The 57,671-nt window shown below is 61.8% G+C and carries 45 protein-coding genes, 4 tRNA genes, 1 other RNA gene and 1 pseudogene (2 of these 51 cut by a window edge); 7 read left to right on the top strand and 44 right to left on the bottom strand.

Annotated features, from left to right (window positions below; genetic code table 11):
* The 9 genes from DXD77_RS00500 to DXD77_RS00460 form a co-directional block, all read right to left on the bottom strand.
* Window positions 1-1,005: the 5' portion of a glycosyltransferase family 1 protein gene (locus DXD77_RS00500; RefSeq protein ID WP_117564575.1), read on the bottom strand. It extends 99 nt beyond the left edge of the window; the window shows 1,005 of its 1,104 coding nt (coding positions 1-1,005); its start codon is at window positions 1,003-1,005; the stop codon falls past the left edge of the window.
* Entirely contained in the window at window positions 1,002-1,952 is a 951-nt protein-coding gene (locus DXD77_RS00495) for a D-glucuronyl C5-epimerase family protein (RefSeq protein ID WP_117646550.1), read from the bottom strand. The genes DXD77_RS00500 and DXD77_RS00495 overlap by 4 nt, the downstream gene beginning before the upstream one ends.
* Window positions 1,949-3,241, bottom strand: coding sequence for a glycosyltransferase (locus DXD77_RS00490; RefSeq protein ID WP_117647295.1), 1,293 nt, complete (start codon window positions 3,239-3,241; stop codon window positions 1,949-1,951). The genes DXD77_RS00495 and DXD77_RS00490 overlap by 4 nt, the downstream gene beginning before the upstream one ends.
* A gap of 5 nt (window positions 3,242-3,246) precedes the next feature.
* A complete protein-coding gene (locus tag DXD77_RS00485; RefSeq protein ID WP_117564610.1) occupies window positions 3,247-4,506 on the bottom strand; it encodes a nucleotide sugar dehydrogenase in 1,260 nt (419 codons plus the stop codon).
* A 55-nt stretch (window positions 4,507-4,561) separates the two neighbouring features.
* Window positions 4,562-5,479 (bottom strand): glycosyltransferase family 2 protein, encoded by a 918-nt coding sequence (locus DXD77_RS00480; protein WP_117564578.1) that lies wholly within the window; start codon window positions 5,477-5,479, stop codon window positions 4,562-4,564.
* Window positions 5,480-5,482: 3 nt separating this feature from the next.
* Window positions 5,483-6,283 (bottom strand): sugar transferase, encoded by an 801-nt coding sequence (locus DXD77_RS00475; RefSeq protein WP_199407920.1) that lies wholly within the window; start codon window positions 6,281-6,283, stop codon window positions 5,483-5,485.
* Window positions 6,284-6,367: 84 nt separating this feature from the next.
* Window positions 6,368-6,958, bottom strand: coding sequence for a hypothetical protein (locus DXD77_RS00470; RefSeq protein WP_117564579.1), 591 nt, complete (start codon window positions 6,956-6,958; stop codon window positions 6,368-6,370).
* Window positions 6,959-7,284: 326 nt separating this feature from the next.
* Window positions 7,285-9,048 carry a threonine--tRNA ligase gene (gene thrS / locus DXD77_RS00465; RefSeq protein ID WP_117564580.1) on the bottom strand — a complete coding sequence of 588 codons (1,764 nt, stop codon included), beginning with the start codon at window positions 9,046-9,048 and terminating at the stop codon, window positions 7,285-7,287.
* 239 nt (window positions 9,049-9,287) lie between these two features.
* Entirely contained in the window at window positions 9,288-9,719 is a 432-nt protein-coding gene (locus DXD77_RS00460) for a zinc ribbon domain-containing protein (protein ID WP_055251579.1), read from the bottom strand.
* Window positions 9,720-10,204: 485 nt separating this feature from the next.
* Here DXD77_RS00460 and DXD77_RS00455 point away from each other — a divergent pair, with 485 nt between their 5' ends.
* From DXD77_RS00455 to DXD77_RS00440, 4 genes are all read left to right on the top strand, one after another.
* A complete protein-coding gene (locus tag DXD77_RS00455) occupies window positions 10,205-11,659 on the top strand; it encodes an NAD(P)/FAD-dependent oxidoreductase (RefSeq protein ID WP_117564581.1) in 1,455 nt (484 codons plus the stop codon).
* A 1-nt stretch (window position 11,660) separates the two neighbouring features.
* Window positions 11,661-13,019 carry an NAD(P)/FAD-dependent oxidoreductase gene (locus tag DXD77_RS00450; RefSeq protein WP_117564582.1) on the top strand — a complete coding sequence of 453 codons (1,359 nt, stop codon included), beginning with the start codon at window positions 11,661-11,663 and terminating at the stop codon, window positions 13,017-13,019.
* A gap of 5 nt (window positions 13,020-13,024) precedes the next feature.
* Window positions 13,025-13,423 (top strand): DUF1667 domain-containing protein, encoded by a 399-nt coding sequence (locus DXD77_RS00445; RefSeq protein WP_117564583.1) that lies wholly within the window; start codon window positions 13,025-13,027, stop codon window positions 13,421-13,423.
* Window positions 13,424-13,552: 129 nt separating this feature from the next.
* Window positions 13,553-14,641 (top strand): Xaa-Pro peptidase family protein, encoded by a 1,089-nt coding sequence (locus tag DXD77_RS00440; RefSeq protein WP_199407921.1) that lies wholly within the window; start codon window positions 13,553-13,555, stop codon window positions 14,639-14,641.
* A 350-nt stretch (window positions 14,642-14,991) separates the two neighbouring features.
* On the opposite strand, the gene DXD77_RS00435 is transcribed toward DXD77_RS00440, so the two are convergent.
* The 28 genes and pseudogenes from DXD77_RS00435 to glp form a co-directional block, all read right to left on the bottom strand.
* Complete coding sequence (locus DXD77_RS00435; protein WP_117647293.1) at window positions 14,992-16,335, bottom strand: folylpolyglutamate synthase/dihydrofolate synthase family protein; 1,344 nt, start codon at window positions 16,333-16,335, stop codon at window positions 14,992-14,994.
* Between the two features lie 246 nt (window positions 16,336-16,581).
* Window positions 16,582-19,278 carry a valine--tRNA ligase gene (locus DXD77_RS00430; protein ID WP_117647292.1) on the bottom strand — a complete coding sequence of 899 codons (2,697 nt, stop codon included), beginning with the start codon at window positions 19,276-19,278 and terminating at the stop codon, window positions 16,582-16,584.
* 337 nt (window positions 19,279-19,615) lie between these two features.
* Window positions 19,616-21,028 carry an ATP-dependent Clp protease ATP-binding subunit ClpX gene (clpX, locus tag DXD77_RS00425; RefSeq protein WP_117564586.1) on the bottom strand — a complete coding sequence of 471 codons (1,413 nt, stop codon included), beginning with the start codon at window positions 21,026-21,028 and terminating at the stop codon, window positions 19,616-19,618.
* 1 nt (window position 21,029) lies between these two features.
* On the bottom strand, window positions 21,030-21,650 hold the full coding sequence (locus tag DXD77_RS00420; RefSeq protein ID WP_022095182.1) for an ATP-dependent Clp protease proteolytic subunit: 621 nt from the start codon (window positions 21,648-21,650) through the stop codon (window positions 21,030-21,032).
* Window positions 21,651-21,813: 163 nt separating this feature from the next.
* Window positions 21,814-23,115: a trigger factor gene (tig, locus tag DXD77_RS00415; protein WP_233506667.1), complete on the bottom strand. Its 1,302-nt coding sequence runs from the start codon at window positions 23,113-23,115 to the stop codon at window positions 21,814-21,816.
* Window positions 23,116-23,203: 88 nt separating this feature from the next.
* Window positions 23,204-23,287 (bottom strand) — tRNA-Leu (locus tag DXD77_RS00410).
* A 140-nt stretch (window positions 23,288-23,427) separates the two neighbouring features.
* Window positions 23,428-26,259, bottom strand: coding sequence for a molybdopterin cofactor-binding domain-containing protein (locus tag DXD77_RS00405; RefSeq protein WP_117647288.1), 2,832 nt, complete (start codon window positions 26,257-26,259; stop codon window positions 23,428-23,430).
* Window positions 26,259-27,161, bottom strand: a complete 903-nt coding sequence (locus tag DXD77_RS00400) for a xanthine dehydrogenase family protein subunit M (RefSeq protein WP_199408974.1) — start codon at window positions 27,159-27,161, stop codon at window positions 26,259-26,261. Before DXD77_RS00400 ends, DXD77_RS00405 begins: the two co-directional genes overlap by 1 nt.
* A gap of 242 nt (window positions 27,162-27,403) precedes the next feature.
* The gene (gdhA, locus tag DXD77_RS00395; RefSeq protein WP_117646557.1) at window positions 27,404-28,759 is read right to left on the bottom strand and encodes an NADP-specific glutamate dehydrogenase; all 1,356 of its coding nucleotides are present in this window, start codon (window positions 28,757-28,759) and stop codon (window positions 27,404-27,406) included.
* A gap of 262 nt (window positions 28,760-29,021) precedes the next feature.
* Window positions 29,022-29,118: transfer RNA gene (locus DXD77_RS10320), tRNA-Sec, on the bottom strand.
* Window positions 29,119-29,332: 214 nt separating this feature from the next.
* The gene (gene selB / locus DXD77_RS00390; protein WP_117647285.1) at window positions 29,333-31,303 is read right to left on the bottom strand and encodes a selenocysteine-specific translation elongation factor; all 1,971 of its coding nucleotides are present in this window, start codon (window positions 31,301-31,303) and stop codon (window positions 29,333-29,335) included.
* Complete coding sequence (gene selA / locus DXD77_RS00385) at window positions 31,300-32,757, bottom strand: L-seryl-tRNA(Sec) selenium transferase (RefSeq protein ID WP_158549052.1); 1,458 nt, start codon at window positions 32,755-32,757, stop codon at window positions 31,300-31,302. The genes selB and selA overlap by 4 nt, the downstream gene beginning before the upstream one ends.
* 186 nt (window positions 32,758-32,943) lie before the next feature.
* Window positions 32,944-33,780: a formate/nitrite transporter family protein gene (locus DXD77_RS00380; RefSeq protein WP_117647354.1), complete on the bottom strand. Its 837-nt coding sequence runs from the start codon at window positions 33,778-33,780 to the stop codon at window positions 32,944-32,946.
* A 307-nt stretch (window positions 33,781-34,087) separates the two neighbouring features.
* Window positions 34,088-34,161: transfer RNA gene (locus DXD77_RS00375), tRNA-Gly, on the bottom strand.
* A 6-nt stretch (window positions 34,162-34,167) separates the two neighbouring features.
* Window positions 34,168-34,244: transfer RNA gene (locus tag DXD77_RS00370), tRNA-Pro, on the bottom strand.
* A gap of 91 nt (window positions 34,245-34,335) precedes the next feature.
* Window positions 34,336-35,694, bottom strand: a pseudogene (gene brnQ, locus DXD77_RS00365) (branched-chain amino acid transport system II carrier protein).
* Between the two features lie 67 nt (window positions 35,695-35,761).
* Complete coding sequence (locus DXD77_RS00360; RefSeq protein WP_117647282.1) at window positions 35,762-36,901, bottom strand: aminotransferase class V-fold PLP-dependent enzyme; 1,140 nt, start codon at window positions 36,899-36,901, stop codon at window positions 35,762-35,764.
* Window positions 36,898-37,149: a DUF3343 domain-containing protein gene (locus tag DXD77_RS00355; RefSeq protein WP_117629429.1), complete on the bottom strand. Its 252-nt coding sequence runs from the start codon at window positions 37,147-37,149 to the stop codon at window positions 36,898-36,900. Before DXD77_RS00355 ends, DXD77_RS00360 begins: the two co-directional genes overlap by 4 nt.
* A gap of 18 nt (window positions 37,150-37,167) precedes the next feature.
* Window positions 37,168-37,794, bottom strand: coding sequence for a sulfurtransferase-like selenium metabolism protein YedF (gene yedF, locus DXD77_RS00350; RefSeq protein WP_117637560.1), 627 nt, complete (start codon window positions 37,792-37,794; stop codon window positions 37,168-37,170).
* A 59-nt stretch (window positions 37,795-37,853) separates the two neighbouring features.
* The gene (gene selD / locus DXD77_RS00345) at window positions 37,854-38,903 is read right to left on the bottom strand and encodes a selenide, water dikinase SelD (RefSeq protein WP_117647280.1); all 1,050 of its coding nucleotides are present in this window, start codon (window positions 38,901-38,903) and stop codon (window positions 37,854-37,856) included.
* A 70-nt stretch (window positions 38,904-38,973) separates the two neighbouring features.
* A complete protein-coding gene (locus DXD77_RS00340) occupies window positions 38,974-39,738 on the bottom strand; it encodes an acyl-CoA dehydratase activase (RefSeq protein ID WP_117647278.1) in 765 nt (254 codons plus the stop codon).
* A gap of 159 nt (window positions 39,739-39,897) precedes the next feature.
* The gene (locus tag DXD77_RS00335; protein WP_117647276.1) at window positions 39,898-41,061 is read right to left on the bottom strand and encodes a double-cubane-cluster-containing anaerobic reductase; all 1,164 of its coding nucleotides are present in this window, start codon (window positions 41,059-41,061) and stop codon (window positions 39,898-39,900) included.
* A gap of 154 nt (window positions 41,062-41,215) precedes the next feature.
* Window positions 41,216-42,499, bottom strand: a complete 1,284-nt coding sequence (locus DXD77_RS00330) for a double-cubane-cluster-containing anaerobic reductase (RefSeq protein WP_117584066.1) — start codon at window positions 42,497-42,499, stop codon at window positions 41,216-41,218.
* Window positions 42,500-42,961: 462 nt separating this feature from the next.
* Complete coding sequence (locus DXD77_RS00325) at window positions 42,962-44,032, bottom strand: sulfate/molybdate ABC transporter ATP-binding protein (RefSeq protein ID WP_117647274.1); 1,071 nt, start codon at window positions 44,030-44,032, stop codon at window positions 42,962-42,964.
* Window positions 44,033-44,035: 3 nt separating this feature from the next.
* Window positions 44,036-45,478 carry a molybdate ABC transporter permease subunit gene (gene modB / locus DXD77_RS00320; protein ID WP_233506665.1) on the bottom strand — a complete coding sequence of 481 codons (1,443 nt, stop codon included), beginning with the start codon at window positions 45,476-45,478 and terminating at the stop codon, window positions 44,036-44,038.
* A 68-nt stretch (window positions 45,479-45,546) separates the two neighbouring features.
* Complete coding sequence (gene modA / locus DXD77_RS00315; RefSeq protein ID WP_117564973.1) at window positions 45,547-46,419, bottom strand: molybdate ABC transporter substrate-binding protein; 873 nt, start codon at window positions 46,417-46,419, stop codon at window positions 45,547-45,549.
* Window positions 46,420-46,623: 204 nt separating this feature from the next.
* The gene (locus tag DXD77_RS00310) at window positions 46,624-47,103 is read right to left on the bottom strand and encodes a molybdenum cofactor biosynthesis protein B (protein WP_117564972.1); all 480 of its coding nucleotides are present in this window, start codon (window positions 47,101-47,103) and stop codon (window positions 46,624-46,626) included.
* Between the two features lie 10 nt (window positions 47,104-47,113).
* A complete protein-coding gene (gene glp, locus DXD77_RS00305; protein WP_117647352.1) occupies window positions 47,114-48,376 on the bottom strand; it encodes a gephyrin-like molybdotransferase Glp in 1,263 nt (420 codons plus the stop codon).
* Window positions 48,377-48,587: 211 nt separating this feature from the next.
* On the opposite strand from glp, the gene DXD77_RS00300 reads away from it, so the two are divergent.
* Entirely contained in the window at window positions 48,588-50,009 is a 1,422-nt protein-coding gene (locus tag DXD77_RS00300) for a chloride channel protein (RefSeq protein WP_199408972.1), read from the top strand.
* A gap of 87 nt (window positions 50,010-50,096) precedes the next feature.
* Entirely contained in the window at window positions 50,097-51,059 is a 963-nt protein-coding gene (locus DXD77_RS00295) for a diacylglycerol kinase family protein (protein ID WP_117647270.1), read from the top strand.
* 21 nt (window positions 51,060-51,080) lie between these two features.
* On the opposite strand, the gene DXD77_RS00290 is transcribed toward DXD77_RS00295, so the two are convergent.
* The 4 genes from DXD77_RS00290 to DXD77_RS00275 form a co-directional block, all read right to left on the bottom strand.
* Entirely contained in the window at window positions 51,081-51,461 is a 381-nt protein-coding gene (locus tag DXD77_RS00290) for a peptide chain release factor-like protein (protein WP_369831491.1), read from the bottom strand.
* 83 nt (window positions 51,462-51,544) lie between these two features.
* Entirely contained in the window at window positions 51,545-52,123 is a 579-nt protein-coding gene (locus DXD77_RS00285; protein ID WP_117629416.1) for a xanthine phosphoribosyltransferase, read from the bottom strand.
* Window positions 52,124-52,280: 157 nt separating this feature from the next.
* Window positions 52,281-53,585, bottom strand: a complete 1,305-nt coding sequence (locus DXD77_RS00280; protein ID WP_117647268.1) for an MFS transporter — start codon at window positions 53,583-53,585, stop codon at window positions 52,281-52,283.
* 141 nt (window positions 53,586-53,726) lie between these two features.
* Entirely contained in the window at window positions 53,727-55,010 is a 1,284-nt protein-coding gene (locus tag DXD77_RS00275; protein WP_117647266.1) for an O-acetylhomoserine aminocarboxypropyltransferase/cysteine synthase family protein, read from the bottom strand.
* A gap of 234 nt (window positions 55,011-55,244) precedes the next feature.
* On the opposite strand from DXD77_RS00275, the gene DXD77_RS00270 reads away from it, so the two are divergent.
* A complete protein-coding gene (locus DXD77_RS00270; protein ID WP_117647264.1) occupies window positions 55,245-55,691 on the top strand; it encodes a C-GCAxxG-C-C family protein in 447 nt (148 codons plus the stop codon).
* 67 nt (window positions 55,692-55,758) lie between these two features.
* Here DXD77_RS00270 and DXD77_RS00265 read toward each other — a convergent pair whose 3' ends face one another.
* The 3 genes from DXD77_RS00265 to rpsA form a co-directional block, all read right to left on the bottom strand.
* Complete coding sequence (locus DXD77_RS00265; protein WP_199407939.1) at window positions 55,759-56,397, bottom strand: YigZ family protein; 639 nt, start codon at window positions 56,395-56,397, stop codon at window positions 55,759-55,761.
* A 266-nt stretch (window positions 56,398-56,663) separates the two neighbouring features.
* An RNA gene (gene rnpB / locus DXD77_RS00260) (RNase P RNA component class A) lies at window positions 56,664-57,025 on the bottom strand.
* A 340-nt stretch (window positions 57,026-57,365) separates the two neighbouring features.
* A protein-coding gene (gene rpsA, locus DXD77_RS00255; RefSeq protein ID WP_022095232.1) for a 30S ribosomal protein S1 crosses the window boundary here: on the bottom strand, window positions 57,366-57,671 show its 3' end. The gene runs 861 nt beyond the window's last position; 306 of the gene's 1,167 nt are visible here — the last part of the coding sequence; its start codon lies beyond the right edge, outside the window — the gene reads right to left on this strand; it ends in the stop codon at window positions 57,366-57,368.

Here is a 57,671-nt window from a genome sequence, read left to right as displayed (position 1 = left end):
CGCGGAGAGCGCGGCGTCGGCCCATTCGTCCAGAGCGTCGCCCAGACTTTTGTAAACGACGTTCTCGCAAATGCCAACCTCCCGCGTGATGGAGTCGCTAATCACGCAAGGGAGTCCGTTTGCCTGCGCCTCGACGACGACGTTCGGCAGGCCTTCGTAGACAGAGGGGAAGATGAAGACGTCCATAGCCGAATAGAGACGGCGGACATCGCTCCTAACCCCGGCAAACACCACCCTATCGGTCAATCCGAGCTCGGCAACGCGCCTCTCAACGGCCGTGCGTGTCTCGCCTTTGCCGACGAGAATGAGGACGGCGTCTGGCCTTCTCCGGGCGATTTCAGCAAAAACATCGACAAGGAAGAGGTGGTTCTTCTGCTCACTGAACCTCCCGACGTGCCCGACGACATAGGACTCGGCAGGAACGCCCAGTTCGCGCTTAACATCGTCCCGTGTCGAAGCGTCATAGGCGTAGTCCTCGAGGTTGAGCGCGTTCTTCATGAGATGGAAACGCGGCCCCGATACCCCCGCCTTGCCGAACATGTAGACGCCCGCCTCGGTAGACGGGGCGGCGAAGTCGGTCGCCGCAACCCTGACAAGGGGCTTGAAAAGATTGTGCAGCAGGGTCTCCTTTTTGCTGTTCGAAACTGTACCCGTGTTGCTTGACCTGAATATGGTTCTGGACACGCCTCCGAATCTCATGGCGAGCAAATCAAGACAGGAAAGGCTGTGCTGAGACGACCTGACAGCACAGCAATAACCGCCGTCCCGGGCTATCTGCATGAGCCGCTTGAACGATGCGACCGGCCCGGCCTCGGTCTTCTTGACTGTGTGCACAATTCTGCCGCCCATCGACTCGATTTCGGCGTCGTAAAAGCCCGGCACGTCGGACGACACACAGAAGTCGAGCTGATAGCGCGACTTGTCCAAAGCCCGGTAATACTTCATGAATACCGTCTCGGCCCCGCCGGTGTCCATCGAGGTCACGATATAGAGGGCCTTCTTCATTGGACGATCACCGCATCGGATTTCTCGATCAGCTTCTGCAGCGCCTTTTTAGCAATCGCCTTCCTGCGGTTGGCCGGAGATTCCTGATAGCGCTCGTATACCTCGGCCTTCACCGCGAACCTTGCGTCGCCTGAAAGATCCGCCATTGCGCGGAGCTGCGCTATATGTAGATGATGGTAGGCGGGAGAGGCGATATGCTTTTCCATGTCGTAATAAGACCAGAAGCCGGCGTCGTAGTCATCCAAATGGCAAGCCAACGTCTCCGCAGAGTGCTTGAATGGCCCGGCGAAGCGCGCGTCGACCAACGATGCGTCATAGAGACCGAAAAGGCTAAACACCCAACCGTTCATGACACTGCGCCTGGGGCGTTGAGGGTACTCCTCCAGGAACAGTTCTCCCCCGTCATGCGACGACACGCCGCCATTGTCCATGTCGATAAGCATGAACTCGGCAGCTTTCAGCGCCGCAACTCTATAGCACTCGTCCCCGAAAGCCGCATGGGCCCTCAGCAGCATCGAGCACCCCTCGCCTTGGGCCATCGAGGAGACGGAGTACTTAGCGCTGCCTATCGGACCAAATGCGTCCCAAGAGCCGTCATCCCGCTGGGCGCCGATCGCCCAATCCGAGCATACCCTTAGTGCGTCGAGAAAGCGCTCAACTTCATCCGACCTGAGAATGCTCAAGTCGTAACAGCCCAAACCGTATTGGAAAATGGCGATGGGGAAATGCACCCGCGCCCCACCGGCGATGACGCTAACAGGGACACCGCCCTCGTCGAGCAGAGTACTGCCAGTGACCTTGCCGGTCAAATCGTTGTAGTACCCGGACAACTGTCCGACATTATAGGCCCTGCCCAAGCTCTGCTCTACGGCCACAGCCGTCTTGCCAGTGAGCATTTTGCTCCACCTTTTGAGCATGGTCATCTTCTGCGCAATCTGGCCCATCATTCACCTTCGTTTCTGTAATCGACTCCGAGCGAGCGCACAAGCCCCTCCACGTTGGCCTCCAAACGGAAGTCCCTCTCCCAAACGGCCCTTGCAGCGCGCCTCATAGAAGACCCTTCGGCCTTGCCCAAAAAGACGAATCGCTTTATGGCCGCGGCGACATCTTCCGGTCCACAGTCACTAGGTAGGAGAAAGCCGTTGACGCCATCGCTTACTATCTCGTGGGTTCCGCCAACGTCCGTGGCGATGACGGGAATGCCGAATCCGCAGGCCTCCATGATCGAAAGCGGCAGGCCCTCGCTTGACGAGACGTTCACGAAGACGTCGAAATGCTTCGCTGCGTACTCCCCCAAAAGCGCGTCGTTCGGCAAAGCCCCCGCGAACTTCGCGGTGGAGTGCGTCAGCAACGAGCAGGCGGCCCTCGCCTCCTCGAGCTGTGGGCCGTCGCCGTAATGGGTCCATTCGACGCGAAGCCCTTCGGCATCAAGAAGGGTGACAGCCTTAGCAAGAAGAGGCACGCGCTTAACGTCGACAATACGCGAGCACGAGACGACCCGCAACGGGCAGGTCAACGGCTCGCCGGACTTGTCTGGCATCTCCCGCGTTCCGAGATAGGAGGTCGTCACCTTGCCCTCATGGCCCGGCCAGTTCGCGTTTATGTATTCCTCCCCGTCTTTCGAGCAGGGAAGCACTCCGGAAAGCTTGGATAGGAGGTATCCCCGGAAGGGCAAATAATGCACATGGGTACGATCTGCATACAGATCGTACCCATGTGCACGCGCAACGGCGCGTGCACATGGGTACGTGCCGGTCAGCCAAGCAGCGACCAAAGCGGTGTCGTAAAGCCAAAAGCTGTATATGTGCGTGGGCTCAAAGCCAAAGCGGACCAGTTCCTCCGCAAGCACGTCCGCCTTTGCCTTCGCCCTCGCGGCAAAGTAGCCCCGAAACACGCGCTTTCCGATTCCATGAACGGATTCTGTGGCATAGGCCTCACGAACGTCCGCACCGCCCAAAAGGGGAAACGCGATCCCTTTGACTGCAAGCAAAGCCTTGTCCTTGGAGGTATTACCGCAACCCAAGGCCAGGGGCGTCACATTGCCCGGCAGCGCGCAGGTGGGCGCGTCACCCGGCTGCGCCTCGGTCCCCACGGCGAGCACCTCGTCGAAATAGGTCGAAAGAACGCCTATCTCGTTCTCGAGATAGGACTCAGCGGCGACCTCGCCGCGGTTAAAGGGGAACCTCCTCGTCAGAAGGAGCAGCCGTCTCTTTTTTTTATCAGCAGTAATCGCCACAAATACTAATCCCTCTTGAATAGGTCGCGGGTATACACCTTGCCGGCAACATCGGCCAGATCGTCGCTCCACCGGTTGGCAATGATCACGTCGCACTCGGCCTTGAACCTCTCAAGGTCATGCGTCACCTCGGAACCGAAGAATTCCGGCGCGTCCAGCGTTGGCTCGTAGACAACGACCGGCACTCCCTTGGCCTTCACGCGCTTCATAACGCCCTGGATGGAACTGGCGCGGAAATTGTCGGAGTTCGACTTCATGGTCAGGCGGTACACGCCCGCCACGGGCTTCTCCTTGCCTTCGTATACCTTGTCCCACAGCAGTTGCAGTACCTCGTCTGCAATGTAGTCCTTGCGAGTGCGGTTGGCATCGACGATGGCCTCGATAAGGTTCTGAGGCACGTCCTTATAGTTGGCCAGCAACTGCTTGGTGTCCTTGGGCAGGCAGTAGCCGCCGTAGCCGAAGGAGGGGTTGTTGTAGTGGGAGCCAATGCGGGGCTCTAGGCACACGCCATCGATGACGTCCTTGGTGTTGAGTCCCCTCATCTCGCAGTAAGTGTCCAGCTCATTGAAGTACGCCACGCGAAGTGCCAGGTAGGTGTTGGCGAACAGCTTCACGGCCTCCGCCTCGGTGGTACCAAGAACGAGCTGCGGGATGCCCGTCGTGCCATCAGGGTTGGTGCGCTCAAGCTCGGCGGGGCCGACGCCTTGGGCGAGCAGCCCAGCAAACGTCTTTGCGGCCTTCACAGCTTCCTCGTCGTCCTTGGGCGCGCCCACAACGATGCGGCTAGGGTGCAAATTATCGTAGAGCGCCTTGCTCTCTCGAAGGAACTCGGGGCTGAAGATGATGCGGCTGTCGCCAAGCGTCTCGCGAAGCGACGAAGTGTAACCCACAGGGATGGTCGACTTGATGACAATCCAGGCCGTCGGGTTCACCGAGCGGATTGCCGAAATTGCGGCTTCAACAGACGAGGTGTCGAAAAAGTTGCGGTCCGAGTCGTAGTTCGTTGGCGTGGCCACGATGGCGAAATCCGCGCCTGTATAGGCCTCGGCGACGTCCACGGTTGCATGCAGGTCGAGCTTCCTCGTGCCCGCCTTAGCCTCGGCCAGGAAGAGCTCAATCTCGTCGTCCTGGATGGGCGACTGAAAAGCGTTAATCTTCTCTACCTTCTCAGAGACGATGTCGAGCGCGCGCACCTCGTTGTGCTGCGAGAGCAGAACGGCCAACGAGAGCCCCACATAGCCGGTGCCGGCGACTGCTATCTTCATTTTTTCGGACATATCATTCAACCTTTCGTTAAGAGCAGGCACACATATGAAATAGTTAGGATTTCGCCTTGCCGAAGAACTTCAGCGCCTCAGAGACGCAGGCGGCGGGCGATGAGGCAATGGCCTTTAAGGCGTAAATCACAGCCTGGCCTGGCTGGTTGCTGCGCTTCATAGCGAAGGCGAGCACGGCGTTGTGGCGAAATTCGATGTAGCGCACATCCTTCTTGCTGAGGCGCGGGTAGTAGCCGCGCACCACCTCGTGCCTTGCGACCTCGCCGTTTACCTTGTTCTTGCCAAGCGAGAGCCTCTCGCCGGAATGGAGGTACTGCCTCACGTGCACCTCGGGCATGTAGCCCATGTGGGCGCCAGCCTCTATGCAGCGCAGCATCAGCCACCAGTCTTGGCCGGTCGCCACCTCGCCGAAACCCTCAGTGCGGTCGAACAGGTCGCGCCTGAGCATATAGATGGCCGTTGGGCTTATCGGCGTTAGGAGGTGCGCGCGCAGCAGACCCTCGGTGGAGAAGTCCTCGCAATGGTCGAGCCTGCGGTGCTCCACAAGCCGGCCACGTTCGTCATACCACGAGACATCCTGCCAGCTCATGTCGAGGGAGTTTTCCTGCATGAAGGCGACCTGGGTGGACACCTTGTCAGGCAGGAACTCGTCGTCATCGTCGAGGAACGTGAGGTACTCGCCCGTCGCCTGGCGGCAGGCGTAGTTGCGCGCCGCCCCGCCGCCGGTCTGGCCGGAGGTGTGCAGCAGCCTAAAGTGCGGAAGGCTCGCGGCATAGGGGGCGACCGCCGCGTCAGTCTCGGCGCTTTCCGGCCACTCCGGCCGATTGTCGCTCACTACAATCAGTTCGATGTTCTCCGCGCCGTAGTCCTGCGCGGCGATTGAGTCCAGGGCCACGCGAATCCTGTCAGAGCGCTTGTAGGTCGGCACCACGATCGAGACGAGGGGTTTGTCAGCACTCATGCGCTACCTCCCCGTCTTCTTCTTGCCGAACATGACGCCAAAGGTCTTGAAGAAGACCTTCCAGTCTGCCTTGAGGCTGGCACCCTTCGCGTAGGCAAGCTCGAACTCCTGGCGCAGGCCGTTCTCGAAGGTCGCGAGGTTGCGCGGGCCCGACTGCCAGGCACCGGTAATGCCCTGCGGGACGGCAAGCACCTGCACCTGTTGCTCGTGCGTAAAGTTCCCGAGCTCCTCGTAGGTGATGGCGCGAGGGCCGATGACGGAGAGCTGGCCCGCGAGCACGTTGAAGAACTGGGGCAGCTCGTCCAGGGAAGTCTTGCGCAGGACGCGGCCTAGCTTGGTGATGCGGGGATCGTTTGTGACCTTCCGCTCGCGGTGCCACTCCTCGATCTGCTCGGGGCTGAGGTACTTCTCCACGTCGTTGGCGTCGGCGACCATGGAGCGGAACTTGAGCACGCGGATGGGGCGACCGAAGCGCCCCGCGCGCTCGTGAGCGTAGATGGGTGCGCCCTTGGTATCGGCCGCAATGAACGCACAGAGCACCGCGCCAGGGATGAGCCCCACGACGCAGACGCACGCGCTGAACGCGATGTCGAAGGTGCGCTTGACGAAGCGGTAGCCAAGCGACCTCGTGTCGAGCGCGCGGGACTCTGCGGCAAACTCGGGCGAGCCTGGGAGGCTCATCGTGCCCGTGCTTGCAGCGGATCCGGCACCGGCGCCCGCCGCGCTCTCGCGCCGGTCCATGGCCTGAGCAATGAGCGCCGCGCCCACGGGCGCATTATCCTCTGTTACTTCTTTAGTAGTCACAATAAAAATTTCGTTCCTGTCCCCAGGAACCCCCCCCAATCCACAAATTCAAAAACCAAATAAATTGCCGGCGTAACGTCTTCCTTACGTTTTGCTCGGCACGTCTAACGGAAGCAGCTCCCTAAATGCGGAGTCGCCTTCGCCCACGTCCACCAGGCACCAGCGCTTGTGACGGTCGATCTTTTTTACGTGGGCCTCTTGCCCCACAAGTGGGCCCTGCTCTATGTGCAGCACACCGTCTTCAATGCGCGCAACGCTGTTGCGCACCACGCCGTCGTCGTCGAGCACGCTGCGGTACCAGTCCCGCGCATCGTCCGGCATGGGCGCATAGGCCCGCTCCCTGCTGCCGGCGATGCGGCAGCCAAAGCTCAACTGAGCCAAAGCCCTATCGAGCGCTGCGGCATCGTGCGTGGCGACGAAGAAATATTCCTTGTACATGGGTTTGGTTTGGAGCGACCATGCGCCGTCCCGCTTAAACCAGAACTCCTTTTGCATCACAAAAGCGTCCTGCATAAGGTTGTGCGGGATAATGCAGCGGACCTTTTCGCAGATCTCGCGCTCTTTTCCATTGGGGGTGTGGACCAGATACCAGCGGACGCGGCCGTGCTGGCTGTTGGTGGTGGCGCCGTTAAATGCGCCCGGCAGCTGCTCTTGGCGCCGTGCCGTCTGTTCCATGTTCTCGCCCCCTCTTTTTGGCTTTGCGATGCACGCAAATGCAGGGGCGTTTAGAACAGGCTTCTCGCTCGCAGCTAGGCGCAGTCGCAAAAGTACAGGTTTTTGTATCTTTCGACAGACGACATTATACGAGCAATTAATCAGCGTTTGCCCAGATTACGCAAAATGTACTGCTAGTAGGTACATCTCCATACCCCTCTATATAAACCTGTACCTTTTTGTGCAACAAAAAAAGCCGCTCAACCAGCGGCTTTTCTTATTTCGGCATGAAAAAGGCGACCGCCCTGTGTAGACGGTCGCCTTTGTTAATTGTTGTGAAGTTTGCCTTAGGCGCGAGTCTTGATCTCCTCGAGCACCTTCGCAACAAACTCGTCAACGCTCATCTGAACGGTCTCGTTGGAGCGATCGCGGACGGAGATGTTGCCGGCCTCGACCTCCTTCTCGCCCAGAATGAGCATGTAGGGCACGCGGTCGATGCTGCGGGCCTCGCGGATCTTGTAGCCGATCTTCTCGTCGCGGTCGTCGCAGACCACGCGAATGCCGGCCTCCTCCAGCTTGGCACACACCTCGTGGGCGTAGTCGCGGCTCTTCTCGGAGACAGGAAGCGCTTTGACCTGCACGGGAGCCAGCCAGGTGGGGAACTTGCCCGCAAAGTGCTCAATCAGAATACCAATGAAGCGCTCGATGGAGCCAAAGCATACGCGGTGCAGCATGATGGGGCGCTTCTTGGTGCCGTCGGCGTCCACGTACTCAAGATCAAAGTTGAGCGGCATCTGGAAGTCGAGCTGGACGGTGCCGCACTGCCAGGTACGTCCGAGCGAGTCCTCCAGGTGGAAGTCGATCTTGGGGCCGTAGAAGGCGCCATCGCCCTCGTTGACCTCGTAGTCCATGCCCAGCTTCTCCAGAGCGGTGCGCAGGCCCTCCTCAGCGCGTGCCCAGTCCTCGTCGGAACCCATGGAGTCCTCGGGGCGGGTGGAAAGCTCAACATGATACTTAAAGCCAAACTTTTGGTACACGGAGTCGATGAGGTTGACCACGCCCACGATCTCGTCGGTCAGCTGGTCGGGACGCACAAACAGGTGGGCGTCGTCCTGGTTAAAGCAGCGCACGCGGAACAGGCCATGCAGGGCGCCGCGCAGCTCGTGGCGGTGCACCAGGCCAATCTCGCCGGCGCGGATGGGCAGCTCGCGGTAGGAGTGCGGCTTGGAGGCGTACACCAGCACGCCGCCCGGGCAGTTCATGGGCTTAATGCAGTACTCTTCGTCGTCGATGACAGTGGAGTACATGTTGTCCTTGTAGTGGTCCCAGTGGCCCGAGGTCTTCCACAGCTGCTTGTTCATGATAAGCGGCGTGGAGATCTCCACGTAGCCGGCCTTGTGGTGGATCTCGCGCCAGTAGTCCAGCAGCGTGTTCTTAAGGATCATGCCGTTAGGCAGGAAGAACGGGAAGCCGGGGGCCTCGTCGCGCATCATAAAGAGGTCCATCTCGCGGCCGATCTTGCGGTGGTCGCGCTTCTTGGCCTCCTCCAGCATGTGCATGTGCTCGTCGAGCTCTTCCTTGGTGGCAAAGGCGACGCCGTTGATGCGGGTGAGCATCTTGTTGTCCTTGTCGCCCTTCCAGTAAGCGCCCGAGACGCCGGTAAGCTTAAAGGCCTTCAGCGCCTTGGTGTAGCAGATATGGGGGCCGACGCACATGTCGATGTAGTCGCCCTGCTGGTAGAAGGTGATACGGGCGTCGTCGTCCAGGTCGCCGATGTGCTCGACCTTGTACTTCTCGCCGCGCTCCTCCATAAGGGCGATGGCCTCGGCGCGGGGCTTCTCAAAGACGGTGAACTTGAGGTTCTCCTTGACGATCTTTTTCATCTCGGCCTCGATCGCGGGGAAGTCGTCCTCGCTGATCTTGACGCCCTCGGGCAGGTCGACGTCGTAGTAAAAACCGTTGTCGGTCGCGGGACCGTAGGCAAAATCGGCCTGGGGGTACAGGCGCTTGATGGCCTGCGCCATGATGTGCGCGGCGGAGTGGCGGATGACGTGCGTGACCTCGTCCTGCGGGAGCTCGGCCACCGAACCGTCATTGTAGAGTGCCTTCATGGGTATGTTTTCTCCTCTCGGATGCCTGATGCAAGTGCGTGCGATGCGCTCGGCGTTTTTGACTTGCATCATTATAGGCAGGTTGCCTTGGTATACAAGCGCCCGCCGCACCTTAATGGCACGGCGGGCGATTTTCTACGCATGCTTCATCGTGTGGGGCGGCGCGGGGCGCGTGGCGGCCGTGGGATGCGCGGGGTGCGCGGAGCCCGTGGCTTACGGCCGGCCCGGCGATGGATGCGTTACTGGATGCGAGTTCGGCAGTAGGGGCAGACCTTCCAGTGCGCATCGAGCGGGCGATGGCAGCTGGGGCAGACGTTGCGAACCTGAGTGTCGCACACCGGGCAGACGACAAAGTCCTTCTCGATGGGGGCGCCGCACTGCGGGCAGGTGCCGTACTGGGCAAGCTGGCGTTCGCGCAGGGCCATATCCAGCTCCTGCTCCTCGCGGTCGGACGCGTAGGAGTGCGGGCGCAGGACCAGGTAGGCGATGAGGCCTACAAACGGGATGAGGGCAATGATGCCCCATGCCACGTAGGCGCTGGCGCCGCGGCGGCGGGCATCGATGAACACATAGACGACCGACAGCACATACAGGGCGATGATAAAGCCAACGAAGGCATAGACGACGCCCATAAGCTGCGGCGACATGAGCTCGGAGATGTACTTGGACATTACGGGTACCTTTCGGATTATTTACAGTCCAGTCAAGTTTACCACGGGGTTTGTTTATATGGGACTACGGCTGGGTACGGGGCTGGCGCGGACACAAACATCTCAATCTGTAACAGGTGGGAGCGGAATCCGGGTCTAGACGTTACAGATCGAGACACAGGGGTCCCTCCCAGACTTCAATCTCGATCTGTAACATCTTGGGCCCCAAAACCCCTCTTACTGTTACAGATCGAGACATTCAAAATCCGCCTGAAGGTTTGTCTCGATCTGTAACATCTAGAACCCAAATCATCAGCTAACTGTTACAGATCGAGACGAAAGGTTGCCGTAGTTGTCGGCGGACGAGGTTGTCGACGTTGCCGCGTCTCCCCTCTTCTGCCGTTGGCGGGTGTTGCGGGGCTGTTCACCGCATTGCCGCCGCGCTGGGGGTGTGCAGACCGTAGGATAGTCTTATTGACAGCCTGTCAACTCGTCTGGGAGGCACCGTGGCAGAAACGTTTGATATCGCAATTGTGGGCGCGGGCATCACCGGATGCGCCATCGCGCGGCAGCTCGCGCGATTTGAACTGTCCATTTGCGTAGTCGAGGCGGCGAACGATATTGCGCTGGGTGCGTCGAAGGCCAACGGCGGCCTGGTGCACGCCGGCTACGATCCGGCGCCGGGAACCGTAAAGGCACAGGTCAATGCCCGTGGCTGTGAGCTGTATGGTACCTGGGCCCAGGAGCTGGACTTTCTGTTCTGCCGCACCGGGTCGATGGTTTTGGGCTTTAACGACGAGGACCGCACGCATCTGGAGCAGCTGCGGTGCAACGGCCATGTCAACGGTGTTCCCGAGCTGTCGATCGTCGGACCCGACCGCATCCACGAATTAGAGCCGCGTGCCAGTGCCGATGCAACGTGCGCGTTGTGGTGCCCCTCGACTGGGTTTGTCGACCCGTTTGAGGTTGCCATCGCCGCGCTGGAGAACGCCGTGGCCAACGGGGTGACGTTTATGCGGTCCGCGCCGGTGGAAGCGATTGAAGTCGCGGACTCGGGCGACGACGCGCGCTTTACGCTGGCGACCCCCGCTGGCAATGTGCGCTGCCGCTACCTGATCAACGCCGCGGGCAACGGCGCCGCCGACATCTCGCATATGGCGGGGGCCGAAGAGTTTCAGATGGTCTGGCGCCAGGGCAACATCGTGGTGCTGGACAAGGAGCCGCGCACGCTCATGCCGCTCTACCCCGTGCCGACGCCGGTGTCGAAGGGCGTTATCGTGACGGGCACCGTACATGGCAACACCGTGATTACCGCGACGGCTGCCGTGCGCGAGCCGGGCGACACTCAGACCTATGCGAGCGATGTGAACGCGCTGCTGACCGGCGCGCACAAGCTAGTGCCCGATCTGGATACGCGACGTGTGGTGCGCGCATTTGCCGGCGGGCGTCCGGTCATTCAGGGAACGAACGACTTCTTTATTGGACAGTCGGCCGTGGTGCCGGGGCTGTTCCAGGCGGCGGGCATTCAGTCGCCGGGCGTGGCAAGCGCGCCGGCCATTGCCGAGCGCATGGAGCTTGTGATGCGTGAAGCGGGCGTGGAGCTGCACGAGCGGGCGGACTGGAACCCAATTCGCCGCGCGCCGGACGACTTTGACCGCGCACCGCTGGCGCGCAAGGAGGAGCTGATCGAGTCCGATCCCGCGTGGGGACAGATTGTCTGCCGCTGCGAGACGGTGCCCGAGGCCGAAATCGTGGCGGCGATTCGACGCCATCCGGGCGCGGTTTCGGTCGAGGGCGTCAAGCGCCGCTGCCGTGCCGGCATGGGTCGGTGCCAAAGTGGCTTTTGCCAGAGCCGTGTGGTGGCGATTCTCGCCCGAGAGCTGGACTGCGACCCCAGCGAGGTATTACTGGAGGACGCCGGATCTTGGCTGGTTGAGGGACCGCTGAAGGGGGTGCGTTAGGATGGCGAAATTCAAATCGAGCGCGATTGATTGCGGCGTCGTAGAAGCCGTACAAACGCAAGCCTTCGACGTGGTCGTTATCGGCGGCGGCCCCGCCGGCATGGCGGCCGCACTGGCCGCGCATAAGGCCGGAGCGCGCGTGGCCATCGTGGAGCGCGAGCAGCACCTGGGCGGCATCCTCCGCCAATGCATCCACCCCGGCTTTGGCCTGTCGCACTTTAAACAGGAGCTCACTGGTCCCGAGTACGCGCAGCGCTTTATCGACCAGGTGCACGCAACCGACATTGCGCTGTTCCTGAACAGCATGGTAATTGGGGTAGATTCAGGCGAGCCTACAGAAGACACCGCGGTCCATACCGTCACGCTCATGAGCCCCGCCGGCATGCTGCAGCTCACCGGGCGCGCGGTCGTCCTTGCCATGGGATGCCGCGAGCGCACTCGCAGCGAGATCAAGATCCCCGGCAGCCGTCCCGCCGGCGTGTTTACGGCCGGCCTGGCGCAGCGATACATCAATATCGAAAACCTCAAGCCCGGCTCGCGTGCCGTCATTTTGGGCTCGGGTGACATCGGGCTCATCATGGCACGCCGCTGCACGCTCGAGGGGATTTCGGTCGAGGGCGTGTACGAGCTTATGCCGTACGCCAACGGACTGCGTCGCAATGTCAAGAACTGCCTGGACGACTTTGGCATTCCGCTGCACCTGTCCGCCACCGTCACGCGCGTGATCGGGCACGACCGTGTGGAAGCCGTCGAGGTAAGCCAGGTCGACGAGCACCTGGCGCCCATTCCGGGGACCGAGCGCATTGTTCCGTGCGACACGCTGCTGCTTTCGGTGGGATTGATTCCCGAGAACGAGCTTTCGGTTGCCGCGGGCGTGGAGCTTGACCCGCACACGCGCGGCGCCGTGGTGGACCAGAGTCTGCAGACGGGCGTGCCGGGCATCTTTGCCTGCGGCAACGTGCTGCACGTGCACGATCTGGCCGACAACGTGACGACCGAGTCCGAGAGGGCTGGCGCAGCTGCAGCGGCGTACGTGCTGGGTGGCGGAGCCGAGACGGACGCGGTCGCGGACACGGGCTGCGAGCTCACGGTCTTCCCTGCCGGCATTGCGGGATACGCGCTGCCGGGACGCATTACGGCCGTGGCGCTCACCAAGCTCAACTTCCGCGTGCGGCGGCCAGTCGATACCGCCCGCGTGAGAATCTTGGCCGACGGCGAGGAACTGTTCGCCGGCAAGGTCCGCGCGTTTAAGCCGAGCGTTATGGAGAGCTTCCCGCTGCCTGCGAAGGTCATCAAACAAGCGCTCGACCTGGGTGCCAGCAAGATTGTCCTATCCGTCGATCCCATCGAGGAGGCGTAACCAAGATGAGCGATAACGTGATCGAAACGCTGCAGTTCAACTGCACCACCTGCCCATCCGAGTGCCTCCTGACCGTAGAGATGGAGCGCGACGCAAATGGCGCCGTGGTGGAAGTTCGCTCCGTGACCGGCAACAACTGCCCGCGCGGCGATACGTTCGCACATCAGGAGCTCACCTGCCCCATGCGCGTGCTCACGACGACCGTGGCCGTCTCCGGCGGCGACGAAGCCCTGCTCCCCGTGCGCACGGCCGAAGCCATCCCGCTGGCACTCCACGCCCAAGCCATGGACCTCATCCGCGGCGTGGTCGTCGAGGCCCCCATCCGCATGGGCGACGTCGTGCTGGAAGATCTTCTCGGCACCAACATTGACCTAGTCGCCAGCATGAACATCGATCCAACCTAAGCAGCTAATTTGGGACGGGGCTCTTTTAGCTGCTTTTGCAAGGAGTGTCCCCAGGTGCCGGCATAAAAGGAACGTCCCTATGTGCCGGGCTTGGGATACCATGGTGGCAGCCTAGCGAAAGGATGTTTCATGGCACATGTCGATGACCAGCGCATGGCGCGCGTGCTCGATGCGCTCGAGGATCAGCACCCCGGTGCGCAGCTGCTCGTGAATGACCCGTGGTCGATCTATTACCTGACCGGCTTTTATGCCGATATGTTCGAGCGTTTTTGCGGCGTGCTGCTCGTGCGCGATGCCGAGCCGGTGATCCTGGTCAACGCACTGCATCAACTGCCCGAGTACGACAATGCCCGCGTCGCCTATCACACCGATACCGATGTCGTGGCCGACGCCATCGCTCGCGAGGTCGATCCGACCAAACCGCTCGGCATCGACACCGTCATGCGCTCCGGCTTTTTGATGCCGCTCATGGAGCGCCACGCCGCAAGCGAGTTTTTCCTGGGTGACTTTGCCGTCACCGCCGCACGCACCCACAAGGATGCCACCGAGCAGGAGCTCATGCGTGCGTCCTCGACCGCTAACGACGCTGTAATGGCCGATGCTATTAAGCTTGTCCACGAGGGCGTGACGGAACGCGAGATTGCCGACCAGATGCTCGGCCTGTATCGCAAGCACGGCTGCGAGGGCTTTAGCTTTCCGCCCATCGTGAGCTTTGGCGCCAACGCCGGCGACCCGCATCACGAACCCGACGACACTGTGCTCAAGCGCGGCGACGTGGTGCTGTTCGACATTGGCGGACGCCGCTGCAACTATTGCTCGGACATGACGCGCACGTTCTTTTGGGGCGAGCCGGACGAGGAGACGGCACGCATCTACGACATCGTGCGCCGCGCCAACGAGGCCGCCGAAGCGCTCATCGCACCGGGCGTGCGCATGTGCGACCTGGACCGCGCCGCACGCGATGTGATTGAAGACGCGGGCTACGGCGAATACTTTACGCATCGCCTGGGTCACTCGATCGGCCTGCAGGACCACGAGCCGGGCGACGTCTCGCTCGTCAACGAGCAGGTCGTAGAGCCGGGCATGACGTTCTCCATCGAACCGGGCATCTACCTCCCCGACCGCACCGGCGTCCGCATCGAGGACCTGGCCCTGGTGACCGAGAACGGCGTCGAGATTCTCAACGCCTACCCCCACGATCCGGTCCGCCTAGACTAGGCAATGTGTCAAAGGGAGAGCCCCTTTGACACATCTTACAAACGCCGCGCCACGAAAACGGCCTATCTACTACGTTTAACCCGCATGAGTCGACCATGCGGGTCTTTTTTGAAAAATGGCGAGCCATCTACCTGCGGTTTTGATTTCGCAATTCTCTGTATGGTCGAGGGTTACCGGTCAAACGTAGTAAATAGGGCCATTTCGTGGCGAGCAAGTCAACTCGAGGCGCAGGGCAGCCAAAAAGCCCCGTCCCAAATTGACTGCTTTTGAGTTGCGGTGATATACGGACTGTTTGAGGCTTCTGGCTTGTAAAACAGTCCGTATTTCACCGCAACTGATGAGGGGATGGGTTAACGGAGCAGCCCCGCTACTTCGCCGGCTAGGGTGATGGTACCGGCTGCTACGAAGGGCTCGCCCGCGGCATCGAAGGCAGCGAGGGCCTCGGACACGCTCGGATACACGCCCGCGAGCTTGTCGGCGTCCACAAGTGCGGCAAGCTCCTCTGCCGACAGGGCGCGGTCGGAATCGGTCTGGGTCACAACCACGCGCGGGAAGGCCGGGATCAGTACGTCAACGATACCCGCCACGTCCTTGTCGGCCAGCGCAGCGCACAGCAGCGTGGGGCGATTCTCTACGCACGGATCGATCTCGTCCAGCGCGCTCACAAAGTTCTCGCAGCTCTGAGGGTTATGGCAGGCGTCGATCAGCTTGAGCGGATCAGTTCCCAGCACATCAAATCGGCCCGGCGTGGGGCAGCCCACAAGCGACACATCGAGCTTGTCTTGATCGAGCTCGCGAGCCAGATACCCCTCGCACAGCATAATCGCGCACGCAGCATTCTGCGGCTGATACGCCGGCTTAACCATACTCGACGTATAGATGGCACGCGGTGTAGTACAGCTAAACTCCACGGTATCGCCTACATGCGCCGGTACCTTGGTCGTGGAATGGCTCACAACCAGCGGCACCACACCGCACTCGCGGCAGCGCGTATCCATTACGCGCTGAACGCTCGGCTCATGCGTGCCCTCGCCCAAAACAACCAATCGCCCAGGCTTAATAACCGCAGCCTTCTCCCCCGCAATGGCCTCGAGCGTATCGCCCAAAATACGTGTGTGATCGAGCCCAATACCCGTAATGGCGACGGCCACGGGATCAGTCGCACTCGTAGCATCCCAGCGTCCGCCCATGCCAACCTCAAGCACGGCAACATCCACGCGAGCCTCGGCAAACACCACAAGTGCAGCAGCCGTCAAAAGGTCAAACGGCGTGATGGTATAGGCACGCTCCCCCGCCGCCACACGACGGGCATTCACTCGATGCCCCGCCTCAACAGCGGCCGAAACGCCACGGGCGAATGCCTCATCGCTCACGACGCATCCATCGACTTCCATGCGCTCGGGATAGCGTACCAGCTGTGGCGACGTATACAGCGCGGTCTTGAGCCCCTCACCACGAAGAATGGCAGCCGAAAAACGCGTGGTCGAAGTCTTGCCATTGGTACCGGCAACCTGAATGCAATCGAAATACTCATCCGGACGTCCCAGCTCATCGAGCATATCGACAACCGTCTCGAGCAGAGGACCAGCATCCCCAGAAATCCGCCCCGTATCAGCAGCAAGCCCAACAACCTCATCAAACGAAAGCAAATCAAACTCAAAAGGAACGGTATACAAGCCGGAACGCTTAGGCATTTTTAGAACCGCCATTCATAGAAAAATAAAACAGTATAGGTTGAGGATAGTCAGCGAAAACGCCTCTGATGAGCCAAGGTGCCGTGAAACAAGGGCGCATAGGGCTTATGCCCATGCGCCCGAAGTTGAACGGCAGATTGGCCATCAGAGGCGTTTGCAGCGTCGAGTCAGCCGCCGTTCGTTAGAACGGCGGAATAGGTGTCCGCAGTAGCGAGCAATGCCCCAAACCGCGTCCCCCAGTAACGCCTACGAGAAGTCAGCAACCTGCGAGGTCAGCGCCGCAAGGATCTCCTTGAGCTCAGCTGCACGGTCCCTCTTCTTCTGGACCACCGCGGGCGCGGCCTTGGCCACAAAGCCCTCGTTGGCAAGCGTCTTCTCGCAGCCGGCGAGCTCCTTCTGGGCCGCGGCGATCTCCTTCTCCAGGCGCGCCTTCTCGGCGGAAAGGTCAACCTTGCCCTCGAGCACCACAAAGACCTCGACGCCGCTGTCGACCACGGCGATGCTCGCTGCCGGCTTCTCGACGTCGGTACCCATAACCAGCGAGGCAGTGTTCGCCAGCGGCTCGATGGTCGAGCGCAGGCTCTCGAGCTTCTCGATATCCTCGGCACCGGCGCGCACGACCACGTCGAGCTCGGCCTTAGGGCTCAAGCGATAACGCGAGCGCGTGGCGCGGGCAGCGGAAACGACGGTGCGGCACAGCTCAAACGCGCGCTCGGCGTCCTCGTCAACATACTTGGCGTAGTCGGCGGGCTCCGGCCACTTGGCGATCATGAGCGCCTCGGCGCGGTCCACGTTGCCCTCGGCGTCCAGATCGAGCACGCTCGCCGGCATGTTGTCCCAGATTTCCTCGGTGACAAACGGCATAAGCGGGTGCATCAGGCGAATGGAGGTGTCGAGCACAAAGATCAGGTTGCGCTGCGCCTGCAGTCGGCCCTCGCCCTTCAGGCGGGCCTTGGTGACCTCGACGTACCAGTCGCAGACCTCGTTCCAGAAGAACTGCTGCACGCCGCGGGCCATATCGCCAAAGGTGTACTGCTCGATGCCCTCGGTGACCATCTTCACGGCCTTGGCCAGGCGGCTGAACATCCACGCGTCGGCAGGCGTCTCCACGACGGGCTCGCCGGGCGTGTAGCCCTCCATGTTCATAAGCAGGAAGCGGCTGGCGTTCCAGATCTTGGTCACAAACGACTTGGCCTGCTCGGTGCGCGGGCTATCGATGAGCTTCTTGGTCTTCTTGTCGATGTTCGCGTCGAACTTGACGTCCTGGTTGTTGGTGCACAGCGTAAGCAGGTTGTAGCGCATGGCGTCGGCGCCGTACATGCCAATGAGGTCCATGGGGTCAACGCCGTTGCCCTTGGACTTGGACATGCGGCTGCCGTCCTTGGCCAGAATCGTCGGGTAGATGACGACGTCCTTAAACGGCACCTCGTCCAAGAAATACAGCGAACTCATGACCATGCGGGCGACCCACAGCGCGATGATGTCGCGTGCGGTGACCAGCGCCGTCGTGGGGTGATGGCCCTCGAGCAGCTCCGGCTTTTGCGGCCAGCCCTGCGTGGCGAAGGTCCACAGCTGCGAGCTGAACCAGGTGTCCAGCACGTTCTCGTCCTGATGCACGTGATGGCCGCCACACTTGGGGCACACGTCGGTGTCCTCGGTGAGGGCGTCCTCCCAACCGCAGTCCTCGCAGTAGAACACGGGGATGCGGTGGCCCCACCACAGCTGACGGCTGATGCACCAATCCTTAAGGTTCTCCATCCAGGTGGTGTAGGTCTGCGTCCAGCGCGCGGGATGGAAGGTGACCTTGCCGGAGTTGACGGCGTCGAGCGCCGGCCCCTTGAGCTTGTCGACGGCCACAAACCACTGCTCGGACAGCCACGGCTCCAGGGCGGAGTCGCAACGGTAGCAGTGCATGACGGAGTGATCGAGGTCCTCGACGTGATCGAGCAGGTCGTGCTCCTCGAACCACTTGATGACGGCCTCGCGGCACTCGTCGCGGTTCATGCCGGTGAACTCGCCGTAGCCCTCGACGACCACCGCGTGCTCGTCGAAGATGTTGATCTGCGGCAGGTCGAGCGCCTGACCCATGGCGTAGTCGTTGGGGTCGTGGGCCGGGGTGACCTTAACAAAGCCGGAGCCAAAGTTGGCGTCGACATGCCAATCCTCAAAGATGGGGATCTCACGGTTGACGATCGGCAGCATGACGGTCTTGCCCACGAAGGCGGCCTTCTCGGGGTCCTTCGGGGAGACGGCGACGCCCGTGTCGCCGAGCATGGTCTCGGGGCGCGTGGTGGCGACGACGATGTAGTCCTGGCCGTTGACCGGCTCAGTCAGCGGGTAGCGCAGGTGCCACAGGTGGCCCTTCTCGTCCTTGTACTCAGCCTCGTCGTCCGAGATGGCAGTGGTGCAGTTGGGGCACCAGTTGACGATGCGCTTGCCGCGGTAGATCAGGCCGTCGTGGTACCAGTCGCAGAAGACCTTACGCACGGCCTGGGCATAGTCCTCGTCCATGGTGAAGCGCTCGTTGTCGAAGTCGACGGAGCAGCCCATGCGCTTGATCTGCTCGACGATGATGCCGCCGTACTCGTGAGTCCAGTCCCAGCAGGCGTCGACAAACTTATCGCGACCGATCTCCAGGCGGCTGATGCCCTCGCTCTTGAGCTTCTTGTCGACCTTGGTCTGCGTGGCGATACCGGCGTGATCGGTGCCCAGCACCCAGCGCGTGGACTTGCCGCGCATGCGGGCCATACGGATGATGGCGTCCTGGATGGAGTCGTCGGTGGCGTGGCCCATGTGGAGCTTGCCGGTCACGTTGGGAGGCGGAATGGTGACGGTGCAATCGCCCACGCCCTCGCGGCGCTTGTAGTAGCCGCCGTCGAGCCACTTCTGCAAGATCGCCGGCTCGTTGGTCGACGGATCGTAGTTCTTGGGCATTTCTTCCATATATCTCTCCCTGTCCCGCCGGCGTGTCCGCCTGCTTGGTTTTCGCTCGGTCAGGTCCTGGCTCGCACGAAGAGCACATTTAGTGCTCTTCGGCTCGTGCGGAATCTACGAAAACCAAGCAGGCGGACACGCCTTAGGTATCGATTACTTCAGTCTGAAGGTACTAACTTGACAATCTCACAGAATAGCACAGGCATACCTGCCGAATAGGGACAGGTTTATTCTGGTAGGTTTTATCAGGGGAAACGACAGTTGCCCATATAAAACCGACCAAAATAAACCTGTCCCTAAATAGCAGGTCCCGCGGTGGTTGCCGCGGGACCTAAACGGGCGCTATTTACCCATAGATGCGCTGGGGCTGTTCTTCGCCCTTTACGGAGGCTTCGGTCACGATGACCTTGGAAACGCCCTCCTCGCTGGGGAGGTCGAACATCGTCTGCTGAAGCACGTCCTCGCAGATGGAACGCAGGCCGCGGGCGCCGGTCTTGCGGGCGAGCGCCATGCGGGCGATCTCGTGCAGGGCCGCGTCCTCAAATTCAAGATCGACATCCTCAAGCTGGAACATCTTGCGGTACTGGCGCACCACGGCGTTCTTGGGCTCGGTCAGAATCGACACCAGGTCGTCCTCGTCGAGCGCCTGCGTCTGGGTGACAACGGGCGTACGTCCCACAAACTCCGGGATCATGCCAAAGGCGTTGAGGTCCTGCGGGAGCACCTGACGCAGCAGGTCGTTCTCGTCGACCGAGGTGGGGCCGGCGATCTCGGAGTTAAAGCCCACGCCCTTGTTGCCCACGCGATCGGCGATGATCTTATCCAGGCCCACAAAGGCACCGCCGCAGATGAACAGGATGTTGGTCGTGTCGATCTGCAGGAGCTCCTGCTGGGGATGCTTACGGCCGCCGGTGGGCGGAACGCTGGCCACCGTGCCCTCAAGAATCTTAAGCAGCGCCTGCTGAACGCCCTCGCCCGAGACGTCGCGAGTGATGGAGAGGTTCTCTGCCTTGCGGGCGATCTTATCAATCTCGTCAACGTAGATGATGCCCACCTGCGCGCGCTCGATATCGCCATCGGCAGCGTTGATGAGCTTGAGCAGGATGTTCTCCACGTCCTCGCCCACATAGCCAGCCTCGGTAAGCGCGGTAGCATCGGCGATGGCAAACGGCACCTCGAGGATGCGCGCGAGCGTCTGGGCGAGCAGGGTCTTGCCGGTACCGGTGGGACCGAGCAGCAGGATGTTGGACTTGGCGAGCTCTACCTCGTCCATATCGTCATCGAACTGCGAGCCCATGCCCGATGCCTCGTCAAAGGCAGACACCGCGGCGCCGCCCTCAATCACGCGGCGATAGTGGTTGTACACGGCAACCGACATGGCGCGCTTGGCGTCCTCTTGGCCCATGACATAGGCCGAAAGCTCGTCATAGATCTCGTGCGGCGTCGGCACGTGCGTGATGACCTGGCGGTCGTCCTCGAGCTCAAAGCCCTCGGCCTCGGGATCCATGGCGGGCTGCCCGGCAGCCTGGCCGTGATCATTGAGGAAGCCCGGCAGCTTGCCGTTGCGGGCAGCGTCCATAAAGTCCGAAGCCAGCGACTCCTCCAGAATCTCGGAGCAGGCGGCGACGCACTCGTCACAGATAAAGATGTTGGTCGGGCCCTTTACGAGGCGTCGGACCTGGCCCTGTTCTTTTCCGCAGAAGGAGCAGCGAATGGGGTTGCCGTTCTCGTCAAAGTTGTCCTGCATGTTACCGGCCATCCTAGGCGTCCTTCGCGGCCAAGTCGCGCGAGGTGACGATGCGGTCGATCAGGCCGTAGTCGAGGGCCTCGGCGGCGGTCAGGTAATTGTCACGCTCGGTATCTGCCTGGACCTTCTCGATGGGCTGGCCCGAGGCATCGGACAGGATCTGGTTGAGCTCGCGACGGGTCTTCTTGATCTCCTCGGCAACGATCTCGATCTCGGTCTGCTGACCCTGGGCACCGCCGCTGGGCTGGTGAATCATAACCTTGGAGTGCGGCAGGCAGAAGCGCTTGCCCTTGGCGCCAGCCGAAAGCAGCACGGCGGCCATGGACGCGGCCATACCCACGCAAATGGTGGAGACCTGCGGCTTGATAAAGTTCATGGTGTCAAGAATCGCCAGGCCGGAGTAAACCTCGCCGCCGGGCGAATTGATGTAGAGCGAGATATCCTTCTCGGCATCCTGGCTCTCAAGATGCAGTAGCTGGGCAACGACCAGGTTGGCGCTGACGGAGTTGATCTCCTCGCCCAAGAAGATGATGCGATCGTTGAGCAGGCGCGAATAGATATCGTAGCTGCGCTCGCCGCGCGGCGTCTGCTCGATAACGTATGGCACGAGGGCGGAATCGAACTTAGCGATCATACGCATCTCCATTTCTCTCTTGCGGACCAAATTGGTTCTAGATAAACGTACGGTGCCCGCATGCTATGCATTGGCTGGCACCGTACGAAGCAACCGGATAACCGGCTTATAACTTTACCCCATCACAGGCGCACGCATGCGCTCGCGGGCAAGGTGGCGAGAATTACTCGGCGTCCTTGGCGGTCTCGTCGACCTCGGTCACCTTGGCGTTCTCGACCAGGTGGTCGACGGCCTTGGAGCGACGGATGGAATCACGGACGGCAGGCATGCGGCCATCGGCGATGAACTCGGCCTTGGAAGCCTCGACGTCCTTGACGCCGGCCTTCTCGAACTCGGCGTTGATGTCGTCCTCGGTGACCTCAATCTTGAGCTCACGGGCGAGGGCGTCGAGCGCCAGGGACTCACGGGCAACGTCGTTGGCCTGCTTGTGCAGGTCGCCGATGAACTGCTCCATGGTCAGACCGGAAGCGGGCAGCCAGGTGTCCAGGGTCATGCCGCGGGCAGCGAGGTTGGACAGGAAGTTCTGGCCAAGCTCCTCAAAGACGGACTGCTCGTAGTCGGCATCCATCTCGTCGAGCTGCAGGCGCTCAGCGAGAGCGGAGACGCAACGGTTCTCCTTCTCGGCAGGGAGGCGGGAAGCCTTGTCCTGCTCGATCTCGATCTTGATGGCGTCGCGCATGGCGTCGATGCTGTCGAAGCCAAAGTCGGACTTAACGAGCTCGTCGGTGAGCTCGGGGGTATTGCGGACCTTGATGCCCTTGACGGTGACCTCGACGGTGTGGGTCTCGGCCTCCTCGCCCTCCTCGACCTCGTCGGTCCAGGTGACGGTCTTGACGTCGTCAACGTTAGCGCCGATCAGGGCCTCGTTGAACTCCTTGGGGTTGCTGTCGCTACCGGCGATGAGCATGCGACCCTCGGCGGCAAAGTTGTCGGCGTTCTCGACGGCCTTGAGGTCGACGGTCACATAGTCGTCAGCCTCGACGGCGCGACCCTCGACGTCCTCGAAGGTGGCACGGTAGCTGAGGAGCATCTCGACCTGGTTGTTGATCTCGGACTCGGTGACCTCCGCAGGGGGCATCTCGATCTCGACGGCGTCGAAGGAAGAGAGCTCGGCAGCAGGACGCAGGGAGAACTCGACGGTGTAGGTGTAGTCCTCGTGATCCTTGGCGAGGTCGAGCTCCTTGTAGTCACCGTTCTTGGTGGGGACGATGTCCAGCTCGTTGAGGACGGCGGGCTCGTTGGCGGCGATCAGGTCGTTGGTGGCCTGAGCGAGGGTAGCCTCGGCGCCAAGAGCGGAATCGATGACCGGACGGGGAGCCTTGCCGGCACGGAAGCCCGGGAAGCGGTACTTCTTGGCGGTGTCCTTGTAGGCCTTCTTGATCGCGGCGTCGACGTCGGCGGCCGGGATGGTGACCGTAGCGGTGAGCTTGGCGTCCTTGACGTCAGAAGCGGTGATGTTCAACACGTTCCTCCTCATACTGCCCAGCTTATCTGAGGTGCTGGTACCTTTATGCAACAAAGTGTCGCGACGGCCAGGGCCGACGCAGGTGCGATGGTGCGGGCGAAAGGACTCGAACCTTCACGGGAATCCCACCAGAACCTAAATCTGGCGCGTCTACCAATTCCGCCACGCCCGCATGAGCGCACAGACTAGGAATGATAGCAGATACGAGCGGCAAGCGCACCCACACCTTTTACAGGCTCACGACCTCACCACGAGTGCAAAAGGCGGGGCGAGTTGTCCCGTCCCGCCAACTACGATTTGTTCGCCGACCCGCTACTCCCCCAGCAGAGCCTTCTCCGGTGTGATGGGCAGCGAGCGCACCTGGTGGCCGGTGGCGTGTGCGACGGCCGAGGCCACGGCGGCGAGCGGCGTGTTGATGACGACCTCGCCGATCGACTTGGCGCCAAACGGACCCGTCGGCTCGTAGCTCGGCTCAAAGGCCACGCGAATGCTGCCGATATCCAGGCGCGTGGGCAGCTTGTAGCTCATAAAGTTGCCGGTGCGCAGGCGGCCACGGTCGTCGTGCTCGACGATCTCGTAGAGCGCATGACCGATACCCTGGGCAATGCCGCCCTCGGCCTGGACACGCGCGAGCGCCTCGTTGATCACGGTGCCGCAGTCGACGGCCGCCGCATAGTCCACCACGGTCACCTTGCCGGTGGCCTTGTCGACCTCGACCTCGGCAATGCCGGCCATAAACGGCGGAGGCGAAACGGGCAGGCAGGCAGAAGCATGCGAGGTGAGCGCGTCGCCGCCCGCGATGTTCTTGACGCATAGGTTGGCAAATTCGCGCAGCGTGAGGTAGCGGTTCTGCTCACGAGCGGCACGCTCGTCGGACAGGCGCACGTACTGGCCGTCGAAGACCACGTCGGCGGCGTCAACGTCCCACATCTGAGCGGCCTTGGCGCAAATCTTCTCGCGCAGCTCGGTCGCGGCGTTCTTGGCGGCAAGGCCCGTCACGTAGGTACCGGAGCTCGCGTACGAGCCGGCGTCGAACGGCGACACGTCGGTGTCCACGCCGCGCACCACGATCAGCGAGCTCTCCACGCCCAGCTCCTCGGCGGCAATCTGCGCCAGGATCGTGTCGACGCCCATGCCGTTATCGGTGGCGCCGGTGCCGATGGTAATAAAGCCGTCCTCTTCCAGGCGCATGTCGATGCCGGCGATGTCCACGTTGGAAATGCCCGAGCCCTGCATGGTGAGCGCGCAGCCCAGGGCGCGCACGCGGTCGCCCAGATCGACGGCCAGCGGCTTGTCGCGCCAGCCGATCATGTCCATCGCGCGCAGCAGGCAGCGGTCGAGCGCGCAGGCGTTGAGCTTCTCGTTGTAGTACTGCGGCATGATCTCGCCCTCGCGCACGATGTTCTTAAGGCGCAGGTCGGCGGGGTCCATGTGCAGCATGTCGGCGAGCTCGTTGACGGCGCTCTCCACGGCAAACTGGCCCTGGGTGGCACCGTAGCCGCGATACGCGCCGCCGCGGTTGGTGTTGGTGTAGACGGCGTCCCAGCTAAAGCGGCTCGCCTTCACATGGTTGTAGATAGGCAGGCTCTTGTGGCCCGAGAGGCCGATCGTCGTGGTGGCGTGCTCGCCATACGCACCGGCGTTGGACAGCGTGTGCAGGTCGATGGCCGTGATGGTGCCGTCGTTCATGGCGCCCAACTTGACGGTCATCTGCATCTGGTGGCGCGAGTTGCCCGCGGTGATTGTCTCCTCACGGGTGTAGCAGCAGTAGCTCGGACGGCCGGTCTGCTGGGTAACGAATGCCACGAAGATCTCGCAGCAGCCCGTCTGCTTGGAGCCAAAGCCGCCGCCGATGCGCGGCTTAATGACCTGCACCTGCGACTGCGGAATATCGAGCGACTGAGCGACCATGCGGCGCACGTGGAAGGGCACCTGCGTAGAGGTGGTCACCGAGATGCGCCCAAACGCGTCGGTCGTCGCGAAGGCGCGGAAGGTCTCCATGGGCGCGGTCTGCGTGGCCTGGCTGGTGTAGGTGCGCTCAAAGACGATATCGCTCTGGGCGAAGGCCTCATCCAAGTCACCAAAGTCGCTCGTGCCGCTGCATACCAAGTTGCGCAGGACGTCGCCGCCCTGCGGGAACATAAAGGTCACGTCGCCCTCGGGGTGGACCACGATGTCGTTATCGAGCGCCTGGGTAAAGTCGAGCAGGGGCTCGAGCACCTCGTAGTCGACCTTGATGAGCTTGAGCGCCTTGTCTGCGGCCTCCTCGGTCTCGGCGGCGACGATCGCCACCTCTTCGTTTTGGTAACGGACGAGGTTCTCGAGGATCAAGCGGTCGTAGGGACTCGGCTGCGGATAGCTCTGACCGGCGATGGTAAAGCGGCGCTTGGGCACGTCCTCATAGGTGTAGACGCCCACGACGCCCGGCACCTTCAGGGCGCGAGACGTGTCGATGGAGCAGATCTTGGCGCGGGCATAGGGGCTGCGCTTGAGTTTGACGATCAGGGCGCCGGCGGGCACCATATCGCCCGTGTAGACGGGACGGCCCTCGAGCAGCGCCTTCGAGTCCTTCTTAGGCTGCTTATGGGTAATCTGCTTGTACGAAACACCGTCGCAGCTGGTGTCGTTGACCGGCAGCTCGGGCATCTCAAAGCCCACCTGCACGCCGGACTCGTTGAGGAAGCGGACAATGGCGCGCAGCTGGCTCTCGTAGCCGCTGCAGCGGCACAGGTTGCCGGCGAGCTGGCGCGACAGTTCCTCGCGCGTGGCGACGAGGCTCGGGTCCTCCTTGGCGGCGCGGGCAAGCGCCAGCACGTTCATGATAAGGCCGGGGGCGCAAAAACCGCACTGCTCGGCGCCTTCGGCAGCCATCGCGCGGGCGAGCGCCTCGGACTCAGCCTTGAGACCCTCGAGCGTGGTGATGGTATGGCCCTCGACGCGCGCGGCGGGAACCGAGCAGCTCAGCACCGGGTCGCCGTCGAGCCACACCGTGCACAGACCGCAGTTGGTGGTTTCGCAGGCGCAGCGCACCGACGCGCAACCCTGCTCACGCAAAAGCGAAAAGAGCATGGTGTCAGGGGCAATCTGAACCTTGACCTTGCGGCCGTTGAGCGTAAAGGAAAGATCGATGAGTTTGGCAGCCATTAGCGCACCTCGCTAGAATCGACGCCGGGCACGCGGCGGCAGGAATACTCGTCCGTGGCGAACTTGGGGATCTGCACGGTCTCGAGCTCGCGGGCAAGCGCGGCCGAAAGCTCGATGCCAGCGGCGCGGCGAACGGCCTGCACGGCAAGCGGGGCCGAGACGCGGCGGCGGTAGTCGGCCGAGCCCCACAGGTTGGTGCCATAGCTCAACGCGCGTACGGACACGGCCAGGGCGCGCAGCTCGTCCTCGGAAGGCTGCTCGCTGGTGAGGCCACATGCCTCGCCCTGCAGCAAGGTCGCGCGCAGCGGGCGGGCGCCCACGGTGACGTGCCAGGTGTTGTCCCACCAGGCGACGGTGACGTTGAGCGAGGGGAAGTCGGTCGCAGCCTTGCGCACGGCCTCGTAGCTCGCGCGGTAATCGTGCTTGACGACCACGACGTGCTCGATCACGTCGCGCACATAGCCCATGTCCACGAACTCGGCGAGCGGCACACGGCCGGCACCCGTCAGCTCAACGTAAGAGTCGAGCGCGAGGAAGGCGGAGAGAACGTCCGAGAAGCCAAAGCGGCCATAGATGCTGCCGCCCACCGTGGCGGTATTGCGCAGCTGCACGCCCACGATATCGTGAACGGCGAACTCGAAGACATTGTTGACAAGCGCGTTGAGCTCGGCATGGCGCTCGAGCTGGCGCAGGGTGCACATGGCACCGATGCGAAACTCGGTCTCGGTCTCCTCGATCTGATCGAGTCCGCAGGCCGAAAGGTCAATCGCCGTCGCCACGCGACGCGAACCCAGGCGCATCCAGATGCCGCCGCCCACAATCTTGTTGTTGCGGTTCTTCTGCAAGAGCTCATAGGCTTCGGCCGCGTTTCCAACACGGACGTAGGTACCGAACTTGAGCACGTTCTCCCCCATCTCTTCACTTGTCCAGTACTTTTAAGTGTACCAAACGAGGGGCCGCACACCGATTTAGGACAAAATCCACCCACCCATCCATAACTTGCGGTGATATACGGACTGATTAGCCGTTCTGGAACGCAAAACAATCCGTATTCCACCGCAAGTTATGAGGAGTCCTCCGGGATAGAAAAGGCTCCCAGCCAAGATGACTGGGAGCCTTCTGCGATGCTATGTCGAGCGAAAATTTAGCAGACGCCCTGAGCGAGCATGGCGTCGGCGACCTTCAGGAAGCCGGCGATGTTGGCGCCCATGACAAAGTTGCCTTCCTGGCCGTACTCCTTGGCGGTGTCGTCCACGTTGTGGAACATGCCGCGCATGAGCTGCTCGAGCTTGCCGTCGACCTCCTCGAAGGTCCAGGACAGGTGCTCGGCGTTCTGGCTCATCTCCAGGCCGGACACGAGCACGCCGCCGGCGTTGGCAGCCTTACCGGGCATAAAGGCGACGCCGTTCTCTTGGAAGTAGGTCGTGGCCTCGATGGTCGTGGGCATGTTCGCGCCCTCGCCGACCACCTTGCAGCCGTTGGCGACGAGCGCCTGGGCGTCCTCGAGCAGCAGCGTGTTCTCGCGGGCGCAGGGCAGGGCGATGTCGCAGGGCAGCTGCCACACGCCGCGGCCGTCGCCCTCGTGCCACACGGCACCGGGCTTCTCGTCAACGTACATGGCGAGCGTGACGCCCTTGTCGTGGCCGGAGCGCTTCTGGTTGTAGACGTGCTCGAGCACGGAGTAGTCGATGCCGTCGGGATCCTCGACCCAGCCGTGGGTGTCGGAGCAGGCCAGCACCTTGCCGCCGAGCTGCGCGACCTTCTGGACGGCATAGATAGCAACGTTGCCGGAACCGTGAACGACGACGTTCTTGCCCTCGAAGGAGTCGCCGCGGCTCTTGAGGTACTCGTCCACAAAGTAGACCAGGCCGTAGCCGGTGGCCTCGGTACGGGCGAGCGAGCCGCCAAAGGAGAGGCCCTTGCCAGTGAGGACGCCGGTCCACTCGTTGGTCAGGCGCTTGTACTGACCGAACATGTAGGCAACCTCGCGGCCGCCAACGCCAAGGTCGCCGGCGGGAACGTCGGTGTTGGGGCCAATGTGGCGATAGAGCTCGGTCATGAAGGACTGGCAGAAGTGCATGATCTCGTTGTTGGACTTGCCCTTGGGGTCAAAGTCGGAGCCGCCCTTGCCGCCGCCCATGGGAAGGGTGGTCAGGCTGTTCTTGAGGATCTGCTCCAGGCCCAGGAACTTAAGCATGCCCAGGGTGACCGTCGGATTAAAGCGCAGGCCGCCCTTGTAGGGTCCAATGGCAGAGTTGAACTCGACGCGGTAACCGCGGTTGACCTGAACCTTGCCCTGGTCGTCGACCCAGGGAACACGGAACATGACGATGCGCTCGGGCTCGACGAGGCGCTCAAGCAGGGCGGCCTCCTCGTACTCGGGGTGGGCGTCGAGCGCCGGCTGGATGGTGCCGAGGATCTCGGTCGCGGCCTGGATGAACTCAGGCTGCTCGGGATAGCGGGCCTTGAGCTCGTCGAGAACTTTCTGCGTGTAGCTCATGCTTCCTCCAATGATGGGAAAGAAAAGTGTCGGTCGCGGCACCCTATGCGCCGCGAGCTTTATCGAGTATGGATAATATCGCACTGTTGCCGCAAAGTTACGAATAAGACCGCGGGCGGATGTTTCATTTTGATTACGATGCAGGTAGATGCGTTTTTGAGCGCCTGACGTGCAAGTTGCGTGTTTCGAAGCTGTTTCCCGCACGTTTCAAAACCACCACAAAGGGGACAGGCACCTTTGTGGTGGTTTTGGCGAGATACGTTGGCGGGAACGTATGTGAATCGAACACATCCAAGACGTTTTGCACGCCTCGCAACGGTTTTGAGGACCGCGGGGCCCACCGGAGCCCATCCGTTCCCAAGCGTGGCGGTATTTTACCAAACGCGCAGTGTCGCGCCACGAAAACGGCCCATCTACTACGTTTAACCAGCAAGGGTTAGCCATACCCACTTTTTCGTAACATCGGCAAGTCATCTACCTGCGGTTTTGTTTTTGCGGTTTTTGAAATGGTCGAGGGTAGTCACTTAAACGTAGTAGATAGGCCGGTTTTGTGGCGAGCGGCGATTCGGAGCCCTAGCGCAGGGATCTGAGGCCGCCGGCCTCTTTGTCGAGCGTCGTAAAACGCATCGCATCCAGGTGTTCCAGGATGCTAATGGCGCGCTTGCGTGACACGCCTAGGGCCTCGCGCAGCACGCTCGTCGTGGCAGCGCCGCCGTCGGCCTCGATAGCCGCGGCGACGACCTCACGTGCATGGGCCTCGGCGGCGGCGGACAGGGCAACGTCGCGTTCGATCTTAACGATCGCGCGGTTGAGCGAAAGCTCGCGCAGGGCACGCGTCATGGTGTCGCGATCGAGCTGCAGACGCTCACCCACCTCGGGCAGCGTCGCCGCACCGAGACCCGCCTCGTCGAGGGCGGCCACGATGCGCTGGCTCGCCTCGCGCACCACACGTATCGCCGCAGCGGCAGAGTGCGGGTCGAACACCTCGGCACCGTCGACGGTGCACACGCCGCGCGCACAGCCCTCGAGAACGAGCGCGGACGCGACGTCTTCGCCCGCTGTCGGCCAGGCGGCATGCGCGACCTCGCCCGGCGTGAAACCCGTCTGCTTGGGCGCGGCCCCGTGCATGGCGGCCAGCGTGACGGAGAGCGTGGCGAGGGCGGCATCGAGCACAGCGGGGGCGGCATAGAGCTCCTCGGTCAAGCGCTCGGCACGAAGCGCCACGGCGTCACCCGAGGAAACCGCCCCGTGCAGGAGCGCAGCCGCCTCGGCACCCGAAAGATCGAGAGCACGGGCTGCGGCCGCGGCAGGCACGGGCAGGCGCTGCAGCCCCAACCATGCGGCAACGGCGGCGGCGCGGTCGTCGGCATCCAGGGCCCCGAGCAGCGCACACTCGCCCGCGGAGAGGACGCGCGAGCGGCGACACCGCGAAAGAAGAACACGACCGCCGCCGATAAGCACCACCGGCGAGAACGCGAGCACAATGAGGCCGTCGCCCGATCGCACGGGAAGGCGCTCCTCCAGACGGACCTGCACGATGCGGGTCTCGCCAACCTCAATGGGTCCCTCACCCTCCATGAGCATGATACGGCCAAGGACCTCCGCCGTACCCGCCATCACATGAACGCGCGTACCGGACTCGAAGGGCGCGGGCTTGGTGCCCTCGCGCCCCAGATACGTGAAGCGGGCGATGAGCCTGAGCGTCGAGCCCTCAGCACCAGACCCGCAGAGGACCTCGCCACGCGGAAGGTCGCCCGCACCGTCGCCCACGATGTTGAGCGCCGCGCGCTGTCCGGGCAACGCCCGAGGAGTATCACCATGCACCTGAATCGCGCGCACGCGGCAGCGCACGCCCGCGGGACATGAGACGAGCTCGTCGCCCACCGCTACGGGGGCATCGTGAAGCGTGCCCGTGACGACCGTCCCGGATCCCTTGATGCTGAAGCAGCGGTCGATGGGCAGGCGCGGGGCCAGACCGGGGCGCACCGGGCGGGATGCGGCATCGGCCAGGAAAGAGTCGATGGCGGCATCGAGGGCAAGGCGAACGTCCTCGATGCCCACGCCCGTGCGCGAGGAAACAGGCACCACGGGCGCATCGGCAAAGACGGTATCGCTGAGGAAGTCCATCACGTCGAGCTCGGCGAGCTCCGCCGTCTCGTCATCGGCCAGATCGCGCATCGTGAGCGCCACCACGAGGTGCCTCACGCCCAACAGCTCCAACACGTACACGTGCTCTCGCGTCTGCGGCATCACGCCCTCAACGGCAGAAACCACCAGCAACGCAACGCCCACGCCGGTGGCACCCTGTACCATCGCGCGCAGATAGTGCACATGCCCGGGCACGTCGACCAAGCCGACAAGCTTGCCGCTGGGAAGCTCGAGCTCGCCAAAGCCGAGCTCCGTGGTCATGCCTCGGCGCCGTTCGACCTCCAGACGGTCGGGATTTTTGCCGGTCAGCGCCTCGATAAGAGCCGACTTTCCGTGGTCGACGTGTCCTGCTGTTCCAACGACAACGGGACATTCGACAAGCTCACGCGTAGTCATCGACGCAAACCTGCCCGCACGGCATCCACCAACGCGGACGCACACAGGTCAAGGTCGGTGTCGCGCAAAAGCGTGCGAACGTCAAACAGCACCTGGTCGTGGCGCACGCGCGTCACAACCGGCGTATCGGGCTCCTGAACCAAGGCGCGCTTTAGGCCATCGGCGGATAGGCGCCCATCGACGGGGCAAACGGCAACGCAAAAAGTTGGGAGCTCGACGGTCGGCAGCGACCCGCCGCCCGGGGCAGAGGCGCCCTCGACAACCTGCAGCTCCACGGCCTCCTCGCACTGAGCCTCGCGAAGCTTGCGCAGCATGCGGTCGTGCAGGCGCTTGGCCTGGCGCTCGAGCGGAGCCGGCGCGCCGGAAAGCATGTTGAGTACCGGGATCTCCCGATGCGCCGCATCGGGACCGGTCACATACAGTCGCAAAGTGGCCTCGAGCGCCGCGAGCGTGAGCTTACCGGGGCGAAGCGCGCGCATAAGCGGATGAGAGGCGCAGGCGGCAATTGCCTGGGCGTTGCCAAGGATGATGCCCGCCTGCGAAGCACCGAGCAGTTTGTCGCCCGAGCACGAGACGACGTCAACGCCGGCGCCAAGAGACACGGACGCGGGCCTCTCCCCCGCATCGGCGAGTACCCCATCTGCAAGCAAAGCGCCTGAGCCTTGGTCCTCGTAAAGCAACAGGCCATGTTCATGCGCCAGCGCAGAAAGCTCCGCCACGGAAACCTCCTCGTGGAAGCCCTCGATACGGTAGTTGGAAGGATGGACTTTGAGGATCATCGCCGTGTTGGGCGTGATGGCGTTTCGATAATCATCCAGATGTGTGCGGTTGGTAGAGCCAACCTCGACAAGCTTGGCACCCGAAGCCGCCATGATGTCGGGGATGCGGAAGCTGCCGCCCACCTCGACAAGCTCGCCGCGGCTCACGATGACCTCTTTGCCGAAGGCATGCGCGGCAAGCACCAACAGCACCGCGGCGGCATTGTTGTTGACAACTAAGGCGTCCTGCGCCCCCGTGAGCGTGCGCAGCAGACGCGCGGCATGCTCTTTGCGGCCCCCGCGAGCGCAGGTTGAGACGTCATACTCAAGCGTGCTGTAGCCTCGGGCGACATCGGTCACCGCCTGCACCGCCGCGGGAGCGAGCGGAGCGCGGCCCAGATTGGTGTGAATCACAACGCCCGTCGCGTTGACGGCAGGGCGCAGGGTCGGCAGCGACAGGCGATGGGTCCGCTGCTCAATTGCCAAGGCGAGCTCGCGCTTGTTCCTTGCAGGGGCGCCGGAGCGAATCGCCGCGCGCTCGGCATCGAGCTCGGCGTCAATCGCCTCGCGTACCATCGTGTCGCCTGCATCGCCAGCAGCCTTCATGACCGGCCACTCGGCAAGCAGCTCGTGAACGGCGGGAATGGAACGCAGGCGGCCGCGCACCTCGGCAGACATGGATTCGCAGTCGCTCATGAAAAGCCTTTCGACATGTTCAATAAAAAGCTGGTCCCCCGCGATCGTCATCGGGCAAATAAATACCGGCGCGCACGCAAAAGGGACAGGTCCATTATGGCAGCTCGTGACAAGACGTCGAAGCGCCTCGTCTAAAACCTGCCAAAATAAACCTGTCCCTTTTTGGTCGGTTATGGCTTGGTGGCTTTAGGCCTCCTTATTGGCGTAGATAAACCAGTAGCCCAGCGCCACGATCAGGGCGCCACCCACGATATTGCCCAGCGTGGCGACCGTAAGGTTGAGCGCCAACCCGGCAGCGTTGAGGGCATCGGCGCCAGCGACATCGGCTCCATAGCCGCAGGAGTGCATCAAAATACCCATGGGCAAAAAGTACATGTTGGCAACGCAGTGCTCAAAACCGCAGGCCACAAAGGCGGCAATGGGCAGCAAAATGCCCACGACCTTATCGACCACGGTCTTGCCGGCAGTGCCGATCCATACGGCCAGGCAGACAAAGATGTTGCACAGAATGCCGCGGAAGAAGATGGTAACGGCGTCGATCGTAACCTTACCGGCGGCGACGCTCACCATGGCGTTGGCGACGGCCTCGCCGTTGAGCTTGTAAATAGCTGCCATGTAAATCAAAAAGACAACGAACAGGGCGCCGGCAAAATTGCCGATCCACACAATAGCCCAAGCCTTGAGCATCTGGACGAGCGTGATCTTGTTGCTCTTAAGCGCGCAGACCATAAGCGAGTTGCCGGTAAACAGCTCCGCGCCGCAAATAAGCACGAGCACCAGCCCCAGGCAAAAAGCAAGGCCACCCACAAAGCGCTGAGCGCCCCAGCCAAGGGACGCATCGCTCAGAAAGACCGTGAAGAACAGGCCGCCAAAGGCGATGAACGCACCGGCGAACATAGCGAGCAAAAAGGCCTTCGAGACCGGCAGGTTAGCCTTGGTAACGCCGGCGGCCTCAGTCTTGGCCTCGATCGCGGCGGGCGCCAGGCAATCGGGGGTGGGATATTCTGCCTTACTCTGCGCCATGGCAATCACTACTTTCTTACGATTTGGGACAAACGCTCCTGGTTCATTTGCCCCGCGAGGTCGGACGGTATAAAAATAAACGCGAGCCAAATTAGCATATTGGCCTGCGATTATATAGCTTGGAGCGGGCGACGGGAAGTCCAAGGATTTGCTTCGCTGCGGGCCTTCGGCCCTTGCGTGCTGCGCTGGAAATGCTCACGCATTTTCTCAGCGCAGCACCCTGACGGGTTCGATTCCCGTCGCCCGGCGCGTAAACGAAAACAGCTCTGATTCCCAAAGGAAACCAAAGCCGTTAAAACAATTCTTATGGAGCGGGCGACGGGAATCGAACCCGCGTCATCAGCTTGGAAGGCTGGGGTTCTACCATTGAACTACGCCCGCAAGATATGGTCGGGACGACAGGATTTGAACCTGCGACATCCTGCTCCCAAAGCAGGCGCGCTACCAAACTGCGCCACGTCCCGAAGGTGTTGAGCAGCTAAGGTCTAAACCTTGCGTGTCCCAAAGCGAAGGAAATTATAGGGGAGACTCCCCGCCTGTGCAAGCGACGATACCCTAGCTCCTCGAATGTGCAACAAACCGGCTGTGGAGCAGGCCGATCACAAACGCCACCACGGCAACCGGCGCCCACGCGGCTCCAATGTCTGCCAGCGGCAGCGCATCGAACGGCAGCCACGCGCCCGTAAAGAACGCATCGCGAACCGAGGTGATCACGCTCTGGACAGCGACAACGCCGCCGACCCAGACCCACACCTGCGGATGCGCGTCGCAGAAACCGTGCACCAGACCCATAAGCACCAGCACGATGGCGACGGGGTACAGGGCGTTGAGCATAGGCACCGAGAACATGAGGATCACGTCGAGACCCACGTTGGAAAGCACGCACGAAAACGCCGCGAACACAAAGGCGAGAATCGCAAAGGGGCGGCGCATGGCCTCCTCGGAAGCCTCCGCTCCCCCTTTGACCACATACGTCTCGCAGAAATAGCGCGAACAGCAGCTGATGAGGCCGATGCACACGTTCATGCAGGCGAGGAAGAAGATCGCAAAGACCACGACCGTGCCGGCAAGGCCAAAATGCATGGAGGCAGAGCGAGCGAGGATGGCGGCGCCATTGGTGGCATCGGGCATCACGGTGCTGAGCTGCGCGCCGGCAAGTGCTAGGCCGCAGTAGATGATGGCCATGAGCACACCGGCGATCACGCCGGAGCGCGAAATCTCGAAGGCAACGCGCTTGTCATCGGTAACCCCCAGCTCGTGGATAGTCTCGGCGATGATGATGCCAAAGGCGAGCGAGGCGAGCAGGTCCATGGTCTGGTAGCCGGTCAAAAAGCCCTGCACGGCAGCACCGGCATTATAGGGAGCCTGCGGCGCGGCAGCAGGGCCCAGCGGCGAAACCACGGCTGCGCCCACGACCAACACGATAAGGGCGATGAGCGCGGGGCCCGTAATGCGGCCGAGCACGCGCGTGATGACGCCGGGACGCAGCGTGAGCGCAAATGCGACCACGAAGAAGGCGACGGCGAAGACCAAGCGCGCGGTGCCATGCGAGACGCCCTCGGGCAGCAGCGGCACCAGCATCTCGAAGGCTGTGGAGCTCGTACGCGGAATGGCCAGACACGGGCCGATAGCCAGATACACCGCCGCGACAAAGAACTCGCCAAACTTGGGGTGCACGCGGCCGGCAAGCTCGCGCGCCGTTCCGGCAAGCGCCACGGCGATAAAGCCCATGACGGGCAGGCCAATGGCGGCAATGAGAAATCCAAGCATGGCGACCGGCGTGGCAGAACCTGCCTACAGCGCCAGCAGCGGCGGAATAATGAGGTTGCCGGCGCCAAAGAGCATCGAGAACAGGGCGATGCCGACAGTGAGGACATGGTCGGAGCGCAGGCCGCGGGAAGCGGATGAGGCCATGGGACCACCTTTCGAGTCGAGACAAAAACGGGACGGGCAAAAGACCCGTCCCGCAAGTATATACGCTTTAGCAGACTAAATCGCGCAGAGCGTCAATCGCGGTGTCGACTTCCTCGTCCGTGTTGAAATACCCAAACGAGAAGCGAACGACACCCTGGCGCTCGGTCCCCAGTGCGCGGTGCATGAGCGGAGCGCAGTGGGCGCCGGGGCGTGTCGCAATCCCCCACCCTTGCATGAGCGCGTCCGAGACCTCGGCCGAATCGATATCGCCCACGTTAAGCGAAACGATCGCCGAGCGCACGGGCTGGTCAAACGCACCGTAGAGCGCAATGCCGGGAATGTCGCGAACGCCGGCGAGGAAGCGCTCGGCAAGCGCACGTTCGCGTGCCGCAATCGCCTCTACCCCGCCCTGAGCCTCGATAACGTCGAGGCCGGCGGAAAGGCCGGCGATACCGTGACCGTTGAGCGTGCCCGCCTCAAGACGCGTGGGCCACTCTTGCGGCTGCAGCGCATCGAAGCTGCGCACGCCCGTGCCACCCATGGCCCAAGGAGCCACGTCAATGCCTTCCGCCACGGCTAGGCCACCGGTCCCCTGCGGGCCCATGAGCCCCTTGTGGCCGGTAAAGCACACCACGTCGAGCCCCATGACCTGCATATCGATATGCGCCGTGCCGGCAGACTGCGAGGCATCGACGATCACAAGCGCGCCGGCCGCATGGGCCATGGCAGCCACGCGTGCAATGTCGACCGCGTTGCCGGTCACATTGGAGGCGTGTGTCACCACCACGGCACGCGTGCCCGGCGTGACCAGCTGCTCGAGCTCGTCGTAGTCGAGCACGCCGTTCGCGTCGCAGCCCGCATGCTCAACAGTCACGCCCTGCTCTACCGCCAGGCGGTTGAGCGGACGCAGCACGGAGTTGTGTTCGAGCACCGTCGTGACCACACGATCGCCGGGGCGCACCACGCCGTTGATGGCGGTGTTGAGCGCCGCCGTGGAGTTGGGCGTAAAACAAATATGGTCCACCCGCGGGCAGCCCAGCAAGCGCGCAAGCTTGGTGCGGCAGCTGTGGATGGTGCGCGCCGCGTCGAGCGCACCCGACGTGGCGCCTCGCCCAGCATTGCCGAGCGAGCACATCGCCTGCACCACGGCATCGATGACCGCCTGAGGTTTGTGCATGGTCGTCGCCGCGTTATCCAGGTAGATCATCGCACGACCTCCCACATATCGATCACAGTAAAGCCCTCGGTGGGAACGTCCGCCGCGGCAAGCTCGCTTCGCAGCAGTGGTTCATTTTCAGGCAGGGCTTTCCATGCCAGGCCGCAGCCGGCAGCAACCTCTCCGGGTACGGGAATCGTTCGCCCGGGAAGGCCACGCTCACGGCACAGAGACTCGCAGCCCATGGCGGCCGCCGTGGTGGGAAACGTGATGACAAGCGCCGGGCGCTTTTCTCTCATGGCAATCCCACCCAGGCGCTACGGACGCACGACGCGGCCGGCCTGCTCCATCTTTTCGACGATCACGTACATGTTCGTGACATCGCCCACGGCAAGCTGGTCCTTAATGCCAAAGTGGTCGAGGCAGGTGCCGCAGGTAAGGATCTCGACACCCTGCTCGGCCAGGCCCTTGAGGTCGTCAAGCACCGGCGACCCCTCGACGGTGAGTTTGGCGCCGCCGTTGTAGAAGAGCATCGTGGCGGGCAGCTCCTCCTGCTGCGTCACGGCAAAGATAAAGGCCTTCATGAGCTTGTGGCCCAGCTCATCGTCGCCGCGACCCATGCAATCGGTGTAGACGGCCACGACCAGCTTGCCCTTGCCGGCGCTGGCGTCGCAGAAAGCGGCGCCGTCCTGCTCAGGATCGGCCACGGCAACGGCGCCGGCGGTCGCCACGATCACGTGCCACTCGGCATCGGCGACCTTCTCGACCGAGGCCGTGCAGCCCTTTTCCTGTGCCATCTTGGAGATGTTCTTGACGGCCGTCTCGTTGTCGACCGAGGTCACGACAACACCCTCGCCATCAAGCTGCTTCAGAGCTTTGAGCGTCTTGACGACGGGCAGCGGGCAGGCATCGCCCATGGCATTGACTTCAATTTTGGTAGACATAGCAAATCCTTTCAAAAGGGACCGCCCAGAACAGTAGACGGTCGCATAAACGGTTTTCCTTAATGCACAACGTGAACGGCAGGACCACCCGGCACCGCCTCGCACACGCGGCCGATTGTGGCGGCAACGCGACCTTCGGCATGCAGGCGGCGGGCGAGCTCATCCACATCGGCAGCAGGCGCTGCGATGAGCAGGCCGCCCGAGGTCTGCGGATCGTACAGCGCATCCAGCATTCCCGGCTCCAGGTCATCGTCGGCCGCCACGCGCGGGCCAAAGAAATCCTGGTTGCGGTAGGCGCCGACAGGGATAATGCCCAGACGCGCCATATTGAGCACCTGGTCAAAGAGCGGCACCGCCCCCGACGCGAGCTCAATCTGCACGCCCGAGCCCTCGGCCATCTCGCACGCATGCCCGATCAGGCCAAAGCCCGTGACATCGGTGCAGCCGTGAAGCTCGAGTCCCTCGGCCAGGCGAATCGGGGCCTCGTTGAGGGTGCGCATCGAGTCAAACATGGCTGCGGCCTCGTCCTGCTCGATGAGCACGCCCTTAATGGCCGTGGTGATAATGCCCGAGCCGATCGCCTTGGTCAGCAGTAGGACATCGCCCACGCGCGCACCGCTGTTGGCGAGCATGCGGTCGAGCGCGACAAAGCCACTCACGGACAGGCCGTACTTGGGCTCGTCGTCGTTGATGGTGTGGCCGCCCGCGATGGTGCAGCCAGCCTCGACGCACTTGTCGGCGCCACCCGCCAGAATCTCACCTGCGACCTCGACGCCCAGGCAACTGGGAATGCACAGCAGGTTCATGGCATGGCTCGGTCGTCCACCCATGGCATAAATGTCCGACAGCGAGTTGGCCGCCGCGATCTGACCAAACAGGAACGGGTCGTCGACCATCGGCGGGAAGAAGTCGACGGACTGCACGAGGCCCAGGTTTTCGCCAACACGAAAAACACTCGCATCGTCGGAGGTATCGAACCCCACGAGCAGGTTGTCGTTATGCACATTGGGTAAGTCGCCCAGGACCTGGGCGAGGGCTCCAGGAGCCAACTTAGCGGCTCAACCGCTCGCGGCAGTCATAGACGTGAGCTTAATCTGATCGTCAGCCATCGATACCTCCTCTCATCGGTCAATCATTTCCTCCCAGTATACGCATGAATGCAGGCCCACGGCCGATGCATTAATCGAGCGCCTGTGCGCGAATCGCCGCGCCGATGGCACCGGCAAAGCGAGCCTGGGGCGAGGTGGTCACCGGCGACCCCAGCAGCTCGCCCAACCGCTCCACCACGAAGGCGTTCTCGCACAGGCCACCGGTCAGGTAGTACGGGGCGCCCGCGGCCTGCCCGGCCATGGTCGCCACGCGCGAGACCACGCTGTCGATCACGCCACGCGCGATGTTCTCGCGCGGCTCACCGCGACCGATCAGGCTAATGACCTCACTTTCGGCAAACACCGTGCACATGCTGGAAATCTTGGTAGGCTCGCCGGAACGCGCCAGGTCGGCCATCTGCTGTTGAGAAATACCTAGGCGGTCGGCCATGATCTCCAAAAAGCGCCCCGTGCCGGCAGCGCACTTGTCGTTCATGGCAAACTTGGCCACGCGGCCATTTTTAAGCTGAATGACCTTGGTGTCCTGGCCGCCCACGTCAATCACCGTGCCGCGATCGCCAAACAGACGCACGGCACCGGCGCCGTGGCAGGTAATCTCGGTCACAACCTTGTGGGCGTATGGCACAGCCACGCGCCCGTAACCCGTGGCCACCACACGCGCAGAATCGGATGCAACGTCAAAGCCCGCCGCCGCGAGCGCCTCGCGCAACCTATCGGCGGCATCGACCGAGGAGAACCCGGTTGGCTGCACGCACGTCCACGCCACCGAACCCTCACCATCGACCACAGCAGCCTTAGCCGCCGTAGACCCGATATCGATCCCGATCCCTATCATGGCTCTCTCCTAATCGGCAAACTAATCAAACGATCAGACACCACTGCAACAACGGCCCTCTGGCGTCTGAGGTGCCCGAGATTCCGAGCGACAAGCCCGACGAAGCGTACTCAAGGTACGCGAGGAGGGTTGGAGCCGGAAGGTCGGGTGCCTCAGACGTCAGAGGGTCTCGATAAAGGCGGCGATACGGGTCTCGATCTGGCCCATGTCACCGTTGCTGTAGTCGGTCTCGATCTTCATATACGGAATACCCGCGCCCTCGACAGCCTCCTGCATGCGCGCACTCTCCACGTTAAAGGTGTGGCACGCCTGGAGCACGCTCTCCACTACGCCATCGACGTGATACTTCTCGCACATGGCCAGCGTGTTTTCCATACGACCATCGTTGGGCGTCATGACCGAGCAGTTGATGTCCAGGTAGCGGTCGGCGATGGCACGCAGGATGTCGGGAGCCTCCGGATCGATCATCATGGCCGCCGTGCGCTCGCCCGAGCAATCGTCCATGCACACGACCACGCCGCCATTGGACTCGATGGTACGACCGATCTTGTTGATCACGCCGCCCACCGGGCAACCAGTGATCAGAATGCGCTTGGCATCCACCGCAACCGGGCGCTCGCCTGCGTCGTAGGCCTCGCGCAGCTTGGCGACCTTTTGCTCCAGCTGCTGCGTATAGGCCTCGATATCAAAGCTGAACGTACCGGCAAACATGGTGCTCATCAGGTCGACGCCGCTCATGGCCGCCGGCTGGTTGGCTTGCAGTGCAAACATCTCGAGCTGGGCCGCACGCAAGCGGTTGCGACGACGGACGGCAGCGCGCAGGTCATCGTCGGTAATCGTGATGCCGTAGAAGCCCTCGAGCTCCTCCTTGAGCAGGCGGCACTCCTCGTACCAGCCTTCACGCTCGTAGGCACGATCGCGACCCTGCGGAAGATGCAGAATGTGCGTGCGCTTGAGCTCGTTGAGCAGTTCGTACATCTTCTTCTTGCCGTCGCAGGTGGTCTCGCCGATGATCATGTCGCTAAAGTACGTAAACGGGCACTTTTGCGAATAGGCAAAACCATACGTAGACTTGATGAGCGGGCACAGGTTTGCCGGCAGCACCTTCTCGGCCTCGGGAATCACCTCGTCGGACGTACCACACAGAGCCACGCTCGAGGCGCCCGCGGCATCGATAATCTCGAGCGGCGTATAGCTGCACAAAAAGCCGACCAGGCGATTACCCGCCTGCTTATAATCCTTGACGCGAATAAACGCCGCCTTGCGTTGCTCGTTGAACTCCTCAAACGTGGACGGCAACGGCTGCTCAATATTTTCCGACATATAACTCCTTAACAAACCTTTTAACCAACCAAGGAAACGGCTTTCCCAGGTGCCCGAGGTTGCCGTGAAAGAGGAGCGTCGCGTACTTTGGTACGCAAGCGACGGTTTGAACAGCAAGATCGGGTGCCTGGGGAAGCCGCCGGGACGAATAGTCCTAGATGGTTTCCAAGAAAGCCTCAATCCTGGTTTGCAGTTGGCCTGCATCCTCGCCGGCGTAGTCGGTCGTGATGTGCATAAATGGAATGCCTGCCTCCTCGGCGGCCTTCTCCACGGCAAACGACTCCATCTCGTAGAGCGTGCAGAACTGCAGGGCCACGTCGACGATGCCGTCGGCGTGCAGGTCCTTGGCCATCTGGACAATGTCCTTCATACGCTGGTCGTTGGGCGTAAAGACGGCGCAGTTGATCTTAAAGTAGCGCTCGGCGATGGCATCGAGCATCTCGTCAACCGTCTCACCGGACTCGTCGACCAGGTCCTTGTAATAGCGCGAACCCGTGCAGGACTCCTCGCCTACCACAACGCCGCCGGCCTTCTCGATGAGGTTGAACAGCTTCCAGTTGGGCACGGCCATGGGCGTGCCGGTGTACAGGATGCGCTTGGTCCCCTTGGGCGCCACGCCCTCGCCGGCCTCGACACGCTGCTCGCACTCAGCCGCCATATCGTTGATGGCCCCGGTCAGACGCGGCGTGTCGTCCATAAAGGCGGCCTGAACGGTCAGCAGGCTGTCGAGACCGCTGATGGGCGCTGGGTCGGCAGCGCGCGTGGCAGCGAGGCGCTGCAGGGCACGGCGCTTCTCATTGACGGCGTGGATGGCGGCTTTCAGACGCTCAGGCGTAATCGTGACGCCGCACTCTTCCTCGATCTTGGCGGCGAGCTTCTTGACCTCGGCCTTCCAGGTCACAAGCGTCGACTCGTCGTGTACGTTGGGAATATCCATGACGTACATGTTCTTTTGCGTGGCAAAGAACTCGTAGGCTTTCTTCTTGCCGTCGCAGGTGTTCTCGCCTACCACCAAGTCACTCGACTCAATGTAGGGGCAGACCTCGCCCAGCTTAAAGCCGGCAAAGCTCTTGATGAGCGGACAAGTGTTGCGCGGCAAGTGCTCCTCGACCTTGTCGGTCGCCCAATCGGCACCCGAGCACAGACCCACGGGGATACCGTCGCAGGCGAGCACAATCTCCTCGGGCACGTAGACGCAGAAGCTGCCCACGATCTTGGTGGCCTCGCCGGCCTCCTTCTTGTCGAGCATCTCCTTAATACGGCCGCTGTGGATGTTGGTGGCGACAAAATCCAGGTAGGACGTGGACTTGGGGCGATTGTTCTGCGTCAGGAACATATCGCCGTACATCTGGCCCACGGCGCCCAGCAGCATGTCGTGGTCGGCAAGATTCATGCCGAGGCTCTCCCACATCGGATGGAAATCAAATTCTTCAGCCATAACGGTTCCCCTCTCGAACCAAAAACGGATAACAGCGGTATCGATGCACGACGGGCGGCGATTGCCCGGCCGTGCTCAAAACCGGATTTTTAGGGAACCTACTTTGCGGTCGATTATTTAGTTGTGCGTCGTCTCTCCCGGAGCCGTGAACATACCTGCTCATATGCGGCTCCGAGCCATATACAGGGCGCGCGCCGCAATACGACACGAATATGTCATCTGCGGCATCGACGCACCCTCCTATTTCTTATCGAAGGCAATTATACCGGCGGTCGTCGTCCAGACGAACACCGCCGACACACGTACGACAGCATCGGAGCACAAGATGTCTAATGCCCGAACCTACCCTCTGATAATTATTTATCATATTGATAAGGTTTTGTCAGTCTAGATTCGGCAAACGGTCGCGCTTCTAGGCGACCGAGGTCCCGCATGTGACAAAGGGACTGTCCCTTTGTCACATTATCGACAAACCAGATGAATTCTCTTGGCATCGAAGTGCATGCGCAGGGTCTCGTCGGCCTGCGGCAGCTCGTCGGAAGCCACGCTCACCTTGTTGACCTTCCACTGCAGACGCGTGGGCGAATCGACACGTGGCACGTCCAACAGCACCAGCCGCTCAAAGCGTGAATCGCTCACGCGGGCCACATGCAGGTCGTAGCTGTTGCGACCCCGCTCAGCACGGTTGTCCACATGGAAGTAGCTCGCACGAATACCCAGGTACGCCACGTTATCGGGAACCTCACGGCCCACGTTGAAGGTCATGCCCCAGTCGAGGGCCTCAACTTCTTCGTCGCCGATCTTGCGCGCGCGGCTCGTATTCTTGCAGCCCGTCAGGCGCAGCGCAGCCAAAGTTTGCGGCCGGCGGACCACGTCCTCGACGGAGCCGATCTCCTCCATATGCCCGTCGTGCATCACACAAATGCGCTCGCACAGACGGCACGCTTCGTCGATGTCGTGGCTCACGTAGAGCACGGTACGGTTGCACACATCGAACAGGTCGAGCATGTTCTGTTCGAGCGCGCTCTTAAGATAGGAATCGAGCGCGCTCATGGGCTCGTCGAACATAAAAATGCCCGGATGCGCCGCCACCATGCGCGCAAGCGCCACGCGTTGCTGCTGACCGCCCGAGAGGCGCGCGGGGTAGCGGTCGGCAAAATCGGCCAGACCGAAAATGCCCAGATAGCGCTCGGCGAGCTTTTTGCGCGCGGCGGCGTCGCCCGCATCCTTAACACCGGCGCATACGTTATCGGCCACCGTCATGTTGGGAAACAGCTGATAGTTCTGGAACAGCAGGGCGCATTTTCGCTCCTGGGGCGACAGGTTGACACCCGCCGCCGAGTCAAAAAAGGTCACGCCGTTAACGACGATCTCGCCCTCGTCGGGTGTCTCCACGCCGGCAATGCAGCGCAACGTGCAGCTCTTGCCGCAACCCGAGGCGCCCAGCAGCGCCACACGCTCCTCGCCGGCATCGAGCTGAATGTCGAGGGTAAAGCCCGGATAGCGCTTTTTGATATCCAGAACGAGCGACATGGCTTATCGACCTCCCTTTGCGACCGCGCCATCGCGCATAAGCTCGGCCAGCGCCTCGCGATCGATACGCAAGGCATCACCGCCCACCGGATCAAGCGAATCGCCCTGTCCGGCGAGCTCTTTGGCCTGCTTGCGCTCCGCACGGGAAAGGCCCCGCTCGCGATACTTTTGAGAATGCGCCGTGTACATGTTGATGAATAGGATGACCAGGAAGCTGAACGCTATTACGACCACGACCCAGAAGAGAGCCACCGACGTATTGCCGCCCATCCACTCAAAGTAAATCGCAATGGGAATGGTCTGCGTAATGCCGGCGTAGTTGCCCGCACAGAACAGGGTGCAGCCAAACTCGCCCATGGCACGCGCGAAGGCAAGCACCGCGCCGGCGGCAATCGAGGGCCAGCCAAGCGGCATCATAAGCTTGGTAAAGATGCGACGCTCGGACCATCCCAGGGTTCGCGCGGCATCGAGCATCTGCGTGTCGAGGCTCTCAAAGGCACCGAGCGCCGTACGGTAGACCAGGGGAAACGACACCACCACGGCAGATATCACCGCCGCAGGCCACGTAAAGACGATCGAGACGCCGTGCGCGATGAGCCACTGGCCCACCCCGGTCGAGCGGCCAAATAGCATGAGGAGCAGAAAGCCGCAGACCGTGGGCGGCAGCACCATAGGAATCGTAAAGACCGAGTCGAGCAGGCCCTTGATGCGACTCGAGGTACCCATAGTCTTCCACGCGGCGAACAGGCCCAGCGCAAAGGAAATCAGCAGGGCAAGGCCGCTCGTTTTTATGGACACCCAAAGCGGGCGATAGTCGATGTCGCCCAAAAAGGAGGCCAGAGAGGTCAAGGGACCCTGCTCATCCCGCAACACGACAGACGATGCTTCTACCATTTGAGCGCTATCAAGCCAGCGCGCGCCGCCCTTGGCATCACCCGAGGCCGATGCAATCACCACATAGCGGTCCCCATCCGCACCGTGCTCGTCAAAGCCATAGGTATACCCGCCGGCATCAAACGTTGTTTCCGCCGTAACATACCAAGGAAGATCAACGTCCCCTAGCTGCGCACCTCCCATGGAGTTTGCGCTGTCGAGCTCACAGACGAGGGCCTTGAGACCCGATACACACTCGTTGTCCTGCGGATCCAATCCATACTTCTCGGCCGCCTTGGGCGATACCCACACCACAACGCGATCGGCAGCAGGCGCCACTACAAGGTCCACGTCCTCGTCAACGGGAAACCGGTAGCCCTCAGGCTGGCCCTCCATAGCACGAGCGGTCCCCTTGGCCAACCGCTCAAAACCCTCGATCCCATAGGAAAGCCCATGAGCGGTCGCAGCAACCTGGGCCCCGTCCTCAGCGACCCCAGCAAACGCAAATCCCGGCACCCAGCAAAGCGCGAAGGTCAAAGCACAGGCGACGAGCATGCGGAATCTATTAAGCACGAAAAGCTCCAAGCGAATACAAGGACGGAGTGAAACACAAAACGATGGAATTATCGCGCCAAGCCGCACTACGCGGAAAGCTCAAAGCCGTACTTAGCCCAAATCTTCTGAGCCTTCTTGCTGGACAGGCAAAAGTCGATAAACGCCTTGGCCTCGTCGGCATGTTCGGAGCCATCGGCGACAGCGCCCGGATACACAATGGGCTTGTGCGAATCCTCGGGGCACACGAAGGCCTCCTCGATGCCGTCGTAGCGGAAGATGTCGGAGCTATAGACAAAGCCAGCCACGCAGTCGCCCGTAGAGACGTAAGACGCAGCAGTGCCGACCTTGTCGGCCAGGGCCACCTTGTCAGCGATCTCGGAGGCGTACTCGCCGTCGTCGCCCTCGGTGCCGGTATAGAGGCCCACGGAGGCCAGGGCCTGGTTGGCGTACTTGCCGGCGGGGACGGTCTTGGCGTCGCCGATGGCGATCTTGCCGTCCAGATTCGCGACGCCGGCGATGGCCTCGACCTTGGTGTCGGAGCCCTCGGCGCGAATGATCACGAGGTCGTTGACGAACATATCCTCACGGGTGTCGGCGTCAACGAGCTCGGCGGCTTCGGCGTCGTCCATGGTGCCCTTGGAAGCGGTGATGAGCACATCAGCCGTGGCGCCGGCACGCATCTGCTCGACGAGGTCGCCGGAGGCCTTAAACTGCGTGTCGGCAAAGGTGGTGCCGGTCTGATCGGTGTAGAGCTCCTGGACCTCGGGCAGGGCCTTCTCGAGAGAGTTGGCAGCGAAGACCTGAAGCTCGACAGCTTTCTTGGAAGATGCCTTAGCAGAACCGGCATCGGAGCCAGTCGGCTCAGACGTCTTGTTGCCGGAGCAGCCGGCAAGGCCAAGGCCGGCAGCGGCGACAGCAGAGAGTGAGACGAATCCGCGGCGAGAAACCATATCGAACATGTTCAACCCTTTCGAACGATACACCCGGGCACCTCGCCGCAGGCTTTATTCTGTAATTAGATTATACTTCGGTGCGAATAATGATTCTGAGAAATTATTCTCGTCTGAGAATATAGTTTCAGGCATGCCTACAGAATGCCGTCCCCTTGGGCACAAATAATAGGCGGAGCAGCCGTTCAGGTCGCCCCGCCGCAGGTAAACCGCTTAGTTGGTATGTCCGCCGCCCGCTGTCATTTGGGCTGCATGCTCCAGCTGATCGCTCACGGCCTCCCAGCTTTCGCGGGCGGCCTTCGTAGAACCGGGAAAGTTTACGACAAGTGTATGACCTCGTTGCATGCAAATAGCGCGCGAGAGCATAGCGCGGCGCGTCTTGGTCATGGAGTACGCACGGATTGCCTCTGCAATACCCGGCACATCGCGCTCGCAAACGGCACGCGTCGCCTCGGGCGTCACATCGCGCATCGAAAGCCCCGTGCCGCCGCAGGAGAGCACGACATTGGCGCGGCACTCATCGGCAGCTTCCACAATGGCATCACCGATTTCACTGACGTCGTCGCGCACGACCACATGTGAGGCGACCGTCCATCCCTGCGCCTCGATAAGCTCCTCGAGTGCGGCACCTGCCTCGTCCTGGGCAAGGTCGCGCGTGTCCGAGCACGTTACGATCGAAATCTTTAACTCCATAACATTCCTCCTATAGCACCGTGCCCTCAGGCAGGTCGACTCGCACGACATCCACGACATCGCCCGCCTTGAGGTCGCACGGTCCTTCGTCAATACGCAGCAGGCAGTTAGCCCGCTGCATTGTGCCGAGCAGCGCCGAATTCTGCGTCTTGGCCTCGGTCACCAACAGCTCACCGGTCTCGGGGTCGCGCAAAACCGTGGCGCGATCGAAGAAGCGGCGATGCTGTCGCTTTTTCACGCCGTGCGTGAGTGTCGCCTGCTGCACGGGACGCGTACCCTCGGCAAAGCCGCGCATCTTGCGGATCGCCGGACGCGCAAGCATCTCAAAGCCCACATACGCCGCGGCCGGATTGCCTGAAAGTCCCAGGTAGGGCGCACCCCCAAGCAAGCCAAACGTGATGGCCTTGCCCGGACGCATCGAGATGCGGTCAAACAGCACCTCACCCTCGCGCCGGACGAGCGCCGTCACGTAGTCGTAGTCGCCTGCCGAGGCGCCACCGCTCGTAATGACAAAATCGCACTCCAGCACGGCGCGATGCACCAGCTCGGCAATTGCCTGCTCATCATCGGGCGCAATGCCGTAGAACACGGGCTCGGCTCCTGCATCGAGCGCTTCGGCCATCAACGCCGACGAGTTGGAGTCGCGAATCTGCCCGCGCGCCGGCAGCTCACCCGGCGCGACCAGCTCCGTGCCCAGCGAGATAATGCCCACACGCGGCGCGGCATGCACCTTCACGCTCGCATACCCGGCGCTCGCCAACAAGCCGGCGCCCGCCGGAGCCACGACCTCGCCGGCGTGCATCACAACATCGCCGGCATGGGCCTCCTCGGCGGCAGAGCGAACGTTCTCCCCTACCTTGGCAGGCGCCGAGAACCTCACACGCGAACCCTCGTTGCCGTCACCGACGAGCACATCGACGATCTCATACTTCACCACGGCATCGGCACCTTCGGGTACCGGCGCGCCCGTCATGATGCGGACCGTCTCGCCCGCGCCGATTGTGCCCTCAAACACATGGCCCGCAGCCTCGTGTCCGATAACGTCGAGCGTCACCGGCGCCTCGCCAGATGCCTGCGCCAAGTCCGCCGAGCGCACGGCATATCCGTCCATAGCGCTGTTGGCAAACGGCGAGATGTCGATATCGGCCACCGCATCCTCTGCCAAGGGAAGACCGGCGGCCTGCCACACGGGAATCTCGACGACTTCGGTGCGATTCACGTGCGACAAGACGATCGCCTGCGCGTCCTCCAACGGAATGAGTTTCTCAGCCATATACACCTCTAGCATGCTGCGGCGCGCAACAAAAGCGCCGATTCTTTATGTTTCTCTCAGTATAATCCCTCGCCGCCTGCTCAAGACCTGGCCCGCGGCCGCGAATACATCTGTCGGCCGCAAGCCGCGAAACAAAACCAAAACCAACCCACCGGCTCGTCGCGTTTACCGCGTTTTATAATGCTCGTGTTGCAACCCAAAAGAGGAACGTATGACTTTTACCGACAAACCCGAAAGCGCAAACGAGGCGCAGGATCATTCTCAGTCGCTCGACGACGGCGGCTTTTTCTCCCTGAACGACGTCATCATGGCCGGCAGGCATCAGCTCACCCGCTCCGAGCATCTCTTGGCCGCCGACACGCGCCGCAACGCCCGCAACCTACTCGCGAGCGCCAAGTTGCTCACACTCGTCGTCATCGTCTCGCTCGCCATGGGCGTTGCCGCCTGGGCGTTTTTGACCTCGCTGAATATCGCGACCGACTATCGCGAGCACCATGCATGGGTCTACGCCTTGCTTCCCGTTGTGGGCGTTGTCACCGCATGGGTGTACAAAAACCACGGCCTTGCCGCCAAACGCGGTAACAACCTGGTCATCGACTCCGCTCTGGGCACACGCCTCATCCATATGCGCATGGCCGTTCTCACCTTCGTCTGCTCCACGCTCACGCACCTAACGGGCGGGTCGGCCGGTCGCGAGGGAGCTGCGGTGCAGATTGGCGGCACCATCGCCAGCAACATCTCGAGCGTCGCCCACCTCAAAAAACATGACCACCACGACCTCATGCTCGCCGGCATCTCGTCGGCCTTTGGCGCCGTATTCGGCTCGCCCCTTGCTGGAGCTTTCTTTGGCATGGAGATGTGCTTTATCGGCAAGATCGACTACACCGCGGGCATCTACTGCCTGGTCGCCTCGTTTACCGGCTACTTTACGTCGCTTGCCCTGGGAACCGAGTACGAGGCGAATGTCATCGCCAGCGTTCCCAACATGACACCACGGACGGTTGTCATCGTAGTCATCAGCGCCATCATCTTTGGTCTCACCGCACGTCTCTTTGCCTGGTCGGTTCGTACCGTCAAGAGCCTGTACGGCCGCTTTATCACCAATTACCTCGTTCGCGCACTCATAGGCGCACTCGTGGTTTTGGCCGCCTACGCCCTCCTCGACGCCTGGGACTACGCCGGCCTTTCCACGTGGCTTTCCGGCGCCGGGTTTGCAGGCAACACCACCCTGGCGGACGCAGCCATCAAGTTGGTCGTCACAGCGCTTACCCTGGGCGCCGGCTTCCAAGGCGGCGAGGTCACGCCTCTGTTTGGCATCGGTGCGGCGCTCGGCGGCTGGATCGGCTGCCTCGTCGGAATCGACCCCAGCTTTCTAGCAGCGCTGGGCATGCTCGGCGTGTTCTGCGCCGGCCTTAACGTGCCCATCACCACCTGCATGATGGCCATCGACCTGTTCCACGGCACGGCCGCCGGCTTCTTCGTGATCGTGGCGTTTATCAGCTATCTCGCCGGCGGACACCGCGGCGTATATCCCGCACAGCGCATTGTCTCGCCTAAACGCCGTTCGCTTATTGTGGACGAGGGCGGCACGGTGGCAGAGGCTATCGAGCGCCACAACGACCTGATAGAGTAGACGTTAGTATTCGCCGTGCAGCCACAATCGGGAGCAATTCGACCCGAGCGCGACCGCACCGTCACGTCATACGCCGGGAGTCGCCCCATGCACGCAACTGATTTTGGTCGCACGCTCATCATCGCCAACCCAGCCGCCCAGTCGGGTGCGGCACGCGAAGTTGCCGAGCGCCTGCAACGCTTTTTGGACATGACTGCACGCGCATCCCAGTTTGACCTGGTGTTGACCGAGCGTATGGGACACGCCAAGGAGCTGGCCGCACAGGCACAGGGTTATCGCACCGTTATCGCCCTTGGCGGCGACGGCGTGATTCACGAGGTCGTCAACGGGCTTATGACGCAAAAGGAGGACGCCCGCCCCGCCCTTGCCGTCCTGCCCGTGGGCTCCGGCAACGATTTTGCCCAGACGCTCGGCATCGACGATTTCTCCGGCAAGGATTTTGGCGCGCTGCTCACCTGCGAGCTGCAGCGTCAGGACATCGGGCGCATTCGCTCGTGGAGCCCCGCGAGCGGCAGCGGCGAGGCTACCGTAGAGTACTACGACCAGACGCTTTCGGTCGGCATCGATGCCGCCATCGGCCTTGGCACCACCGAGCTGCGCAAAAAGACCGGCCTGACGGGCGCGCCGCTCTACACCCTCTCAGGACTTGAGCAGTTTGGCCTACGCTATCGCAACTACCCCATGACAGTCAGCTTTGACGGCGCGCCCGCCGAGCGCGTGAGGGCGATCATCATGGCAATTCAGCTGGGCCCCACCTATGGCTCGGGCTATCGCATCTGCCCCGATGCCGACCCCTGCGACGGCATGCTCGACGTCTGCTACGCCTGCGGTCCCGTCCCTCGCGCGGTAGCCCTGCCAATGTTCCTTTCGGCCAAGGACGGCCACCATACCAAGTTGCCACCGATTCGCATGCGCCGCTGTCGCCATGCCGAGCTCACCTTTGAGGAGCCCGACTACCCCATCCAGGCCGACGGCGAGCCCGTTGTCGCCTCGCGCATTGAGGTCGACATCCTCGCCGGCGCCCTCCAGGTCTGGCACCCCACCCGCTAGCAAGACCAGCGAAACAATCGGCTACTCGTCGCTCCCCGGCTTGCGACGGTTGGCCTTTTTAATCGCGTTGAAGTGCTTGTCATTGAGCCTCCGCTGGCGCGAGCGCTGAGGCACCTTGGTCTTTACGCGTCGGCGCGGTGGACGCCCGCGACGCTCAAGCTCAGCGCGCAGCTTACGCAGGCAGCTACTACGGTTTTGGAACTGACTGCGGCTCTCGCGCGCCGTCACGGTAATTCCCGAAGGGATATGCTTCATGCGCACCGCCGAGTCCGTCGTGTTCACGCCCTGCCCGCCCGGACCCGTCGCGCGAAACACCTGCACCTCGCAATCGCGCGCCAACTCCTCGGCCGACATCTCGGCATAGCGCACATACTCGCGCCATCCCATCTTGTTCTCATCCATATCAACACCTCCCCTCATACAAAAAATGTGACAAAGGGACAGTCCCTTTGTCACATCGCATACCAATCGCTTGTGTTGCGCGCTTAGGCGAAGGTGATCTCGCCGGTCTCGCAGTCCATATCGGCGATACGGGCCAGGCTCTCGACGCGAAAGCCGCGCTCGCGGAGCTTATCGCCGCCGCCCTGGAAGCCCTTCTCCACCGCAATGCCAATACCGGACACCTCGGCACCCGCAGCCTCGCAGATCTTGATAAGACCCTCGAGCGCGCAGCCGTTGGCCAAGAAGTCGTCGATGATCAGAACCTTGTCGCCCTCAGACAGGAAACGCTTGCCAACGATGACCGGGTACTCCTTCTGCTTGGTAAAGGAGTAGATGGTCGTGGCGTACTGCTCGCCGTCGAGGTTGATGGACTGTGCCTTCTTGGCAAAGACCACCGGCACGCCGCCAAAATGCTGAGCCGCGATGCAAGCCATACCAATGCCAGAAGCCTCGATCGTCAGGATCTTGTTGATCTCGACATCCTTGAACAGACGGGCCCACTCGGCGCCCATGTGGTCGAACAGCTCAACGTCGCATTGGTGGTTGAGGAAGGCATCAACCTTAAGGACGTTACCGGCCTTTACGATGCCGTCATGGCGAATACGATCCTCAAGCTCCTGCATGGCGCAACCCCTTCTCGCGGCAACGATACCGCGCGATTAATAAACGTTGTTCGATAGTCTACCACGGACCGACCCCGCCCGTCCCACAAGCCGCATCGCACCACAAACCAGTTTTTTTGAGACGGCGCGAATACGTGGCAGGCAGCCTCCTAACACGCTAATGGCGGGCGCGCATCCTCACCAAACGCACCATGGCGAGCGCAAAACCCACAGCGGCCACAGCCATAAGCACGTAGAACACCGAGCGAAAACCGAATAGGAATACATCCGGACGGCCTGCAACGAAACTGGTCACGGCCTCGCCCATCGCCACGCTCATCTGCCCATACAGGATATTCGACGCCACCGTAATGCCCACTGCCATACCCGCATAGCGCGCCAGGCTACCCAGGCTGCCAGCAAAGCCGAGCGCTTCGCGCGGAGCCGAGCCCATGTACAGTGAGTTATTGGGGCTCTGAAAAATCGACGTTCCGCACGACATAAACGCGACACAGCACACGATCACAGGGATGGAAGAGTGCTCGTCGAGCGTACTTACCGCAAAGAGACCGCACACGTACACACCCAGGCCCACCGCCGTGGGGCCCTCGCAGCCAACGCGGTCCGAAACCGTACCCGAAAGCGGGCCGATAAAGGCATTCACCATCGGCAGCGCCAAAAAGAGTAGTCCAGAGATGTCGGAACCAAAGCCGTGAGCGTCCTGAAAATAGAACGGCAGGATAAACTCGGATGCGCCAATACCAACGAACACGATGAGCATGCAAGCAAGGTTGATGGTGAAGGCCGAATTTGCAAAGCAGCGACGAGCAGCCTCAATCAGGGACATGGGGCGCTCGCCGGCCTCCGGCTTAACATGCGGCAGCGTGGAGAGCCCCACGATAAACGAGATGACGCCAATGGGCAGGTTGATGAGGAAGATGCTCTCCCAGGGAAAGCTTGCCACCAGCACGCCACCCAGCACGGGGCCACACATCATGCCGAGGGCCACGAAAGTCGCGAGAATACCCATGGCACGACCGCGCTCGCGCGCCGGAAACGACTCGGTGATGATACCCATGTTGTTGGCCATGGCCGCTGCGCAGCCGACGCCCTGCACAATGCGTGCCAGAATAAGAACTTCGAGCGAACTCGAAAGGCCGCAAAGCAGCGAGCCGGCCGTAAAGACGATGACGCCCAGCTGGAATACGCCCACCTTGCCGCGCACGTCGCCCAAGCGGCCAAACGGCAGCATAGCCACGCATGTCGCAAGCAGGTACACCGAGCTCACCAGCTGGATGCGGTCGAGGCCCACGCCCAGCTCCTTTTGCATCACGGGCAACGCCACGGTCACGACGGTCGAATCCAGACACGACATAAACGTCATGATGAGCACGGTAAACAGAATCGCCCATTTGCTCTTGCCATGGGTGTCGCCCTCAAGGGCAATGTGCTCGCGGCGCAGCTGCTCTGCGGTTTTCTCCATATCCATCCTTTCGAGTGGCGCAACGCAAAAACGGGGCCCCAATCGCCTGCGAACAGTCGCGATTGGGGTCCCGCCTACGGAATCGGAACGAAAGGTCGCCGAAGTTTTCTGCCAGCATCGGCGCCTTATGCGAACGCTAGCCTAGCACTGCTCGAGCGCCTGCTCAAGGTCGGCAATCAGATCGGCCGTGTCCTCGAGGCCGCACGACAGGCGCACCATGTCGGCGGAGATGCCGCAGGCGATGAGCTCCTCATCGTTCATCTGACGGTGCGTGGCGTTAGCGGGATGCAGGCAGCAGGTGCGAGCATCGGCCACATGCGTGGCGATCTGGGCGAGTTTAAGGCTCTTCATAAAGGTCTCGGCCGCCGCGCGACCACCGTTAAAGCCAAAGCTCACGACGCCGCAGGTACCGTTGGGCATGTACTTCTGAGCCAGGTCATAGTACTTATCGCCCTCCAGGCCCGGATAGCTCACAAAGCGCACCTTGGGATGGCTCTGCAGGAACTTGGCAACGGCCAGGCCGTTCTCACAATGACGCGGCATGCGCACATGCAGGCTCTCGAGCGAGCTATTCAGGAAAAACGCCGCCTGCGGGTTCTGCATGGGGCCGAGGTCGCGCATGAGCTGAGCGGTTGCCTTGGTAATGAAGGCACCCTCGCGACCGAACTTCTCGGCATAGGTCACGCCGTGATAGCTCTCGTCGGGCGTGGTGAGACCCGGGAACTTGTCTGCATGGGCCATCCAGTCAAACTGGCCGTGGTCGACGATCACGCCACCCAGGTAGGCCGCATGCCCATCCATGTACTTGGTGGTAGAGTGCGTGACGATGTCGGCGCCCCACTCAAAGGGACGGCACATCACGGGCGTCGGGAAGGTGTTGTCGACCATCAGCGGCACGCCGTGGTCATGCGCGGCCTTGGCAAAGCGCTCAATATCGAGCACGGCAAGGGCGGGGTTTGCGATCGTCTCGCCAAAGACGAGCTTGGTATTGGGCTCAAAGGCTGCCTCGAGCTCCTCATCCGTGCAGTCGGGGGCGACGAACGTGCAGGTCACGCCCATGCGGCCCATGGTGTGGGCGAGCAGGTTATACGTACCGCCGTAAATGGCAGAGCTCGCGACCACATGATCGCCGGCACCGACCACGTTAAAGATCGCGAGGAAATTCGCAGCCATGCCCGAGCTCGTGAGCATCGCAGCGGTGCCGCCCTCCATCTCGCAGATCTTGGCGGCAACCAGATCGCACGTGGGATTCTGCAGACGGCTGTAGAAGTAGCCCGACTCCTCCAGGTCAAACAGCTTGCCCATGTGCTCGGACGTGTCGTATTTCCACGTGGTGGACTGGTAGATGGGCACCTGGCGCGGCTCCGCATCGCCCGGATGATAGCCGCCCTGAACGCACGTGGTACCGATAGTCTGCTCGCTCATATCCAACTCCCTTACTTGGGTTTTGTTTTTATTCGGTTCACGATACCGCTACCCCGCACCCCTCTCAACCCATCCCGCCGATAGGTTATGGGACAAATTAATCAGGTTTATTTGTCCTAAATCTTAAGAAAGTGTTCGATGGCGAAAAACAATGAGATATGCACTGCGGTCTCGATAAGCGAATGCGCCGGCAAGGGTACCATAGGCGGGTACACCATGAACAAGGAGACAACGATGAAGCACATCGATACGACCCAGCTCGACACCACCGCCTGCCAGGCTCAGGCTGCCGAATACCACACCCGTGGCTTTAACTGTGCCCAGGCCGTCGCCTGTACGCTCGCACCAGCCGTCGGCCTCGATCCCCAGATTGCCTTTAACCTCACCGAGGGCTTTGGCGCCGGCATGGGCGGCATGACCGAAACCTGCGGCGCCATCTCGGGCGCCGTGGCCATCATGGGCTTCGTGATGAGCGACTGCATGGAAAACCCCAAGACCAAGGGCCAGACCTACAAACTGTCGCGCGAGATCGCCAAACGTTTTGGCGAGAAGAACACGACGACCGTCTGCGGCACGCTCAAGGGCGTCGGATCGGATAAGGGTCCGCTCCGCAGCTGCCCCGGCTGCATCGACGATGCCGTCGAGATCGCCTGTGATGTGCTAAAGCAGCTCGCCGAGTAAACTGCGGCAACAGAAAACGACGGCCGGCGCGCTTGGGATCCATCCAAAAGCACGCCGGCCGTCGCCGTTAGAACTCGGCAAATTCTGGAGCGCCGACCTCGATTTGCTCGCGACCCGCCATAAGCTCGCGCATCTTAGCGCAAAATGGCTCCTGCTCCCCCGCCTTAAACACCAAATGAATCGTCACGGCGTCCGCGTAATCGGTGTCCGAAACCTTGGCACCACAATCCTGCGCCAAGCGAAGCACCTGCTCATACTGCGGATAGGCCACATGCACGTCAACCGGCACGACACTTGTCATCTCGACGATCTGCCCGGCCTCCTGAGCCGTGGCCACCGCCGCCTGCGTCGCCGCGGTATAGGCGCGTACCAAACCACCAGGCCCCAACAGCGTGCCACCAAAATAGCGCGTCACTACGCAGCAAACATTTTTGAGCCCCGCGCCGCGCAGCACCTCGAGCGTCGGCATACCGCTCGTGCGGCTCGGCTCGCCATCATCGCTCTGGCGCTCGCGCCCGTCGACCAAAATCCACGCGGGAACATTATGCCGGGCATCGTAATGACGCTTGCGAACCATCTCGATAAAGGCATTCGCCTCATCCTCGGACTCAATATGGACCAGCTGGGCGATAAACCGGCTCTTGCGGTCCACAAACTCGCCCGAAGTCTCAATATTCGATTGCAGAGTAAAATAGCTGTCCAACAAAGCCCCTCAAACACAAGCAAAGCAACAAACAGCCTCAATAATACGGCAAAGCCCGTACCGAAAACCCCAGTAAAAAGAATGGAAGCGCCGATGACCAGGCAATTACAGCGAGACGCTAAGAACGGAACCGCCGATGATCAGACAAAAACAGCGAGACGGCGTCAGCTGAGTCGATTTGGCCCGAAAGAGGAGGGAGCACGCCTTATGGCGGCGACCGACGAATGAGCGCCAAATCGGCCAGCTGACGACGTCGCAGCGTCAACAAAGTGCTGAGTGGGCTTGTAAGCCGGGTTCTGTCGTGAACGGTCATTTATCTTGTCTGCACGTTACCGTGCAGCTCCACGCACGCTACCCGAACGCGGACCGGGCCGGCCCATAGCGTTCCTATTCGCGCTTGCTCCGGATGGGGCTTGCCAAGCCGCCGTGTTGCCACGACGCTGGTGGTCTCTTACACCACCGTTTCAGCTTTTCCCTTTACGCCTTGCGGCGCAGGTGGGAGTCTTCTTTTCTGCGGCGCTTTCCGTCGGATCACTCCGCCCGGCCGTTAGCCGGCATCCCGCCCTCTGGAGCCCGGACTTTCCTCACGCGTGCTGCAAGCAGCACATCGCGCGACCGTCTGGCCCACTCAGCAGTGTAAGAGTGTAGCACACCGTCGCTATTGGCAATGGCACAACACAAGCGTTCGACACGATAAACCAAGAACCACGCCATGCAGTACAATAGGCTTGTCGATGGGCAACGTCGTCAGTCGAGACGCGACCGCGCTCCGCACCCCTCCGTCTACTCAGTGCGTTCCCGCCTCCTCCCCGAGGCGGGATGTCGGCATATTTTATGCACCGACAAGCCAATAGCAAACGGATAGCCCGGACAAAATTGCGCCCGGGTAGCATCGTGCATTTCACCGCCAAATGTAAAAAGGGACCCGTCCATTACGGACGGATCCCTTAAACAAGTGATCGTCAACCGATTTACTCGGCGTCGGTCTCCTCGTCCTTCTTCTCGGAAGGCAGCGGGGTAACCTCAATCTCGACGCCCAGAGTCTCAGCAGCAGACTTCATGGACAGGGAGATACGACGACGGTCGAGGTCGATCTCCATGACCTTGACCTGAACCTTGTCGCCCACATGGGTGACCTGAGAAGGCTGATCGACGTGCTTGTTGGCCATCTCGGAGATGTGCACCAGGCCCTCGATGCCCTCGCCCAGGTCGACGAAAGCGCCGAACGGGACAAGCTTGGTCACAGTGCCCTCGACGATAGCGCCGACGGGATACTT

The sequence above is a fragment of the Collinsella sp. TM09-10AT genome (genome assembly GCF_003436275.1).
In the GTDB taxonomy this organism is placed as follows: domain Bacteria; phylum Actinomycetota; class Coriobacteriia; order Coriobacteriales; family Coriobacteriaceae; genus Collinsella.
This window is presented reverse-complemented; position numbering and strand designations above follow the sequence as displayed.

Bases quoted from the DNA above. Each gene is read 5' to 3' on its own strand.
- DXD77_RS00495 (WP_117646550.1), bottom strand. From the start codon at position 1,952: ATGATGGGCCAGATTGCGCAGAAGATGACCATGCTCAAAAGGTGGAGC.
- DXD77_RS00485 (WP_117564610.1), bottom strand. From the start codon at position 4,506: ATGAAGATAGCAGTCGCCGGCACCGGCTATGTGGGGCTCTCGTTGGCC.
- DXD77_RS00480 (WP_117564578.1), bottom strand. From the start codon at position 5,479: ATGAGTGCTGACAAACCCCTCGTCTCGATCGTGGTGCCGACCTACAAG.
- DXD77_RS00470 (WP_117564579.1), bottom strand. From the start codon at position 6,958: ATGGAACAGACGGCACGGCGCCAAGAGCAGCTGCCGGGCGCATTTAAC.
- thrS (WP_117564580.1), bottom strand. From the start codon at position 9,048: ATGAAGGCACTCTACAATGACGGTTCGGTGGCCGAGCTCCCGCAGGAC.
- DXD77_RS00460 (WP_055251579.1), bottom strand. From the start codon at position 9,719: ATGTCCAAGTACATCTCCGAGCTCATGTCGCCGCAGCTTATGGGCGTC.
- DXD77_RS00450 (WP_117564582.1), top strand. From the start codon at position 11,661: ATGGCGAAATTCAAATCGAGCGCGATTGATTGCGGCGTCGTAGAAGCC.
- DXD77_RS00445 (WP_117564583.1), top strand. From the start codon at position 13,025: ATGAGCGATAACGTGATCGAAACGCTGCAGTTCAACTGCACCACCTGC.
- DXD77_RS00440 (WP_199407921.1), top strand. From the start codon at position 13,553: ATGGCACATGTCGATGACCAGCGCATGGCGCGCGTGCTCGATGCGCTC.
- DXD77_RS00435 (WP_117647293.1), bottom strand. From the start codon at position 16,335: ATGCCTAAGCGTTCCGGCTTGTATACCGTTCCTTTTGAGTTTGATTTG.
- DXD77_RS00430 (WP_117647292.1), bottom strand. From the start codon at position 19,278: ATGGAAGAAATGCCCAAGAACTACGATCCGTCGACCAACGAGCCGGCG.
- clpX (WP_117564586.1), bottom strand. From the start codon at position 21,028: ATGGCCGGTAACATGCAGGACAACTTTGACGAGAACGGCAACCCCATT.
- DXD77_RS00420 (WP_022095182.1), bottom strand. From the start codon at position 21,650: ATGATCGCTAAGTTCGATTCCGCCCTCGTGCCATACGTTATCGAGCAG.
- DXD77_RS00405 (WP_117647288.1), bottom strand. From the start codon at position 26,259: ATGGCTGCCAAACTCATCGATCTTTCCTTTACGCTCAACGGCCGCAAG.
- gdhA (WP_117646557.1), bottom strand. From the start codon at position 28,759: ATGAGCTACACGCAGAAAGTTCTCGACGAGCTCAAGGCCCGCTATCCC.
- selB (WP_117647285.1), bottom strand. From the start codon at position 31,303: ATGACTACGCGTGAGCTTGTCGAATGTCCCGTTGTCGTTGGAACAGCA.
- selA (WP_158549052.1), bottom strand. From the start codon at position 32,757: ATGAGCGACTGCGAATCCATGTCTGCCGAGGTGCGCGGCCGCCTGCGT.
- DXD77_RS00380 (WP_117647354.1), bottom strand. From the start codon at position 33,780: ATGGCGCAGAGTAAGGCAGAATATCCCACCCCCGATTGCCTGGCGCCC.
- DXD77_RS00360 (WP_117647282.1), bottom strand. From the start codon at position 36,901: ATGATCTACCTGGATAACGCGGCGACGACCATGCACAAACCTCAGGCG.
- DXD77_RS00355 (WP_117629429.1), bottom strand. From the start codon at position 37,149: ATGAGAGAAAAGCGCCCGGCGCTTGTCATCACGTTTCCCACCACGGCG.
- yedF (WP_117637560.1), bottom strand. From the start codon at position 37,794: ATGTCTACCAAAATTGAAGTCAATGCCATGGGCGATGCCTGCCCGCTG.
- DXD77_RS00340 (WP_117647278.1), bottom strand. From the start codon at position 39,738: ATGATAGGGATCGGGATCGATATCGGGTCTACGGCGGCTAAGGCTGCT.
- DXD77_RS00335 (WP_117647276.1), bottom strand. From the start codon at position 41,061: ATGTCGGAAAATATTGAGCAGCCGTTGCCGTCCACGTTTGAGGAGTTC.
- DXD77_RS00330 (WP_117584066.1), bottom strand. From the start codon at position 42,499: ATGGCTGAAGAATTTGATTTCCATCCGATGTGGGAGAGCCTCGGCATG.
- DXD77_RS00325 (WP_117647274.1), bottom strand. From the start codon at position 44,032: ATGTCGCTCGTTCTGGATATCAAAAAGCGCTATCCGGGCTTTACCCTC.
- modA (WP_117564973.1), bottom strand. From the start codon at position 46,419: ATGTTCGATATGGTTTCTCGCCGCGGATTCGTCTCACTCTCTGCTGTC.
- DXD77_RS00310 (WP_117564972.1), bottom strand. From the start codon at position 47,103: ATGGAGTTAAAGATTTCGATCGTAACGTGCTCGGACACGCGCGACCTT.
- glp (WP_117647352.1), bottom strand. From the start codon at position 48,376: ATGGCTGAGAAACTCATTCCGTTGGAGGACGCGCAGGCGATCGTCTTG.
- DXD77_RS00300 (WP_199408972.1), top strand. From the start codon at position 48,588: ATGACTTTTACCGACAAACCCGAAAGCGCAAACGAGGCGCAGGATCAT.
- DXD77_RS00295 (WP_117647270.1), top strand. From the start codon at position 50,097: ATGCACGCAACTGATTTTGGTCGCACGCTCATCATCGCCAACCCAGCC.
- DXD77_RS00290 (WP_369831491.1), bottom strand. From the start codon at position 51,461: ATGGATGAGAACAAGATGGGATGGCGCGAGTATGTGCGCTATGCCGAG.
- DXD77_RS00285 (WP_117629416.1), bottom strand. From the start codon at position 52,123: ATGCAGGAGCTTGAGGATCGTATTCGCCATGACGGCATCGTAAAGGCC.
- DXD77_RS00280 (WP_117647268.1), bottom strand. From the start codon at position 53,585: ATGGAGAAAACCGCAGAGCAGCTGCGCCGCGAGCACATTGCCCTTGAG.
- DXD77_RS00275 (WP_117647266.1), bottom strand. From the start codon at position 55,010: ATGAGCGAGCAGACTATCGGTACCACGTGCGTTCAGGGCGGCTATCAT.
- DXD77_RS00270 (WP_117647264.1), top strand. From the start codon at position 55,245: ATGAAGCACATCGATACGACCCAGCTCGACACCACCGCCTGCCAGGCT.